Here is a 56344-nt window from a genome sequence, read left to right as displayed (position 1 = left end):
CAGAACGTCAACGGCACCGACATGCCCGCCGTGAAGTCGACGATCACCGCCAAGCTCAAGCAGGACCCCTCCATCGACTACGTCGTCACGCTCGGCGCCCCCTTCGCGCTGACCGCGGTGCAGTCGGTCGGCGACGCCGGCAGCAAGGCGAAGGTCGCCACCTTCGACCTCAACAAGGACCTCATCAAGTCCATCAAGGGCGGCGACATCCAGTTCGCCGTCGACCAGCAGCCCTACCTCCAGGGCTACCTGGCGGTGGACGGCCTGTGGCTCTACAAGAACAACGGCAACTACAGCGGTGGCGGTGAGCAGCCCGTGCTGACCGGCCCGGCCTTCGTCGACAAGTCCAACGTCGACAAGATCGGGGAGTTCGCCGCGAAGGGCAACCGGTGATGAGCATGACCCAGCAGGCCACGCCGGCGGTGGACACGCCGCCGGCTCCCGGCCAGAAGCAGTCCGACGGCCGGACGCGGCAGCGCCCGCTGGCGCTGCGGCTGCTCGCCCGGCCCGAGGTCGGCGTCTTCCTCGGCGCCGTCGCCGTGCTCGTGTTCTTCCTGTTCACGGCGCCGCCGGTACGCGACGGCAGCTCGATGGCCAACATCCTGTACCAGTCGTCGACCATCGGGATCATGGCGCTGCCCGTGGCCCTGCTGATGATCGGCGGCGAGTTCGACCTCTCGGCCGGTGTCGCCGTGATCACCTCGGCGCTGACCGCGTCGATGCTCAGCTACCAGCTCACCCTGAACGTCTGGGTGGGCGTGATCGTCGCCCTGCTCGTGTCGCTCGCGATCGGCGCGTTCAACGGCTGGCTGCTGGTCAAGACCGGCCTGCCGAGCTTCCTGGTCACCCTGGGCACCTTCCTGATCCTGCAGGGCGTGAACCTCGCCGTCACCAAGCTGGTCACCGAGAACGTGGCGACCGACGACATCAGCGACATGGACGGCTTCACCCAGGCGCAGAAGCTCTTCGCCTCGACCTTCAACGTCGGCGGGGTCAACGTCAAGATCACCGTGGTGTGGTGGCTGGTCTTCGCCGCCCTGGCCACCTGGGTGCTGCTGCGCACCAAGTACGGCAACTGGATCTTCGCGGTCGGCGGCAACAAGCATTCCGCCCGGGCCGTCGGCGTCCCGGTGACCTTCACCAAGATCTCCCTGTTCATGCTGGTCGGCTTCGGCGCCTGGTTCGTCGGCATGCACCAGCTGTTCTCGTTCAACACCGTGCAGTCCGGCGAGGGCGTGGGCCAGGAGCTCATCTACATCGCCGCAGCCGTCATCGGCGGCTGTCTGCTCACCGGTGGCTACGGCTCCGCGATCGGCCCGGTCTTCGGCGCCTTCATGTTCGGCATGGTGCAGCAGGGCATCGTCTACGCCGGCTGGAACCCCGACTGGTTCAAGGCCTTCCTCGGCGTGATGCTCCTCGGCGCCGTCCTCATCAATCTGTGGGTCCAGCGCACGGCGACCCGGAGGTGACCGCAATGACCAGCGAAGCAACCGCCACCGACGAGGCCGCCACCAAGGACGCCGCTCTTGTCGAACTCAAGGGCGCCGGCAAGTCCTACGGCAACATCCGCGCCCTGCACGGCGTCGACCTCACCGTCCACCCCGGCAAGGTGACCTGCGTCCTCGGCGACAACGGCGCCGGCAAGTCCACCCTCATCAAGATCATCTCCGGGCTGCACCAGCACACCGAGGGCGAGTTCCTCGTCGACGGCGCACCGGTGCGCTTCTCCACCCCGCGCGAGGCCCTCGACAAGGGCATCGCCACGGTGTACCAGGACCTCGCCGTCGTCCCGCTGATGCCGGTGTGGCGCAACTTCTTCCTCGGCTCCGAGATCACCAAGGGCCCCTGGCCGGTCCGCCGTCTCGACATCGAGAAGATGAAGAAGACCGCGGACGAGGAACTGCGCAACATGGGCATCGTCCTGGACGACGTGGAGCAGCCCATCGGCACGCTCTCCGGCGGCCAGCGCCAGTGCGTGGCCATCGCCCGCGCCGTCTACTTCGGCGCCCGCGTCCTGATCCTCGACGAGCCGACCGCCGCCCTCGGCGTCAAGCAGTCCGGTGTCGTACTGAAGTACATCGCCGCCGCCCGCGAGAAGGGCCTGGGCGTCATCTTCATCACCCACAACCCGCACCACGCCTACATGGTCGGCGACCACTTCAGCGTGCTGCGCCTCGGCACCATGGAACTGTCCGCCTCCCGCAGCGAGGTCAGCCTCGAGGAGCTGACCAACCACATGGCCGGCGGTACCGAACTGGCCTCCCTCAAGCACGAGTTGGCGCAGGTACGCGGCGTCGACGTCGAAGAGCTCCCCGAGGCGGGAGACCTCACCGCCCCCGTAGCCTCGTCTTCGGAAGGAAAGTCCTGACATGGCCCTCGCGCTCGACCGCATCCGGGTCGGCTCCGCCCCCGACTCCTGGGGCGTCTGGTTCCCCGACGACCCCCAGCAGGTGCCCTGGGTACGCTTCCTCGACGAGGTCGCCGAAGCCGGCTACTCGTGGATCGAACTCGGCCCGTACGGCTACCTGCCGACCGACCCGGCCCGGCTCACCGACGAGGTGACCAAGCGGAACCTCAAGGTCTCCGCCGGCACCATCTTCTGCGGTCTGCACCGCGGCCCCTCCGAGTGGGACTCCACCTGGGAGCAGGTCAGCAACGTCGCCGCGCTCACCCAGGCCATGGATGCCAAGCACCTCGTCGTCATCCCGTCTTTCTGGCGCGACGACAAGACCGCCGAGATCCTGGAGCCCCCGGAGCTCACCACCGAGCAGTGGCGCAACCTCACCACGGGCATGGAGCGCCTCGGCCGTGAGGTGAAGGACAAGTACGGCCTGGACATCGTCGTCCACCCGCACGCCGACACCCACATCGACACCGAGGAGCACGTCGAGCAGTTCCTCGACTCGACCGACTCCGACCACGTCAACCTCTGCCTGGACACCGGGCACTACGCCTACTGCGGCGGCGACAGCGTCAAGCTGATCGAGACGTACGGCGAGCGCATCGGCTATCTGCACCTCAAGCAGGTCGACCCCGAGATCCTCGCCGACGTCGTCAAGAACGAGATCCCGTTCGGCCCCGCCGTGCAGCGCGGTGTGATGTGCGAACCGCCCGCCGGCGTCCCCGAGCTGGGCCCGGTCCTGACGGCCGCGCAGAAGCTCGGCGTGGACCTCTTCGCCATCGTCGAGCAGGACATGTACCCCTGCGAGCCGGACAAGCCGCTGCCGATCGCGGTGCGCACCCGTAAGTTCCTGAGGTCCTGCGGCGCCTGACGACCCGAAAGGACGGCCATGACTGAGCGCGCCACCACCCTTGGAGTCGCGGTCATCGGTACCGGAAGGATGGGCGCCGACCATGTGCGCCGCATCCATGAGGTCACCAGCGGAGCACGGGTGACAGCCGTCGTGGACGTCGACGCGGAACGCGCGAAAACCGTCGCCGCCCGCGTCGACGGCTGCTCCGCCTACACGGACCCGGCCGCCGCGATGGCGGCGGCCGACGTCGACGCCGTCCTGATCGCCTCACCGGGCCCGGCCCACGAGGCCACCCTGCTCGCCGCCTTCGAGCACGATCTGCCCGTCCTGTGCGAGAAGCCCCTCACCCCCGACGCGGCCTCCGCCCTGCGCGTCCTCGAAGCCGAAACGCGCCTCGGCCACCGCCGGGTCCAGGTCGGCTTCATGCGCCGCTACGACCCCGAGTACGCGAAGCTGAAGGCCCTGCTGACCACCGGCCAGCTGGGCCGCCCGCTGATGGTGCACAACCGGCACCGCAACGCGGCCAGCCCGCCCTTCTTCACCAGCACCATGCTCATCACAGACTCCGTCGCCCACGAGGCCGACGCGACCCGCTGGCTCCTCGGCCACGAGATCACGGCCGTCACGGTGCTGCGCCCGACCCCGTCCGCCAACGCCCCCGACGGGCTGCGCGATCCGCAGTTCGTCGTCTTCGAGACCGACGGCGGCGCCCTCTCCGACGTGGAGATCTTCGTCAACTGCGGCTTCGGCTACCAGGTCCAGGCCGAGGTGGTCTGCGAACGCGGCACCGCCCGCATCGGCGACGGCCACGCCCTGGTCACCAACATGGCCGGCCGCTGGGGCGGCACCATCGCCCAGGACTTCACCGAACGCTTCGAGACGGCCTACGACCACGAGATCCAGGCCTGGGTCGACGCCACCAGGCGCGGCGAGGTCACCGGCCCGGGCGTCTGGGACGGCTACGCCGCGGCGGCCGTGTGCGAGGCGGGTGTACGGGCGCTGGAGGACGGCGGGCGGGTGGAGGTCGAGCTGGTGGAGAGACCCGAGCTGTACGTGTGAACAGGCCCGGGGGGTGCCCCCCCGGGCCTGTTTCAGATCCTGGTCCGAGGCCGGGGCGCGAACCCGGCCTCCTGGTAACTGGCGTCGATGAGCTCCATGGTCGTCACCGCGTCGTCCGCGTCCAGCGGCAGCGGAGCGCCCTCCCGCACCCGGGCGGCGAACGCCTCCAGCTGGTAGGTGTACGACGAGCGCGTCCCGAGCCGTTCCGTGCGCTCGCCCTCCGGGGTGAGGACCACGATCCGGTCGTCCAGCTGCGGCAGCACGAAGTTCGGGGCCGTCGCCTCGCCCCGGGAGCCGACGATCCGGATGCTCATCTCCAGCCCGTCGTACGCCATGTGACAGCGGGCGGAGCCCGTGGCACCGCCGGGGAACTCCAGATCGGCGTCCAGCCACTCGTCGACCCCGGGCGCGCCGGCCCGCTCCCCGCCCCGGGCCCCGGCCAGGCGCGGTGCGCCGCCCGCCCAGGGGGCCAGCATCCGCAGCGCGTGCAGGCCGTAGCAGCCCAGGTCCATCAGGGCGCCGCCGGCCAGCGGCAGCGACCAGCGCGGGTCGGTGTCCGGCGGCGCGGCGATGGCGACCATGGCCTCGACGTGCCGCAGTTCGCCGAGTTCACCCGAGTCCAGCAGCTCGTGCAGGCGGCGGGTGACCGGGTGGAAGAGGTAGTGGAAGGCCTCCATGAAGACCGTCCCGGCCTTCTGGGCGGCCTGCCGTACCTCCGCCGCCTCCTGCGCGTTGCTCGCCGACGGCTTCTCCGACAGGACGTGCTTGCCCGCCGCCAGCGCGGCCAGGTTCCACGGGCCGTGCAGGCCGTTGGCGAGCGGGTTGTAGACGACGTCGATCTCGGGATCGGCCACCAGCTCGGCGTACGACCCCGCCACCCGCTCCACACCGTGCTCGGAGGCGAACGCCTCGGCGCGGGCACGGTCGCGGGCGGCCACCGCGACGAGCCGGTGGCCGGTCGCCCGGGCCGGATCGATCAGGGAGCGTTCGGTGATCCGCGCGGCTCCCAGCAGTCCTATGCGCAGGGGTTCCCGGTCTGGTTCGCTCATGCCTGCCATTCCTCCTCGTTGTGGCCTCGCGTGGTACGGATCCTGGTCGCCCTGCGGGCGGTCGCGGCGTAGCGTGATCAGTGCCTCCGAGGGGAGCGGTGATGAGTACAGCACGCGACTTGATGATCGTGGCGATGGACGCGGCCGCCGGCCGGCCGGTGACGCAGGGTGACCTGTCGCTCGGGCTGGCCGGGGCCGAGGTGATCGACTTGCTCGGTGCCGAGGTGGTGACGCTGGACGCCGACCGCATCGTGTCCCGCCCGGCGCCGCCCCTCGACGACCCGCTGCTGGAGCAGGCCGCGACGGCGCTGGTGCGTGACAAGCCGTACGAGCCGATCGAGGACTGGCTGTGGCGCAGGGGCCGTGGACTGGCCCAGGAGTACCTGACCGTCCTCGAGGAAGAGGGGCTCCTCTCACGGCCGCGAGCCTCCTGGATCCGCTTCCGCGGCACCATGCCGACGCCGGTCGAGTCCCCTGCCCGGCAGCGCGCCCGGCACCGCCGGGCGACCGACGAGCCGGTGCTCACCACACTCGCGGCGGCCGTCGGAGCGCGCGACGAGGTACCCGAGGACCTTCCGTTGCCCGACGACGCGGCCCAGGCCGTGTTCGCCGCGGTGGCCGACGCCGTGGCGGAACTGGGCGCCGTCCGCCGTCGACGGGCCATCGAGGACGAGGCGTTCGCCAACGTCTGGCGCGCTCCGTGAGCCGCGGGTGCCAGGGCCCGCCCCCCTGAGCGGAACGTCAGACCGCCCGCACCTCCTCGATGGTCACGGGACGGTGCTCGTGCAGCGACAGGGTGCACGCGTCGGCGATCCAGCCCGCTTCCAGGGCGTCCTCGATCGTGCAGGGGGAGGGGCGGGCGCCGGCGACGACCTCGGTGAAAGCGGTCAGTTCGGCGCGGTAGGCCTCGGTGAAGCGGTCCATGAAGAAGTCGTGCGGGGTGCCCGCGGGGAAGGTCACGCCCGGCTCGACCGAGCGCAGCGGCAGCTTGTCCTCCAGGCCGACGGCGATGGAGTCCGTGAAGCCGTGGATCTCCATGCGGACGTCGTAACCACGGGCGTTGTGGCGGGAGTTGGAGACCACGGCGATCGTGCCGTCGTCGAGGGTGAGGATCGCGCCGGTGGTGTCGGCGTCGCCGGCCTCCTTGATGAAGTCGGCGCCGCGGTTGCCGCCGACGGCGTACACCTCCGTCACCTCACGGCCGGTCACCCAGCGGATGATGTCGAAGTCGTGCACCGAGCAGTCGCGGAAGATGCCGCCGGAGGCGGCGATGTACGCGGCCGGCGGCGGCGCCGGGTCCAGCGTGGTCGAGCGCACGGTGTGCAGCGTGCCGAGCTCACCGCTCTGCACGGCGGCGCGGGCGTTGACGAACCCGGCGTCGAAGCGGCGGTTGTAGCCGATCTGGATCGGCACGTCCCTGCCCCGGACGGCCTTGAGGACCTCGACGCCCTCGCTCATGGTCTTGGCGACGGGCTTCTCGCAGAAGACGGGGACCCCGGCCTCGACCCCGGCCAGGATCAGCGCCGGGTGGGCGTCGGTCGCCGCCGCGACGACGATGCCGTCCACGCCGGCGGCCAGCAGGGCCTCGGGCGAGTCCACGACCTCGGCGCCGAACCGCTCGGCCGCGGCCTTGGCGGCACCCGCGAACGGGTCGGTGACGACGAGCGACTCGACGGCGTCGAGCCCGGACAGGGTCTCGGCGTGGAAGGCGCCGATACGGCCGAGGCCGAGGATTCCGATACGCATGGGGTGTTGCTCCTTGTTGCAGGGTTGGTGCGCCCCCTCAGGGGCGCGGGGAACTGCGCGACCAGCCACCGCGGCGCCGCACACGGCCAATCACAGAACGCGGCACATCCTCAGTCGAGCCCACCGAGCACGTTCTGATCCCAATCGATGATCGACCCGGTGACCACCCCGGACCGGTCCGACAACAGCAGGACCACGAAGTCGGCGATCTCGTCCGGCTGGCCCAGCTTGCCCATCGGCAGCTTCTCCGCGGCCTGCTCACGCCAGTCGTCCCCAGCTCCGTGGAACGCCCGCTGCGTCGCGTCCTCGCCCTCGGTCGCGGTCCAGCCGATGTTCAGCCCGTTGATCCGGACCCGGTCCCACCGGTGCGCGTGCGCGGCGTTGCGGGTCAGCCCGATCAGCCCCGCCTTCGCCGCGACGTACGGCGCGAGGAACGGCTGCCCGCCGTGCGCCGACGACGTGATGATGTTGACGACCGTGCCGGGCGCCTCGCGCGCCACCATGTCCGCGACCGCCGCCTGCATGGCGAAGAACGGTCCCTTGAGGTTGATCCCGATGTGCTGGTCGAACAGCTCGGGCGTGGTGTCCAGCAGCGTTCCGCGGGAGGTCAGCCCGGCGGAGTTCACGAGGCAGTCGACGCGGCCGTACGCCTGGACGACCCGGGCCACGGAGGCCTTCGCCTGCTCGGCGTCCGACAGATCGGCCCGTATGTACAGGGCCTTGCCGCCTCCGGCGATCAGCTCCTCCACCAAGGCCTCGCCGGGCTCGGGGCGCCGCCCGGTGACGGCCACGACCGCCCCCTCGCGGACCGCGGCCCGCGCTACTGCGGCGCCGACGCCCTGGCTGCCGCCGTTGACCAGGACGATCCGGTCGTCCAGAAGTCCCATGAAGTCCCTCAGCTCTCTGAAGCTCTCTGAATCTCTTTCGCCGGCTCTCCAGAGCCGGGGCACTAGCTCTCGCGCCGTTCGGTACCGGCCCGCAGCTCCGCACGGAGCACCTCCGGGGTCCACTTCTCGCGCAGCGCCCGCCGCAGCAGATCCGCCTGCGAGGGCGGGGCCAGGCCGTCGACCGGCGGGTCGCTGTCGAGGTTGGTGGGGAAGGGGTAGCCCTCGGCGCTCGCCGCGATCACCCGGTCCAGCCACGCCTGGTCGGCGCCCTCGGCCCGGCGCTCGAGCAGCGCCGGGTAGACCGCGTTCGCCACGGCCTCCCGGTCCACCGTCTCCATCGCGCGCCCGAACGCGGACGACACCTGCAGTAGGTTGGCCATACGCCGGATGTCCGCCGAGCGGTTGGTGCCGGCGGCGTGGAAGAGGGCCGGGTTGAAGAAGACCGCGTCGCCCTTCGCGAGCGGCAGCTGCACCTGGTGCGCCTCGAAGTACGCCCGGAACCGCGGAAGCCGCCAGGCGAGATAGCCCGGCTCGTACTTCTGCGAGTGCGGCAGGTACATCGTCGGTCCGGACTCCACCGGCATGTCGCAGTGCGCGACCGCGCCCTGGAGGGTCAGCACGGGGGAGAGGCGGTGCACGTGCGCGGGGTAGGCGGCGGCGACCTCGTTGGACAGGAAGCCCAGGTGGTAGTCGCGGTGCGCGCTCTGCGCGGCGCCGCCCGGGTTGACCACGTTGAGCTGGGAGGTGACCTGGTAGCCGGGGCCCAGCCAGGCCGTGGCGACCAGCGCGAGCACCTCGTTGGCGTAGTAGTCGGCGAAGGTCTCCGCGTCGTACAGGGCCGCCTTCTCCAGCGCGTTCCACACCCGGTCGTTGGCGCCCGGCTTCGCGAAGTGGTCACCGGCCGTCGCGCCCGAGGCGCGCTGCTCGGCGATCAGGGCGTCGAACACGGCGGTGGCCCGGTCCACGACGTCCGGGTCGGGAAAGGCACCGCGGAAGACGACGATGCCGGGACCGTCGGCGAGCGCCCGGGACAGCTCGGCCTGGACCACCCGGTCGCCCTCCAGCAGACCGGTGTCGTAGACCGGCACGTTCCGCTCCACGGCGGAGGCGTGCGGATAGTCGGCGGGGTCCGTCTCCTGCTCGACCAGCGCGCGGAACGCGTCGAGATCGCAGTCCTGCTCGGACAGCCAGGCACGGTGGTGTACGGAAGTGAAGGACATCGTCGTCCCTTCGGGGTCACAGAGCGACGCAGCCCTGTCATTCTTGTCAGTACAAACCCCTCGAACAACCAGCAGGCAGCCATCAAAAACCCCTCAAGGAGCCGGCGCATGGGCCACCCCTTCCCGATCCGGGAGATCGCTCGTCAGGCGGGACTGAGCGAGGCGACCGTCGACCGGGTGCTCAACGGCCGGGGCGGGGTGCGGGAGAGCACCGCACGCGAGGTGCGCCGGGCGATAGCCGACCTGGACCGGCAGCGCACGCAGGTCCGGCTCGTCGGCCGGACGTTCATGGTCGACATCGTGATGCAGGCACCCGAGCGCTTCACCACGGCGATCCGCGCCGCCCTGGAGGCCGAGCTGCCGTCCCTGCATCCGGCGGTGCTGCGCTCCCGCTTCCACTTCCGCGAGACCGGCCCGGTCGGGGAACTGGTGCGCACCCTGGACCGGATCGCCCGGCGCGGCTCGCAGGGCGTGATCCTCAAGGCCCCGGACGTCCCCGAGGTCACCGCCGCCGTCGGCCGGCTCGAAGCCGCCGGCATCCCGGTCGTGACCCTGGTGACCGACCTGCCCGCCAGCGCCCGCCGCGCCTATGTCGGCATCGACGACCGGGCGGCGGGGGCGACGGCCGCGTATCTGATGGGACAGTGGCTCGGCGACCGGCCGGGCAACATCCTCACCAGCCTCAGCAGCGGCTTCTTCCGCAACGAGGAGGAGCGCGAGATGGGCTTCCGCGGCGGGATGCGCGCCCGGCACCCCGAGCGCACGCTGGTCGAGATCGCCGAGGGGCAGGGCCTGGACGCCACCCAGTACGACCTCGTGCGGGCCGCGCTGGAACGCGACCCGGAGATCCGCGCGGTGTACTCGATCGGCGGCGGCAACATCGCCACGCTCAGGGCGTTCGAGGACCTCGGCCGCGAGTGCGCCGTGTTCGTCGCGCACGACCTCGACCACGACAACACCCGGCTGCTGCGCGAGCACCGCCTGTCCGCCGTGCTCCACCACGACCTGCGCCAGGACGTACGCGAGGCCTGCCACACCCTCATGCGGGCGCACGACGCGCTGCCGCCGGCGGGACCGACCCTGCCGTCGGCGATCCAGGTGGTGACGCCGTACAACATGCCGCCGCAGGCCCCGGGTGTGTGAGGTGGGGTGAGGCCGGTACGTGGCCGGGCGTGGATGCCGAACGTGTCGCGGCGCGGCCCTTACCGTCGTGCCCATGTGGACATCACGCCCGGACGGCGGGCCCGACCGGTTGCTGACGCTCGCCGACGGTGTGTTCGCCATCGCCATCACGCTGCTGGTCCTGGACCTCTACGTACCGCGGGGACTGGACGCGGACCAGTACGACCAGGCGCTGCGCCGGCTGCTCCCGGATCTCGGGGCCTACGTGCTCAGCGTCACGGTGCTCGGCAGCTTCTGGCACGACCATCGCAGGATCTTCCGTGATGTGCGGGAGGTCGACGGACAGGTGATCACCCTGTGCATCGCCGGACTGGGTGTCGCGGCCCTGGTGCCCTTCCCGACCAGGCTGCTCGCGGAGTACGGCGACGAGCCCGTCTCGGTCGCCGTCTACGGGGCGGCGGTCGCCGCGATGGGCGCCGGCCACCTGGCGCTGGCCGCCGTCCTGGCCAAACGCCCCTGGCTTCGCCACGGCACCCCATCGGAGGCCGGAACCACGCTCTACCTCCTCGACAGCGCCACGATGGTGGCGGTGTTCGCCGTGACCGTCCCGCTGGCCCTGGTGGTGGGATCGCACGCCATGTGGCTGTGGCTCGTCCTCGTCCCGGTGAGGTTCTTCCTCGGCCGCCGCCTCCAGAAGCAGGCGTGAGACGTCATGCCCCCGCGGACACGTCCGCCCACGCACCACTGGCCACCGACCGCGCCATCGCGTCCAGCGCTGCCGCACTGTGCACGGCGTCCTTGAGCGTGGCCCCGTGCGGGGTGCCCTCCGCGATGGAGCGCAGGAAGCGGTACGCCTCGATGACCTTCAGGTCGTCGTACCCCATCGAGTTCGCCGCACCGGGCTGGAACGCGCCGAACTCGCCGTGGCCCGGGCCCACGTACACCGTGGTGACGGACTGGTCCTGGTACGTCGTGCCGCGGCTGATGCCCAGTTCGTTCATGCGGCGGAAGTCCCAGAACACCGCGCCCTTCGTGCCGTGCACCTCGAAGCCGTAGTTGTTCTGCTCGCCGACCGAGACCCGGCAGGCCTCCAGGACACCGCGCGCCCCGGAGGCGAAGCGCAGCAGGCAGCTGACGTAGTCCTCGTTCTCGACGGGGCCGAGTTCCCCGCCGGAGGCGCGGCTGTGGCCGGCCGTGGCGCCGGTCGGGCGGGCCCGCTCGGGCAGGAAGATCGCGGTGTCGGCGGTGAGGGAGGTGATGTCGCCGAGCAGATGCCGGGCCAGGTCGGTGCCGTGCGAGGCCAGGTCGCCCAGCACCCCGCTGCCGCCCCGCTCCCGCTCGTACCGCCAGGTCAGCGCCCCCTCGGGATGAGCCGCGTAGTCGCTGAACAACCGGATGCGGACATGCGTGACCGTGCCGATCTCCCCGGAGGCGATCAGCTCGCGGGCCGCTTCGACGGCGGGCGCGTTGCGGTAGTTGAAGCCGACGGTGCCCCGCACGCCCGCCTCGGCCACCGCGTCCGCCACGGCGCCGGCGTCCTCGGCGGTCAGCCCCACCGGCTTCTCGATCCAGATGTGCTTGCCCGCCTCGGCCATGGCCACGCCGATCTCGCGGTGCAGGAAGTTCGGCGCGGTGATGCTGACCGCCTCGACCCGCGGGTCGGCGACCACCTCGCGCCAGTCACGCGTCGTCGAGGCGAACCCGAACTGCGCGGCGGCCTCCTCGGCCCGGCCCGGCACCTCCTCGGCGACCGTCACCAGCTCCGGGACGAGGGGCAACTGCGGAAAGTGGTGCCGCACACGCGCGTACGCCTGGGTGTGCACCCGCCCCATCCAGCCGAATCCGATGACGGCGACGCCGAGCGTGTCCACCATGAGAGCCCCTCTTTGGACCGTTCCAGAACCTGTCCAGCCCACCCTGAGCGCGGTTTCCCGTGCCTGTCAACCCTTTGACAAGCCGGTGACCTACATGGAACGGTCCATCCCATGAGACCGCCGACGATCCGTGACGTGGCCGAACGGGCCGGCGTCTCCAAGTCGCTGGTCTCCCTGGTGCTGCGCGGCTCCGACCAGGTGCGCCCCGAGAAGCGGGACGCCGTGCTCCGGGCCGCCCGGGAGCTCGGCTACCGGCCCAACGCCGCCGCCCGCAGCCTCAGCGAACAGCGCACCCGCACGGTCGGTGTCCTCCTCAACGACCTGCGCAACCCCTGGTTCGTCGATCTCCTCGACGGCCTGAACTCCCTGCTGCACGCCCACGGTCTGCACATGCTGCTGGCCGACGCGCGCCTCAACCGCCGCACCGGCCAGGACCCGGCCGACCCGCTGCTGGACCTGCGCGTCGACGGGCTGGTCGTGGTCGGCACCCTGCCCGACCCGGCGGCCCTCGGCGCGGTCGCCGCGCGGATGCCGGTCGTCCTGGCGGGCGCCCGTGAGCCGGTGCCGCCCGGGGTGGACCAGGTCGCGGGCGACGACGAGAAGGGCGCCCGGCTGGTCACCGAGCACCTCATCGGCCTCGGCCACCGCCGCGTCGCACACCTCGCCGGCTACGGCGCCGTCGGCGAACTGCGCCGCCGCAGCTTCGAGGCGACGATGCGGGAGCACGGCCTGGCGGACCGGGCCGTCGTCGAGACCGGTGACATGACCGAGGAGGGCGGCTACCGCGCGGCCGTCCGCCTCCTCAACCGCCCCGACCGGCCCACGGCCGTCTTCGCCGTCAACGACATCACCTGCGTCGGCGCCCTCTCGGCGGCGGAGGAACTCGGCCTGCGTGTCCCGCACGACGTGTCCCTCGTCGGCTACGACAACACGAGCATCTCCCGGTTGCGCCATCTGTGGCTCACCACCGTCGACAACGCCGGCCACGAGGTCGGCCGCCGCGCCGCCCGCTTCCTCCTCGACCGTTTCGAACGACCCGGGGGAGAGGGGCGCGTGCACCTCGCGACGCCGACGCTGGAAGTCCGCGGGACGACGTTTCGTTTTCAACGAGGCTGATTCCGGCGGGATTTCCCAAGTCGCCGCCCCCGGCGGGCGGGACTAGAATTTATCCCGACACCCCCAAATCCGAGAGTGCCAAGGCGGCTTGGCGTTTTCTTCTCTTTCCCTCCACATTCGCTGGAGGAGGCATCTCATGAATGCGCATCACGCCGGACAGCAGAGGAACATGCCGGGCCCGGAGGCCCACAAGCCGCTAAGAATGGTTCCGGATGTGGGTGAACACGCGGACGCCGACGGTGTTCTGCGGACGTACGTGGACCCCGGGGCGACCCTGACTCGCGCGCCGACGGCTCGAAAGGCCATCGACCGTTTCATGAGGGCGCGCTCCCATGACCTCAGGACCGAGCGCATCGACCTGCGGGAGGTGGACTCCGCCGAAGGCGCGGCCACACTGCGCGTGCGCTACCAGCAGTTCCACCACGACCTGCCGATCGTGGGCGCCACCGTTCAGGCCGTGGCCGATGTGAACCAGGGCGCCGTCATCCAGGTCGATCACACGGCGGAGGTCGATGTCACGGATGCCCCCGACCCCGGTACGGCCCAGCCGCTCGACGCCGTGCGGAAGAACGCCCTCGCGCCGTTCCAGGGCGATTACGCGTCCGCCGGAATCGTCAGGGACGAGCTGGTGTACCTGCGGGACACGGCCAGGCCCCCGTTGCCGGAGAGCGACTATCCCAGCGCGACGGTCGCCTTGCTGAAAAAGGGGCAGAAGTCCGACGGCGCCCTCCATCTCGTCCACGATCTGCTCGTCGAGACCACCGGCCCCTTCGAACATTTCCGGGTCGTCGTGGACGCCGTCTCCGGGAAGCTGCTCTGGCTCGCCCTCGCGGGGAAATACGTGACGGCCGGCCTCAGAGTCTTCATGCCCGACCCCGTGACCGCGTCCGACGACGCCACCGTGCACGGCGGTTCCAGCGCGGCCACCCTCGACACCTCCTGCCGGGACGTCCAGGCGGAGGTCGCTCCGGCCGCCGGGGGCAGGTTCCGGCTCGACGGGGACTGGTTCCGGTGCACCGACTGGGACACCCCGGCCTTCCCCCAGCCGGAGGAGACGTCGCCGGACTTCACGTACCGGCCCTACCCCGCCGACCGCGCCTTCCTGAGCGCCAACGCCTACTACTGGCTCGATTCCTTCGCGCGCTATCTGCGCACCCTGGGCAATACGACGCTCAACACCAACATGGCCAAGGTCGAGGTCGACGCCCAGGCCTATGACGGCCAGGACCAGAGCGAATGGCACGGCACGTTGTCGCCTCCGCGGATCCGCTTCGGCGAGGGCGGCGCACCCGACGCGGGCGACCTCGGTGTCATCGGCCACGAGTACACCCACGGCGTGTTCGACTGGCTCGACGCCCAGCACGGCGGCTCCGGCTCGTACGAGCACAGCGTCTGCGACGCTCTGCCCGCGATCTACCGCGACCGGTTCAACCCCGACGGGCACCGGCGCACCGAGACGTTCCCCTTCGACAACAACGCGACCGACCGGTGGAGCACCGAGCGACGGCTCGATGTCCCCCAGCGCTTCGACGCTCCGGCGTTCAACGGCTTCGGCGTCAACCTGCGCAACTCGATGCTCGGCACGGCGCTGTGGCGGTGCTACCTGGGCATGGGTGGCGACTCGCCCGATCCCGCCGTACGGATCGCGGCGGCCGACGCGATCAACAGGACGATGCTGGAGATGCTGCTCATCGTGCCGGACGACACCTCCTCGGCCCGCGGCCATGCCGTGAGCATGGCCCGGGGCTGCATCACCGCCGACTCGACGCTCACCGGCGGCCTCTACAGCAAGGTCATGGACGAGGCCTTCGTGAACCAGGGACTGTGGGCGCCGCGGCCGGTGGACGTCTACATCGGCGACAACCCCGCCGACCTCGGCACAGTGCCGAGCGGGAACCCGTTCTGGGAGTCGCCGGACATCTGGGTCCGCAACAACGACATCAGTACGGGCGACAATCCCGAGCTCGGCCACGAGCCGCCCGTCAACGACCGGCCCAACTTCCTCTATGTGCGAGTGCACAACCGAGGGACCCAGGAGGCCGCGAGCGGAGCGTTCCAGGTGGAGGCGTTCCGGTGCGATCCGGGCACGGGGATGCTCTGGCCGACGCACTTCCGGTCGCTGGGCACGGTGGTGATCGACCAGCCGATCCCCGCCGGCGGGGCGGTGCGGGTGGGACCGCTCGTGTGGACCCCGCGGATCGCCGACCACGAATGCCTGGTCGCCGTCGTGCACGGAGCCCCCGACCCCGCCATCACCGCCACCCTCAACGGGCCGGTGCCGCACGGGCACCTGGTGCGGTTCGACAACAACGTGGCGCAGCGGAACGTGGCGCCGCAGCTGGTCACACCGGGCGGCAAGACGCACATGTCGATCACGCTGCGCGGCGGCCTCACCCGGACCACCGGTTCCTGGCACCTGGACGCGACCGCCCTGCCGGACGACAGCCGGGTCTCGATCCGCACGCTGACCCGCGTCACGCGGGACGCGGAGCTGACCGGCTGCACCGTGACCGAGACGGGCGCGGTCCGCTCCACTCTGGAGATGCCCGGAGGCGGAACCGCCGTCGTCGACGGGTTCACGCTGGAGCCCGACGACCGGGTGGCGGCCGACATCACGATCGACTTCTCCCAGCACGCGGAGCACCTCCGGCTCTATCCGTTCGTGGCCGCCCAGTACCAGGACGGGCAGATCGCGGGGCGGATGACCATCCAGATCACGGCCGTGAAGGAACTGGAGGACTTCTTCTTCGGCAACCCGCGCAGCGGCGAACTGCACGTCTCCACCTGCCCGCACTGGTCCAGGCTCGGCGCCGGCAGCAAGGTGCCCTTCCTGCGCGCCGAGGACGCGCTCGCCCGCGGCTACACCGGCTGTGCCTACTGCCGGCCCGCCCTCCACACCGGCTGAGGAGGCAGAAGATGGACCGCGACGTGCTCGAGGGCCTGCCGCTCGCGCCACCGCTCAAGGGCCATCCGCCCAGCCCCGCCGAACCCTTCGTGCCGGCGGAACGCGGCGTGACGGGCAAGCGGGCGGACGAGTCGATCGCCCCGCTCGTCGCGTCGGTGTCGGCGGACGCGCTGCGCGACACCGTGGAGGCACTGGCGAACTTCCCGACGCGGCACACCTTCTCGCCGTTCATCGGACCGGCCGCCGACGAGGTCGTGGACCGGCTGTCGGCGGCGGGATACCCGGAGGTGACCAGACGCACCTGGACCAACGCCGGTCACAGCGCCGACAACGTGATCTGCACCAAGCCCGGCACAGCGGCCGACGGGCCCGTCATCATCCTGTGCGCCCACTACGACTGCCGCATGCAGGACCCGGACGACGCCGCGGCCCGAGCGCCGGGCGCGGACGACAACGCCAGCGGGGTGGCCGCGACCCTCGAGATCGCCCGCCTGCTCGCCCCGGTCGCCCTGGACGGCACGGTCCAATTCGTGGCCTTCTCCGGCGAGGAGCAGGGATTGTGGGGCGCCACGGCGTACGCGGCGGCGCTCCAGGCCGCGGGGGCCTCGGTCTGCCGGGTGGTGAACCTGGACATGGTGGGCAGACCTCCGGCGGACGGCACCGTGACGGTGGAGCGCGACCTGGGGAACGCCGTGCCGGGCAACGACGCCGCCTCGCACGCCTTCGGCGCGGTCATGGCGCAGGCGGCGGCGGACCACACGGCGCTGCCGGTGCGCCTCGGCCCCATCTTCGCCAGTGACTACATGCCGTTCGAAGCGCGGGGAGACGTGGCGATCGGCGCGTACGAAGGGGAGGGGAACCCGCACTACCACCGGACCTCCGACGCTCCTGACACGCTCGACTACGGCTATCTCGCCGACATCACGAGGTTCACCCTGGCGACCGTACTCACCGAAGCCCTCCCTGACTGAGCACCTGCGAGCAATCTAGCCGACGAAATTGTTGACAATCTTGTTTGGCTAGATTTAGGTTCGACAGGCACTCACTCAGGGAGGGCAACGCATGCCGACTCAAGCCCGTCCGAGCACCGGAGAGCAGGCCAAGCAGCACGCGCTCGCGCAGCTGCGGCAGGCGATCCTGCACGGCGAGATGGCACCGGCGCAGCGGCTGGTGGAGAACGAACTCGCCGAGCAGTTCGGTGTGACGAGGGCCAGCATCCGGGCGGCACTGATCGATCTGGAGGCCCAGGGACTGGTCGAGCGGATCCGTAACCGCGGTTCGCGGGTGCGGGTGGTGAGCGTGGAGGAAGCGGTCGCCATCACCGAGTGCCGCATGGCCCTGGAAGGGCTGTGCGCGGCGAAGGCGGCCGTGGCGGCGAGTGACGAGCAACTGGCCGAACTGACCGCCCTCGGCACGGCGATGACCAAGGCCGTGGCCGACGGCGAGCCGGTCACCTACTCGGACCTCAACCACGAACTGCACGCCCGTGTCCGGGAGTTCTCCGGCCAGCGGACGGCCGTGGAGCTGCTGGAGCGGCTCAACGCCCAACTGGTGCGCCACCGCTTCCAGTTGGCACTACGGCCCGGGCGCCCCCAGCAATCCCTGAACGAGCACCTGGACATGATCGAGACGATCAGGGCCAGGGACCCGCAGGCGGCCGAGGCGGCCGTCCGCGCCCACCTCGGCAGTGTGATCGAGGCGCTGCGCGACTGACACACGCGCGAGGCGGGCGCGCCCTGTCCAGCAAGGAGACGCAGCATGGCCCACGGCAACGCGCCCGCCCCCTCCCCACCACGGTCCACCCTCGTCGTCACCGCGCACGCGGGTGACTTCGTGTGGCGGGCGGGCGGCGCCATCGCCCTGGCCGCCTCCCGGGGCGAGAAGGTCACCATCGCCTGCCTGACCTTCGGCGAGCGCGGCGAGTCCGCCAAGGCCTGGCGCGAGGGGAAGAAGCTGGAGGAGATCAAGGCGATACGCCGCGAGGAGGCCGAGCGGGCCGCCGCCGTCCTCAGCGCCGAGGTCCGCTTCTTCGACGCCGGTGACTACCCGCTCCTCGTCACCCCCGAGCTGACCGACCGACTCGTCGCGCTCTACCGGGACATCCAGCCCGACATCGTGCTCACCCACCCGGCGGACGACCCGTACAACGGTGACCACCCGGCCGCCCACCGCATGGCCCTGGAGGCCCGGATCCTCGCCCAGGCCATCGGCTACCCGGGCGAGGGCGACATCATCGGCGCCCCGCCGGTCTTCTGCTTCGAACCGCACCAGCCGGAGATGAGCGGCTTCCGGCCCGAGGTGCTGCTCGACATCACCGAGGTCTGGGAGACCAAGCGCGAGGCCATGGAGTGCCTCGCCGCCCAGCGGCACCTGTGGGACTACTACACCGACCTCGCCGTCCGCCGCGGCGTCCAGCTCAAGCGCAACGCGGGCCCCAACCTCGGCCTGCCGCACCAGACCCTGGCCGAGGCCTACATGCGCCCCTACCCGCAGATCGCGAAGGAGCTGGCATGAGCGGCGTCATCGTCACCGGCCCGCCCAGGGCCCACCCCGAGGACGTCGAGGCCCTCGCCGGGTACGGCGTCGCCACCGTGCACGAGGCCATGGGCCGCACCGGACTGCTCGGCCCGGGCCTGCGCCCCGTCCAGCGGGACACCCGGATCGCGGGCACCGCCGTCACGGTGCTCAGCTGGCCCGGCGACAACCTCATGATCCACGCCGCCGTGGAGCAGTGCGGCCCGGGCGACGTCCTGGTGGTGACCACCACCTCGCCCTCCACCGACGGCATGTTCGGCGAACTGTTCGCCACCGCTCTGCTCCAGCGGGGTGTACGCGGCCTGGTCATCAACGCCGGCATCCGCGACACCGCCGAACTGCGCGCCCTGGGCTTCCCCGCCTGGGCCGCCGCCGTCTGTGCCCAGGGCACCGTCAAGGCCACCGGCGGTTCGGTCAACGTCCCTGTCGTGATCCGCGGCCAGGTGATCCGCCCCGGCGACGTGGTCCTCGCCGACGACGACGGCGTCGTGGTCGTCCCCCGCGAGCTGGCCCGGCGCACGGCCGAGGCCTCCGAGGCCCGCGAGCGTAAGGAGGCCGCCACCCGCGCTGCCTTCCTCGACGGCCAACTGGGCCTGGACCGCTACGGGTTGCGCGAGCAGCTCGCGCGGCTCGGCGTGACGTACACGTCCTACGAGGACCATCTGCGGTCCGGGGAGCGGCCGTGACCGTGCGCTGCATGCTGATGCGCGGCGGCACCTCCAAGGGCGCCTACTTCCTCGCCGAGGACCTGCCCGCCGGCCCGGACGCCCGCGACGCGCTCCTGCCGCGCGTCATGGGCGGCCCCGACGCACGGCAGATCGACGGCCTGGGCGGCGGGCACCCGCTCACCAGCAAGGTCGCCGTGGTGTCGCCCTCCACCGACCCGCGCGCCGACGTCGACTACCTGTTCCTCCAAGTGGCCGTCGACCGACCGGAAGTGAGTGACCGCCAGAACTGCGGAAACATCCTGGCCGGTGTGGGCCCCTTCGCCGTCGAACGCGGGCTGGTCCCGGCGGGGGAGGAGCGGACCGTCGTCCGTATCCGCATGGTCAACTCGGGCGCCCTCGCGACGGCGGCCTTCGCCACCCCGGGCGGCCGGGTGGACTACACGGGGGACACCGAGATCGCCGGCGTCCCCGGCACCGCCGCCCCCGTGACCCTCGAATTCCCGCCCGGCGACGGCGTGTTGCTCCCCACTGGCAACACCCGGGACGACATCGACGGCATCCGCGTCACCTGCGTGGACAACGGCATGCCGACCGTGCTGATGGCGGCCGCCTCCCTCGACGTCACCGGCTACGAGACCCCCGCGGACCTGGAAGAGAACACGGCACTCACCGACCGGCTGCACGCGATCCGGCTGAAGGCGGGCCGGCTCATGGGGCTCGGCGACGTGGCGGACACGACCGTACCCAAACTGACCCTGCTGGCCCCGCCCCGCGACGGCGGCGCGGTCACCACCCGCACCTTCATCCCCGTACGCTGCCACCCCTCGATCGGCGTGCTCGGCGCGGCCGGTGTCGCCGCCGGACTGCGCGTCAGGGGCGGCGTCGGCGCGGACCTCGCCCACCTGCCCGCCGGAAGCGACCGGGTGCGCCTCGAACACCCCACCGGCTTCCTGGACATCGAGTGCGCGGTCGGCACCGACACCGCGGGCAGGCCCGTGGCCCGCCGTACGGCCGTGGTGCGCACCGCCCGCAAGATCTTCGACGGCACGGTGTTCCCCGCCCCGGCTCATCCCCTCAAGGATTCCCGATGACGACCCCACCTCTGGGCGACATCGCCCACATCGGCCACACCCAGCTCTTCACCCCCGACCTGGACGCCAGCGTCGCCTTCTTCACCGACTACCTGGGCCTCACCGTCAGCGGCCAGGAGGGCGGCAAGGTCCACCTGCGGACCTACGACGACTACGAGCACCACAGCCTGGTCCTCACCGCCCGGGACCGGCCGGGCCTCGGCCGGCTCGCCCTGCGCACGTCCAGCGAGGAGGCGCTGCACCGCCGCGTGCGTGCGGTCGAGGAGGCCGGCGGCACCGGCCACTGGACCGAGGACGAACCAGGCCTCGGCAAGCTCTACGTCACCACCGACCCGGACGGCCACGAACACGCCCTGTACTGGGAGAGCGAGTACTACCGGGCTCCCGACGAGCTGAAACCCGCGCTGAAGAACCAGCCGCAGGCCAAGCCCAACCGCGGGGTCGGCGTGCGGCGGCTGGACCACGTCAACTTCCTCGCCGCCGACGTGCTCGCGAACGCCGAGTTCCAGCAACACGTCCTCGGTGCCCGGCCGACCGAGCAGATCCGGCTCGACTCCGGCCGGATCGCGGCCCGTTGGCTCACCTTCACCGACAAGTCCTATGACGTCGTCTACACCGAGGACCGGACCGGCTCGACGGGGCGACTGCACCACATCGCCTTCGCCACCGACACCCGCGAGGACATCCTGCGCGCCGCCGATCTCGCCATCGACACCGGCGTGTTCATCGAGACGGGCCCGCACAAGCACGCCATCCAGCAGACGTTCTTCCTGTACGTCTACGAGCCCGGCGGCAACCGCGTCGAACTGTGCAACCCGCTCACCCGCCTGGTGCTGGCCCCCGACTGGCCGCTGATCACCTGGACCGAGGCGGAGCGCGCCAAGGGCCAGGCCTGGGGGCTGAAGACTATCGAGTCCTTCCACACGCACGGGACACCGCCGATCGCCTGAGGGAACAGACTCCACACGAGAGGTAGACCAACGATGCCCTCTTCCCCCTCCCTGACCATGCGCGGCGGCAGACTCGCCCTCCTGGTCGTGGCCCTGTGCTGGCTGGCCGTCCTCTTCGACGGCCTGGACATGTTCATCTACGGCTCGGTACTGCCCCACATGCTGGCGGAGCGGGCCCTCGGCATCACGCCGGACCAGGCCGGAGACCTCGGCAGTTACGCCACCTTCGGCATGCTGGTCGGCGCCCTCACCGCGGGCACGGTCGCCGACCGGATCGGCCGCAAGAAGCTGATGGTCGGCTGCGTCGCCCTCTTCTCACTGGCCTCCGGCCTGTGCGCGATGGCAAACGGCATCGCGGTGTTCGGCCTCGGCCGCACCCTGGCCGGCGTCGGCCTCGGCGGCCTGCTGCCCACCGCGATCAGCATGGTCTCCGACTACGCCCCGCGCGGCCGCGGCGCCCTCACCATCGGCCTGCTGATGACGGCCCACCACGCCGGCGGCATCCTTTCCGCCTACGTGGCCCTGTGGGTCGTCGAGCCGCTCGGCTGGCGTGCCGCCTTCTGGGTCTGCGTCGCCCCGCTGCTCTTCGTACCGGTGCTCGCGAAGTCCCTGCCCGAGTCGCTCGGCTTCCTGCTCGCCAAGGGCCACACGGAGGAGGCGCACGCACTGGCGAGCCGCTACGCCGTCGAACTCCCCCCGGCGAAGGCGGGAGACGGCACACCCGCCCCCTCCCGCTGGGCCTCTCTGGCCCACCTGTTCCGCGGCGGCGAGTGGATCCAGACCCTGCTCTACTGGATCGCGTCCTTCGGCGGCCTGCTCCTCGTCTACGGCGTCGCCACCTGGCTGCCCACCCTGATGCGCGGCGAGGGCTACGAACTCGGCTCTGCCCTCACCTTCGTCGTCCTGTTCAACCTCGGCGGCATCGTCGGCATGCTGGTGGCGGGCCGCGCCTCCGACTGGTTCGGTGCCCCGCGCATCTCGGCGATCTGGTTCGCGCTGACCGCCGTCGGCGTCTTCCTGCTCAGCATCCGGATGCCGCTCGCGCTGACCTTTACGGTCGTCTTCCTCACCGGCGTCTTCCTCAACAGCGCCCAGACCATGATCTATGCGACCGTCTCCATCCGCTCGGCCCCTCAGAGCCGCGCCACCGCCGTGGGCTGGACCTCCGGCATGGGCCGCTTCGGCGCCGTCTTCGGGCCGTGGCTCGGCGGCCAGCTGCTCGCCGCGAACAAGGGCGACTGGGGCTTCATCGCCTTCGCGCTGGCGGGCCTGTCCTCCATGGTCTTCATCGGCCTGGCCGCGATACGCGGTGCGCGCCGGCCGGCCGGGGACGGCACGGGCCGGGCGCTGATCGGCGCGCACTGACCATGTTGACGGACATCGGCCAATAAGGGGCACATGGCCTCTGTCTCAACCCGTATGCCCTGGTAGGGAGTTACCGTCGACTTAGCGTATTGTTTGCGGCATATGCCCGGGAGTTGAGCTCCCCAGGGCGCGCGATCGCGCAGGCGAAGGGGGACCACGACGTGGACGAGACGCGGCACCGACCCGTCCGGCGTACCGGACTGATCGGGGGTGCCGTCCCGGCACTCCTGGCCGTCGCGGCCTGCGCCGGACACGCGACCAAGGCGGAGATCCCCTGGTGGGCCGTCCTCGCCGTCGCCGTCTCGACCGCGGGCCTCGCCGGGCGGACCGGGGCCCAGGTCGGCCGCGGCCCCCGGGATGAGCCCCTGGATCTCAGTGAGGCCCGAGGGCCGCGAGGCTGAGCCCCCTCCCCGGGTGCGGTAGGGTTGACCTGCGTGATCACGCGGTTCACCCCGCGCGAGACGCATCGGGACGTGGCGCAGCTTGGTAGCGCACTTGACTGGGGGTCAAGGGGTCGCAGGTTCAAATCCTGTCGTCCCGACTCGTAAGAGTCGCAGATGAGGGCCGATTTCGGAGGCATCCGGAACCGGCCCTTGATCATTCTTCCCGCTGGGGCCTGGTAAGACAGTCGCCGTGACGTACTACGGGGACCTGACGCCCTACACATACGACAGAGACAACGGAGATGCGTCGGCATCCGGCCTCTGGCAGGGCGTCCCGGTGCTGAATGTGGGCTGGCTCAGCCGGGGCGAGCGGTACACGAACGGTTCCGCGCCGCCAGGCCTGGCCGAAAGGCTGAAGACCATGGCCGGCACCCACCGGGCCCAACAGACCCGAGGCTTTCATCTCTGCCCCTGGTGCACCCCAGGTCTGCATGACGGGTTCCTCGATGGGCCTCAGGGGAGTGCTGAGATACGGGTGATGGGACGCGGCGTCGCATACGCCGCGCCTGAGCTGATCGCTCACTATGTTGAAGCCCACGGCTACCTGCCGCCGGCTGACTTCGTCGCCGCGGTGCTGTCCTTCGAGGGAACTGAGACGGCCTGAGTGCCTGCCTGCTCGGAGTCCGACGAGGCACGCGGCGGCGTTGACGAGAGCCACCCTCGCCGAGGAGGGCGTGTGTCGCTGCGGAGGTGTGCTGACGGCGGGGCGGCGGTGGAGCGGTAGGGGCAAGGGCGCTCGAAACCCTGCCGCGTCGGATTGGCCGGACCCGCCCATCTTTCACTTTCGGTGTTCATTCGGTTGCACTGCGCTACGGAGTGTTCCTCGCCTGTCCGGGCGGCCCAGGTGCGGCCGGCATGGGGGCGGACCGCACCCCAGGAACGACCTTCCATGCATCGCCTCCTGACCCGACCGTTCCTCTCGGGTTCACCTGGACGGTCGATTCGGTGCGATATGTCCTTGATCTTGCGTTACGTGGTCCTTAGTGTTCGCCGGGAGGGAAACGTTGCGAGGTCCGAGTCCGTGCCACTGTCCAGGAGTGAGGTGTGGAGCGCGTGCACGCGAGGGGACGTCCCAGAGGGACGCGATGGCTGCGGGCGTTCGCCGTACTGCCGTTGCTGGCGTCCGTGCTCGCCGCTTGTGGCAGTGACGAGGGCTCCGGCACGCCCACCCTCAACTGGTACAACTTCCCGGACGACTCCGGTGCCCTCCAGAAGGCGGCCGACCGGTGCGGCCAGGCCTCGGGCGGCCGCTACCGGATCAGCTACAACAAGCTTCCGCGCGCCGCGGACGGCCAGCGCCAGCAGATGGTCCGCAGGCTCGCCGCCGAGGACGACTCGCTCGACATCCTGGGCCTGGACGTCACCTGGGCGGCGGAGTTCGCCGAGGCGCGCTGGATCCGGGAATGGACGGGGGCGGCGAAGCGGCAGGCCGTCGAGGGCACCCTGCGTGTACCGCTGCAGACCTCGACCTGGAAGGGCAAGCTGTACGCCGTCCCGTACAACACCAACACTCAGCTCCTGTGGTACCGCAAGGACCTGGTGCCCACCCCGCCCCGGACCTGGGCCGAGATGCTGGACATGGCCGAGGCCCTCGCCCGGCAGGGCAAGCCGCACTTCGTGGAGATCCAGGGCGCCCAGTACGAGGGCCTGACCGTCTGGTTCAACTCACTGATCAACAGCGCGGGCGGTTCCATCCTCAACGCGAGCGCGACCGAGCCCTCCCTCGGCCCTCCTGCCGTGCGGGCCGCCGGGATCATGCGCGATCTGGCGAAGTCCCCGGCCGCGGACCCCTCCCTGCCCAATCAGATGGAGGATCAGAACCGCCTTGCCATGGAGTCGGGGGTGGCGGCATTCGAGATCAACTACCCGTTCGTCTATCCGTCGATGAAGGCGAACAACCCCGAGCTGTTCAAGAACTTCCGCTGGGCGCCGTACCCCCGGGTCGACGCGAACCGCCCGGCACGGCCCACCATCGGCGGCATCGACCTGGCGGTGAGCGCCTACTCGCGCTACCCCGACCTGGCCTTCGAGGCGGCGCTGTGCCTGCGCAACCGGGAGAACCAGCTCACCGCCGCGCTCGAGGGCGGTCTGCCGCCCACGTTGCGCGCCCTCTACGACGAGCCCGCGTTCATGAAGGAGTACCCCTTCTCCAAGGACGTGCTGGCCGCCCTGGAGTCGGCGAGCGTCCGTCCGATCACCCCGGTCTACCAGAACGTGTCGATCGCGGTCTCCCACACGCTGTCTCCGCCGTCCGCGATCAAACCGGAGAGCTCCGTCGACACCATCAGGGAGCAGATCGACGATGCCCTGCGATCCGAGGGTGTGATCCCGTGAACCAGCACGAACAGGAGGCGCCGGACCGGGCGGCGCTCTCGGCGGGCGCCAGACAGGAGCGGCGGCTCGGCTGGCTGCTCTGCGCGCCCGCCGTCGTCGTCATGATCGCCGTGACCGCCTACCCCATCGGGTACGCCATTTATCTGTCCCTCCAGCGGTACGACCTGCGCTTTCCGGGACAGGCGGACTTCGTGGGCCTGAGCAACTACGGGGCGGTGCTGTCCTCCCCGTTCTGGTGGGACGCGTTCTGGGTCACGCTGTTCATCACCGCCGTGTCAGTGGCGATCGAGCTCATCCTCGGAATGGGGCTCGCCCTGGTGATGCACCGCACGATCTTCTGGCGCGGCGTCGTCCGCACGTCGGTCCTCATCCCGTACGGGATCGTCACCGTGGTCGCGGCCTTCTCCTGGCAGTACGCCTGGACCCCGGACCTCGGATACCTCGCCGGGTTGCTGCCCAGCGGGGAGGCTCCGCTGACCGAGCAGTGGCCCGCCCTCTGGCTGATCATCCTCGCCGAGGTGTGGAAGACGACGCCGTTCATGGCCCTGCTGCTGCTCGCGGGCCTCGCGCTGGTCCCCGAGGAGACCCTGAGGGCGGCCATGGTGGACGGTGCCACCGCCTGGCAGCGGTTCACCAAGATCATGCTGCCGCTGATGAAGCCGGCCATCCTGGTGGCACTGCTCTTCCGCACCCTGGACGCGTTCCGGATCTTCGACAACATCTACATCCTGACCGCCGGCGCCCAGGGGACCGGCTCGCTGTCGATCCTCGGGTACGACAACCTGTTCACCGCACTCAACCTGGGCATCGGGTCGGCGATCTCGGTCCTGATCTTCATCTGCGTCGGGATCATCGCCTTCACCTTCGTCAAACTCTTCGGCACCGCCGCACCCGGCGCGGAGGTGAAGCGCTGATGGCCGCGGCGGGAAAGACACATGCCGCCCGATGGGGTGTCCTGAACGTGGTGGTGGTGCTGTACGCCCTGTTCCCGGTGTGGTGGATCGCCGCGCTGTCGTTCAAGGACCCCGCCACCCTCACGGACGGCGACTACATCCCCAGGGACTGGACCTGGGAGAACTACCGGGGCATCTTCGAGACCTCCGAGTTCACCCGCGCGCTGATCAACTCGATCGGTATCGCCCTGATCGCCACGGTGATCGCGGTGGCACTGGGCACCATGGCCGCCTACGCGGTGGCCCGGCTGCGGTTCCCCGGCAAGCGGGTACTCATCGGCATGTCACTGCTGATCGCCATGTTCCCGCCGATCTCCCTGGTGTCACCGCTGTTCAACATCGAGCGGATCATCGGGATCTTCGACACCTGGATCGGGCTGATCATCCCGTACATGACCTTCTCGCTGCCGCTCGCGATCTACACCCTGTCGGCGTTCTTCCGGGAGATCCCCTGGGATCTGGAGAAGGCCGCCAAGGTCGACGGGGCGACGCCCGCGCAGGCCTTTCGGCTGGTCATCGCGCCGCTGGCCGCGCCCGGCGTGTTCACCACGGCCATTCTCGTGTTCATCTTCTGCTGGAACGACTTCCTGTTCGCGATCTCGCTGACGTCCACCGAGTCCGCGCGCACCGTGCCGGCCGCGATCGCGTTCTTCACCGGGAGTTCCCAGTTCCAGCAGCCCACCGGGTCGATCGCCGCCGCCGCTGTGGTCATCACCATCCCGATCATCGTTTTCGTCCTGCTCTTCCAGCGGCGGATCGTCGCCGGACTGACCTCCGGGGCAGTCAAGGGCTGAACGGGGAAGGCAAGGAGGCACCACCCATGGCCGAGATCATCCTCGAGGGAGTCACCAAGCGCTTTCCCGACGGGTCCCTCGCCGTGAAGGACGTGGACCTCGACATCGCCGACGGCGAGTTCGTGATCCTGGTCGGTCCGTCCGGCTGCGGCAAGTCCACCACCCTGAACATGATCGCCGGACTCGAGGACATCACCGAGGGCACCCTGCGCATCGGAGACCGGGTCGTCAACGACCTGGCTCCCAAGGAACGCGACGTCGCCATGGTGTTCCAGAGCTACGCCCTGTATCCGCACATGAACGTCCGGGAGAACATGGGCTTCCCGCTGCGCCTGGCCAAGGTGGACAAGGCCACCATCGACGCCAAGGTGACGGATGCCGCCCGCGTTCTCGACCTGACCGAGCACCTGGACCGCAAGCCCGCCAACCTCTCGGGCGGTCAGCGCCAGCGGGTGGCCATGGGGCGGGCGATCGTCCGTGATCCCAAGGCGTTCCTGATGGACGAGCCGCTGTCCAACCTGGACGCCAAGCTCCGGGTACAGATGCGCACCCAGATCTCCCGGCTGCAGCGGAGCCTCGGCACGACCACCGTGTACGTCACCCACGACCAGACCGAGGCGATGACGCTGGGCGACCGCGTCGTGGTCATGAGACAGGGCCTGGTCCAGCAGATCGGCACACCGGCCGAGCTGTACGACCTGCCGCGCAACATCTTCGTCGCGGGGTTCATCGGCTCCCCGGCGATGAACTTCCTGAACGCCACTCTGGAGGGCGGTGCCCTGCGCTCGCCCCTGGGCGACCTGACCCTCGACGACCGTACGAGACAGTCGCTGGAACGACAGAACGCGCCCCGCGAGGTCATCGTCGGGCTGCGACCGGAGGCATTCGAGGACGTGGCCCTGTCATATGACCGGGACCGGAGGGGCCCGGTCTTCACCGCCACCGTGGAGGTACTGGAGTCGCTGGGCTCCGATGCGTATGTCTACTTCGCCGCGGAGGGCGGGCCCGCGAAGACCGCCGAGCTGGAGGAACTCGCCAGGGAGTCGGGCCTGCGCGACACCGGCGCCGACACCAGTCACCTCGTGGCCCGCCTGGACGCCGCCACGCGTGCCCGCGAGGGAGAACCGGTAGAGCTGCGCGTCGACATGGCCAAGGCTCATGTGTTCGATCCGGCGACCGGAGCCAACCTCACGCATCCGGTTCGGGCGGACTGACCAGGCACCGCCCACCCGCCACCGTGACGTAGGCCACCCATGTGCATGCGCATCGCGTGTGTTTGCCGTAGCGACGGCTGGAAAGGCGCTCTGTGATCACCGGATGTGACAATCCGGTGGATAGTGACCAAGAAGCACGAAAGAGGAGGTTCGATGTCCTCGAAGCGACGTCGCAAGAAGAAGGCCCGCCGCAAGAACGGCGCGAACCACGGCAGCCGTCCGCAGTCCTGAGGAAGTCCTGCGGGTACGCCGATGCATCGGGTGGGTGGCACGTGCCACCCACCCGACTGCGTTCGCGGGCACGCTACGAGCAGGCTCCGTCAGATCAGCAGCGCCTCCGGCACGCCGTTCCTCCGTACCCACTCCGCCCGGTGCTCCGCCGCCAGGGCCAGCCCCCGGCGCCGGGCCTCGGCCGGTACGGGCAGGCGGCACACGCCGTCGAGGGTGTTCAGCATCGTCCGGGCGAAGTGCCGCCCCAGGGGCGTGAGGCGGCCGGAGGTCAGCAGGACCTCCGTGGCCTCCCGGGCGCCCGTGCGCCAGCGGACGAACTGGGCCTCGGCCCGGGGCGAGTTCCCGCTCTTCACCCCTGGGGTGGATCCACGGAGCCGGGGCCGGTGCGCCCCGCGTCCGCCCCCGGCGAGGCCCTCGAGGGCACCGCGTCCGTCGACCGTGCGCCCCCGCCCCGGCCGTGAACCAGGACATGGCGTGGTCGAGGACGTCACCCACCCCCATGGGCGACGTCCTCGACCGCTCCCCCGGTGCCGGACTGTGGCTCAGGTGTCCGCGCGGCGCGTCGGTGCTGTCACCAGCACATCACCGCCGTCTCGCCGGAACCCCAGGCGGAGTACAGGCGTACGCGGACGTGGTAGCGGCGGCCCTTGACGAGCCGGGCGCTGATCGTGGCGTTCTGCGCGGTCCCTCCGTCGTCCTGCCCGGCGAGGTAACGGGGCTCCCCGTCCCGCTCCTCGAAGACCACGACGACGGCGTCGCTGTCGCCGAAGGTGCCCAGCGTGTAGGTGCGGGTCTCCGGCGGGTCGACGACGAAGTCGGCCTGTTCGCCCGGGCCGAGACCGAGCGGGGCCGAGCGGAACGGCACCAGTTCGGACGGTCCATGGGGGTCCCCCCGGTCGAGCCCTTTCGAGACGGGGGGAGGGTTCGCCGGCGGGTACCAGCGGAGCACGAACTCCTTGTCGGCGGCGGACAGGGTGCCGGGCGGGTTGAGACCCGCGCGGTACTGCTCCGGCTCCAGGACCAGCCCCGACGAGAACGGGTACTCCATGATCGACTGCGGGTCCCAGACGGAGCCGTTGACCTCGTCCGGGTCGAGCTTGCGCAGAATGTTGTAGTGCGTCCTCTCCCGGCTCCAGTGGTGGGGCGGGCCCGCCAGTTCGGCGTACACCGCCTCGTCGTCCCAGTGGATGCCGGCGAACGGGCTCTGGTGCTCGTGCAGCATGCCGAGCGCGTGCCCGATCTCGTGCAGGGCCGTCCCGCGCTCCCCGGGCGCGGTCAGGTCCCAGCCGAAGTTCATGGTGCGCTCGTGGCGGCCGGCCAGGAGCGCGTCCCGGCCCACGGCCGACCAGGAGCCGTCGCCGAGCTGGAACCCGATGCGCAGCTCGGCCTCCGAGCGGTCGTCGACCTCGGCGAAGGAGATCCCGCCGCCGAGGTCCTGCCACTCCTGGAAGCACGCGCGCACCACGTCCCGCTGTTCCTCGGCGCCGGCCCACGACACGCGTCGCGTCATCCCCCTCCCCGGCACGGGGATGACGGACGCGTCGGTGTCGCCGTCGAAGAACCAGTAGTGCAGAACGGTGCCGTTGACCCACATCCGCCGCCCGCTCGCCAGCGCGCTCAGCCGCTCGGCCGCCAGCCCCGGTGCGAAGGCGGGCGCCGGCGCCTGAGCCAGCGAGCAGTAGCGTGCGGTCATGGCCACAGCCTGCCCCGCGGGCCGCCCCGGGCGCCTGAGTCGAGGGCTACTCAAGTCGCCCTGTATCAGAAGTGAGTAGCAGCGCTCATGTCTGTGTGACGACTTACGAGCGGGACGCGACACCCCTGGAGCTGCCCTGGCCGTTCGCCGGGCGGGAGGACGAACTGGAGCTGGTCCGCAGGACCCTGACCGGCGGACGCCGCGGCATCGTGGTGACGGGCCCGGCGGGCTGCGGCAAGACCCGCCTCGTCACCGAGGCGGTCCGCGGCACCGACTGCGCCCGGGCGGCCGGTACGCCCGAGAGCCGCGCCCTTCCCTTCGCCGCGTTCGCCCATCTGCTGCCCGAGACGGTCACCCTGCACCGCGCGGTCCGGCTCCTGGCAGGCGTACGGACGTTGGTCGTGGACGACGCACACCTCCTCGACGACGCCTCCGCCGCCCTGGTCCACCAACTCGCCGTACAGGGCCGCACCCGTCTGCTGGTCGTCGCCACGGACGGTGCCCCGGTGCCCGGCGCGATCTCCCGGCTGTGGGCCGGGGAGCTGCTGCCGCGCCTCGCCCTGGAGCCGCCGGCCGAGGAGGAGATCGCACAGCTCCTCACGGCCGGCGCCGGTCCTCTCGACCCGCTCACCGCCGGCCGGCTGCGCCGACTGAGCCAGGGCGATCTACGGCTGCTGCGCGACCTGCTGGGCGCGGTGCGCGGGCGCCTCACCCACGTCCCGGGCACCGACGAACGCGCGTGGCGGGGCCCGGTGCCGCTGACCACGGCCGTGCGGGAGCGCACCGCCCCCGTCCTCGACCGCGCCTGCCCCCGCGAACGCGAGACCCTGGACCGCCTCGCCTTCGCCGAACCCCTGCCGCTGCAACTGGACGACGCGGACATCGGGGCCCTGGAAGTACTGGAGTGCGACGGCCTGATCCGCGTCGACGACGCGGGCACCGTCCGCCTCGCGCACCCCCTGCACGGCCCGGTGCTCAGGGCCGCGGCCGGCCGGCTGCGGGCGCGCCGGCTGGCCCGGACACCGGACGTGTACGCCGCCGCCCTCGACGCCGAGTCGGCCGCACTGGCGCACGGGATCGAGCAAGCGGACGTACGGGCCGTGCCCACGCCGGTGGGGGAGTGGCTGGTCGCCGAGGGCGGCACGCTGCCGTGCGGATACGCCGCCGTACGCGCCCGGTTCGCCCGGCTGCGCGGGGAGTTGCGGGAAGCGGCGGCCTGGGCGCGAGAGGGGCTGCGCGGCACGCCCTCGGACGCGTCGTGCCAGGACGAACTCGACCTCGCCTGCGCCCAGTCGGGAGAGCCCACCGTGGACGTCCGGGGTGACCTCGACACCGTCCTCGCTGATCTCGCCGACCCCTACGACGCCGTGCGCCTCGGCGCCCCCGAGAAGGTCATCGACCGGCTCACCGGCGTCTTCGCCCGGCACGCCGACGCGCTCACCCGCGCCGACGGCCCGGCCCTGGACGAGGTGGCCGAGGAGTTGGAGCGGCGCGGCTTCACGCTGTTCGCCGCCGAGGCGCACGCCCAGGCCGTGGGGGCTCACCGCGATCCGCGTGCCGCCCGGCACTCCCGCACCCGGGCCGTGGCCCTGGCCCGGCGCTGCCAGGGCGCCCGCACGCCGGCGCTGTCCGGGCTGGTCCTCGGCGAACTCACCGCCCGGCAGCGGCAGATCGTCACCCTCGCGGCGGCGGGTCTGAGCAACCGGCAGATCGCCGAACGCCTCACCCTGTCGATCCGCACCGTCGGCAACCACCTGTACAGCGCCTACGCCCGGCTCGGCGCGAACGACCGCGGCGCCCTGCCATGGCTGACCGAAGTGCCGGAGGCCCAACCGGCCTGAGTCACCCGGAGACCGGCGGCCTGAGTCACCCGGAGACCGGCGGCCTGACCCGCACAGGGGACGGGTCAGGCCGCCTTTCAGCCCGCCCGCGAGCCCCGCCCTCAGCCCGCCCGCGAGCCCCGCCCTCAGGCCGCCCCGAACGCCGAGAACGCCCACCCCGTGGCCTGGTGCAGCGCGTCGCCCGGCAGGGCGGACCGGGCGTCGCGCAGTGCCTCCGCCAGGGACAGTCCGGCGTCGAGGCCCTTGTGCAGCGCCAGCATCAGCGGCACCACAGCGGCGTCGTTGACGGGCGCGCTGCACGCCACCACCCCGGCCGTGCCCAGCGGCAGCAACGCGGTGACCAGGCCGAGCAGTTCGTCGGCGCCGACGGAGGCGAGGCGGGCGGTGTCGCAGCAGGACAGGATGATCCGGTACGGGCTGCGGTCCAGCCGCTCGAAGTCGTGCACGACGATCGGCCCGTCGGCCATCCGCAGGGACGAGAACAGCGGGCTGTCCGCGCGGAACGTGCCGTGCGCGGCGATATGGGCCAGCGCGGCCCCGTCCAGCTCCTCCAGCACCCGCGGCACGCGCGCCTCGCCGTCCTCCAGGACCGTCGCGCAGCCGTACCGCCCGGCCAGTTCGGGCACCTCGGCCCCGCCGGTCGCCAGGCCTGGGCCGCGCACCAGCACATGGCAGCCGTCCGGCGGCGGCGCGGTCTCCTTGGCACGCAGCCAACTCCCCGCCGACGGCGACACGCTGAGCACCCGCTCCCGCAGCGACGGCAGCAGCGCCCACGGCACCCGGTGCAGCCGCCCCGGCGGCACGACCACCACCGGGCCGCCGCCCAGCTGCGCCGCCGCCGGGCCGAGCAGCAGCTCCTCCAGCCGGCGCCCGGCAGCCTCCACCACCGGAAGGCGCGCCTCGGCCCCGGGATGGGCCAGCCGCCGCAGCCCGGCCTGTACGTGCTCGGCCTCCGTCTCCGCCTCGGCCAGCAGCCCGGCCTCGAACCTGCGCACCCGCCCCTGCCCGCAGAGCAGCACCTGCACCCGCCCGTCGAGCACGGCGAGCTCCACCAGCCGTACCTCGTCGCCCAGCCGCTCCAGCAGCCTGCCGACGTCGAAGCGGTCCCCGTCCCCGGGCGCCTCGCCCCGGATGTGCAGGGTCCGGGAGCGGATCTCCCGCTCCAGGCGCCGCTGTTCACGCTCCAGCGCCACAACCGGCCGCCCCTCCATCCGGGCGGCCTCCGCACGGGAGGCGATCTCGCGGAACGCGGTCATACCGCTGAGCAGTTCCGGATCGGCGGGTGGCCGGGTCGGCGCCGTGGACAGCACGGTGGCCCGCCAGCGCTCGCTCCACACCAGCAGCCGCCGCGGCCCGCCCGAGACCAGACTGGCCCGCTGGGCGAGCGCGGCCAGCTCCGCGCCCTGCTCGGTGGCGCGCGCCCTGAGCTCCGAGGCGCCCAGCGTCATCCGGTGGTCGTCCAGCACGTCCAGACCCCGCCGGCAGGCCTCCAGCACCCCCCGGGCCGACCCGGCGGACCGCGCCCGCAGCGCCTGCGCCGCCCAGCCCGTCATCCGCGCCAGCGGCGGACCGCCGCGCCTGCTGCGGGCGGCGACGGCCAGATGCCGCTCCGCGTCCGCGGTCCAGCCCAGGCCCAGCGCGATCCGGCCCGCCAGCAGCGACGCCTCCGGCGCGGCCGGCGCCCCGAACGAGGCCAGCTTCTCCGCCACCGCGGCGGCGTCGGCGACCAGCCGGCCCGACCCGCGCCCGGCCGCGTGCCGCGCCTCGATCAGCACCAGCCGGGCGTGCGTCTCCCACCAGGTGCGCCGCTGCCCGGCGAACAGCCGTACCGCGAGGGCGGCACGGGCGATCGCGGTGTGCGGATCCCCGGCCAGCCGGGCGGCCCGCGCGGCGGCCAGCAGCAGCTCCGCCTTGCGCGTGGACTGCCCGCCGATCCCGTCGAGTTTGCTGATCGCCGCGTCCGCCTCGGCCAGCGCCTCGGGCGCCAGCCCGGCCGCCATCAGCACCTCGCAGCGCCGGATGTTCAGCATGAACGTCGGCGTGCCGAGCCGGGCGTACCGCTCCTCCGCCTCGTCGAGCAGCCGCAGCGCCACCGGCACGTCACCGGACCGGAACGCGGCGAGCCCCCGGCTCTCCACCGCGTCGGCCTTGTCGTGCTCCTGGCCGGTCGTGTCCCACAGCGCCTCGGCCGCGGTGAAGTCCGCCTCGGCCCGCTCCACCGACCCCAGCGCCAGATGCACGGTCGCCCGCAGGGTCAGCGCCCGCGCCGTCCAGATCACGTCCTCCGCCTGCCGCAGCACGGGAACCGCGCGGCGTACGTCCTCCAGCGCCTCACGATGCCGGCCGAGCACCCACCACACGTACGCCCGCCGGTACAGCACCCGCGCCCGCGTGTGCCCGCCGCCCCGCGCGACCCCCCGCTCGAACGCCGCCAGGCCCTCCCGGGTACGCCCGGCGTGCACCAGCGCCACGCCCAGCGTGGCCAGCACATCCGCCTCCCGGTCGGCCGAGTCCGCGCGCGCCGCGAAGTCCCGGGCGCGCCGCAGATGGTTCAGCGCGAGCCGCAGATCGCCGAAGTCCCGCTGCCAGATACCGATCACCTGATGGGCGACGGAGGCGTGCACCGGGTCGGGATCGGCGTCGAGCAGCGCCCGAGCCCTCGCGAGAGCCTCGCCCGGATCGGCGAACACCATCGGCAGCAGTGCCGCCACCGAGTCGCTTCCCGCTGTCACTCCTCGGATGGTAGTGGCCCCCGACCACACCCCACAGGTTCGGCGCTGTATCAAATGACTGCCAGGCGGCTCATGTCGAGGAGGATCGGCGCGTACCGAGGACCGTTCCGCCGCACCGACCGACGCCGTCGCCCAGTGGGAGGACCCGCCATGGCACCTCAGCGATTCCACGAGCAGTTCGACCAGATCCAGCGCTCGATGCCGGACGTCCCCCTCGCGATGGGGCCGGACGACTCGGCCGAGTTCATGTACGAGAAGGGCGTCGTCCTCGTCCGCGACGGCGAGGAGGCAGGCATCGTCGAGGACACCGTACGGGCGCACTTCACGGCCGCACCCGACCTCGACCAGGACCAGATCCGCCGGGCAGGCCCGCGGACCAACCGCAGCGGCATCACCCGAATCCGCGTCGGCGACCCCGGTGAGGGCGGCCGGGAAGCAGACCGTGCCGTCGCCCAGGCGCTGCGGTCCGTGCGCGAACGGGAGGACCGGGCCGGGCACCGGATGGCCGCCCGCAACCATGTCGTCCACATCGCGGTCAACGCCTGCCCCGGCGACGAACCGGTCCCCGTCCCGCTCAGCGAGCCGCTCAACCCGGCGCCCGCCGACACGGCCTACGACCCGGACACCGCCGTCGGCGTCCTCGTGGTCGACACCGGGCTGATGAAGGACTACCGCTCCTGCGGCCTGCTCTCCCACACCGGCGGCGACGCCCAGGTCCAGGAGTGTGACGACCAGGGCATCCTCCAGCAGTACGTCGGCCACGGCACGTTCATCGCCGGGCTCGTCGCCGCCGTCGCGCCCAACACCGACATCACCGTGCGCGGGAGCCTCAACGACGCGGGCGCCATCCTGGAGTCCGAGTTCGGCGAGAAGCTCTTCGAGGCGGTCGACGCAGGCGGCTGGCCCGACGTCCTCAGCCTCTCCGCCGGAACCTCCAACGGCCGCACCGACGGCCTGCTCGGCGTGGAGAACTTCATGCGGGAACTGCGCGAGCAGCGCACCCTGCTGGTCGCCGCGGCGGGCAACAACGGCAGCGCCTCTCCCTTCTGGCCCGCCGCCTACGCCGACCTGCCCGGATGGGAGGACTCCGTGCTGTCCGTCGGCGCCCTGCGCAGCGACGGCGAGTTCGGCGCCTGCTTCACCAACCACGGCCCCTGGGTGCGGGTCTACGCCCCCGGCGAGCGCCTCACCAGCGCCCTCACCGGCTTCGAGGCACCCGTCCCGTACGTGTACCAGCACTCCACGTACGACGCCTGCCGCTACGGCTTCCGCTACGGGTGCACCTGCCGGCACCCCCGCCACACCGGAGTGCTGAGCGACGAGAACGCCGCCGCGAAGCCGGACCAGGTGATGTTCGAGGGGTACGCGCAGTGGAGCGGCACCTCCTTCGCCACCCCCGTGACCGCGGGCATGGTCGCCGCCCATATGACGGCGCACAAGGAGACCGACCCGCGAGCGGCCCGGCAGCAGCTGCTCGCCGCCAACACCGGGCTCGCCGAAGTGCGCGGGGCGCACGTTCCCGCGCTGCGTCCGCCCACCTGGCGCCCGGTCCCGGTCATGCGCCTGGTCCCCGGCTCGTGAGGACCGAAGCCGCCCCCTCCACGGCGTACCATGACCTGCCGTACTCGAGGGGTGGGGCTGCCGTGGACCGTACTGATGCCGGCGCGCTCGTCCAGGCCGCCGCCGACGGCGACGCGGCGGCCTGGAAGGCGCTTGTGGAGGGGCTGAGCCCTCTGGTGTGGTCCGTGGTGAGGGCCCACCGGCTCTCCGACGCGGACGCCCATGAGGTGTATCAGACCGCGTGGTTCCGCTTCGCCCAGCACCTCGGGCGGATCCGTGAACCCGGCAAGGCGGGCGCGTGGCTGGCGAGCACGGCGCGCAACGAGTGCCTGAAGGTCATCCGGAGTTCGCAGCGGCTGACCTTCACGGACGATCCACAGCTCCTGGACCGGGTCAGCGAGGAGGGCACGCCGGAACAGTCGCTGCTCGACTCCGAGGAGGCCGCCGCCCAGAGCGAACGCGTACGGCGGCTGTGGCAGGAGTTCGAGGAACTGGGCGAGCGGTGCAGGCAGTTGCTGCGCGTGCTGATGGCCACGCCACCGCCCAGCTATCAGGACGTCTCCGCCGCGCTCGGCATCGCGGTGGGCAGCATCGGGCCGTTGCGTCAGCGCTGTCTGCGGCGTCTGCGGGCCCGGCTCGAGGCACGGGGGGCGATATGAGCGACTTGAACGACGACGACCTGATCGGCGAAGAGGACTGGACGGGCGAGGAGTTCGACGCCGGGCTGCTGGAGGAGGAACTGCGGCAGGCCGCCGCCGTCCTGGACCCCTTGCCTGCGGAACTCCAGCAGATCGCCGTCGACGCGTACGCGCTACACGACCTCGACGCCCGGGTCGCCGAGCTGACCTTCGACTCGCTGGTCGACGCCCTCCCGGTCCGGGGCGTCACCGACGCGCCCCGGATGCTGACCTTCCGGGCGGGCGAGGTAACCGTCGACGTCGAGGTGACCCCACAGGGACTCCTGGGCCAGGTGCTGCCACCGCAACCGGCCCGGATCGAGGTCCTGGGCGGCCCCCGCCCCGGCTCCCCGCTCACGGCCGACGACCTGGGCCGCTTCACCGGCGACACACCACTCTCCGGCCCGTTCGCGCTACGGCTGCGGACCGGCGGGGATGTCGTGGTGACGGAGTGGCTGCGGGCTTAGCCCTCTGGTTGGGGGCGCGCTTGGGTGACTGGCCGCTGGGCGCGCTTGAGGGACGGGGTGCTGGGCGTCTGCTCGGCCCGGCCGGGTCCGGCGGACGGGGCCGAGTCGCGAGCTGCTGGGGCGGACCGGCCGGAGTGCGGTGGTGACGGAGTGGCTGCTCGCCGGAGAAGGCAAGCCGGGACCCGGGGGCTCAGGTCAGCGGCCGCCCGGATGTGGCCCACCTGGCGAGCGTGCCGGCCACCGGGGCGAGCCCAGGTGCGATGCAGCACTGCAGGGCGCCTGCCCGAGGCGTCGGATGGTCGGCGCGCGCGGTCACCAGGTGCACGGCAGTGTCCGCGGCCCCCGGATCATCGTTCTGCGCCGCCACTCGACCTGGTCGGCTGGGACCGCGAGCCGCAGGTCCGGGAGCCGGTTCAGCAGGGTGTCGAGCAGGAGTTCGGTCTGGAGGCGGGCCAGGACGGCGCCGGTGCAGTAGTGCGGGCCGTTGCCGAGGGCCAGGTGCGGGTTCGGGGCGCGGCCGGGGTCGATCCGGTCCGGCTCGGGGAAGACGTCCGGGTCGCGGTTGGCCGCGAGGTAGGAGACGTACACCGGGTCGCCCGCGTGGATGCGGTGTCCGTGCAGGTCGACGTCCTCCAGGGCGATCCGCGCCAGGCCCACGGAGCTGCGGTGGGGGATGAAGCGCAGCAGCTCGTCCAGCAGCGCGTCGCGGGCCTCGGGCCGCTCGTGCCACCACTGCCGCAACTCGGGCCGGGTGAGCAGCAGACAGAGCATCTGCCCGCAGTTGTGGGTGACGGCCTCGCCGCCGATCTGGAGCGGACCGGCGAGGCCGATCGCCTCCGTCTCGCTGATGTCGCCACGCGCCACGGCGGCGCCCAGCAGGGAGTACACGTCCTCGCCGGTGCTGTCCGCGCGGGAGCGGATCGTCTCCGTGATCCATCCGTACAGACCGCTCTTGGCCCGGTCGGCGGCCTCGGCCCCGCCCGAGGTGGAGATGATCTGCCGGGTCCAGGTGTGCACCCGTTCCCGGTCGGCGTCGGGTACGCCCATCACCTCGCTGACCAGGGCGATCGGGAACGGTTCGAGCACCCGCTCGATCAGCTCGGCCGGCGGCCCGTCCCGTACGACCCCTTCCACCAGCTCGTCGAGCATCTCCTGCGCGCGTGGCCGCAGCCGCTTCATCGCGCTGACGGTGAAGGCCCCGGCGACCGCCTTGCGCAGCCGGTTGTGGTCGGGCTGGTCGGCGAAGGCCAGCGAACCGGGCCGCGGCTTGAAGTGCGGAGCCATCCGCGTCACTTGACGTCCGGTCACCTCCGCGCGGCTGAACCGCGGATCGTTGGTGATCAGCTTCACGTCGTCGTGGCGGGTTGCCAGCCATGCCCATCCCTCGCCGAACGGCAGCCGGATCCGGGTCAGCGGCCCCTCGCGCATCAGCTCCGCGAGGACCGGGTCGAAGTCCGTCCCGTCCAGGTCGAGGGCGGGCCAGTCCCGTACCGGGGGCGGTTCCTGGCCGGTCAGAGTGGTGGTCTCCTCCGTCATGCACCCCACCCTCGCCGGGCCCCCGCCGCTTGTCGCGCGGGAGTGCTCCAGCCGGTGACGTCCGGCGCTCAGCGGGACACGGCGTCGACGAGACGGGCCAGCGCACCGGCCAGCCGCTCCAGTCCGGCCCCGGCGGGACCGCCCGGCTCGGTCATGTAGGTGTCGCGGCGGATCTCCACCATGAGCGCGCCGACCTCGGGCCGCTTCCCGTAGAACTCCAGGGGGACATAGGTCCCGCTGAACGGGCTGTCGAGCCCTGTCTCCCCGAACGCCTCCCGGGCGGCGTCCAGCAGGCCGGGAGGCGTGTGGAACGGGTCGGTGCCGAGGCAGACCGCGGGCCGGGGACCGTCCCCGTGCAGTTCGTACGGCAGCCTCCGGCTCGGGTAGGAGTGCACATCGATGATCACGGCCCGTCCGGTGGCCGCCAGCCGGTCCGCCACGGCCTGTGTCATCGCCCGCGCGTACGGCCGGAAGTACCGCTCGACGAGCGGCTCGGGATCGATGCCCTCGGGCCGCAGCACCTCGCCGTGCGTGGTCCGCGTGTACACCGCGCCCATACCGACGGCCCGCATCTCCTCCCGCTCGTCCGGAAACCGCTCCGGGTCGACGACCAGCCGCGACAGCCGATTGACGAACCGCCAGGGCGTCACCCCCGCGACCCCGGCCGCCCCCTCGGCGATCTCCGCCGTGTGCGCGTCGGTGATGTGCCCGAGCTCCCGCTCCAGCTCCTCGTCGCCGAGCACGATCCCCGCGCGCACGTCAGCCGGTATCTCACGTGCGGAGTGCGGAACATGCAGGATCACGGGAGATCGGCCGGCCCCGGCCAGCAGCTCGAAGGAGTGCGGGGCGTCGGTCATGGGGCGGCTCCAGGGGCGTGGTCGGTGGCGTGCGGAAGGGGCATGGCCTGACCCATGCAGAACTCCGCCCCGGCCGGGCAGGGTGCCGGTCGGGGCGGAGTCAGTGGACCTTTGTGGGCCTGGGCGTCAGGACAGGGACGCCAGGGCCTCGTTCCACGTGGTGGACGGGCGCATGGCCTCGGCGGCCTTCGCCGGGTCGGGCTGGTAGTAGCCGCCGATCTCGACCGGCTTGCCCTGGGCGGCGATCAGCTCGTCGACGATCTTCTGCTCGTTGGCCGAGAGCGTCTCGGCGAGCGGGGCGAAGGCCTTCGCCAGGTCCGCGTCGTCGGTCTGCTTGGCCAGCTCCTGCGCCCAGTAGAGGGACAGGAAGAAGTGGCTGCCGCGGTTGTCGATGCCGCCGACGCGCCGGGTCGGGGACTTGTCCTCGTTGAGGAAGGTCGCCGTGGCGCGGTCGAGCGTGTCGGCCAGGACCTGGGCGCGGGCGTTGCCCGTGACCTTCGCCAGCTGCTCGAAGGACGGCACGAGGGCGAAGAACTCACCCAGGCTGTCCCAGCGCAGGTAGTTCTCCCTGACCAGCTGCTGGACGTGCTTCGGGGCGGAGCCACCGGCGCCCGTCTCGAAGAGGCCGCCGCCCGCCATCAGCGGGACGACCGACAGCATCTTGGCGCTGGTGCCCAGCTCCAGGATCGGGAACAGGTCGGTCAGGTAGTCACGCAGGACGTTGCCCGTCACCGAGATCGTGTTCTCGCCGCGGCGGATGCGCTCCACCGACAGCTTCGTCGCCTCGACGGGGGACAGGATCCGGATGTCCAGGCCCTCGGTGTCGTGCTCCGCGAGGTAGGCGTTGACCTTGGCGATCAGGTTGGCGTCGTGCGCACGGGTCTCGTCCAGCCAGAACACCGCCGGGTCACCGGTGGCGCGGGCGCGCGTGACGGCCAGCTTCACCCAGTCCTTGATCGGCGCGTCCTTGGTCTGGCAGGCGCGGAAGATGTCACCGGCCGAGACCGTCTGCTCGATCAGCGCCGTGCCGTTCTGGTCGACCAGCCGGACCGTGCCCGTGACCGGGACCTCGAAGGTCTTGTCGTGGCTGCCGTACTCCTCGGCCTTCTGCGCCATCAGACCGACGTTCGGCACCGAGCCCATGGTGGACGGGTCGTAGGCGCCGTTGGCCCGGCAGTCCTCGATCACGGCCTGGTAGACACCCGCGTAGGAGGAGTCCGGCAGGACCGCCAGGGTGTCGGCCTCCTCGCCGTCCGGGCCCCACATGTGGCCGGAGGTGCGGATCATGGCCGGCATGGAGGCGTCGACGATGACGTCCGACGGGACGTGCAGGTTCGAGATGCCCTTGTCGGAGTCGACCATGGCCAGCTCCGGGCCCTCGGCGAGCTCGGCGTCGAAGGAGGCCTTGATCTCGGCACCCTCGGGCAGGGCCTCCAGGCCCTTGTAGATGCCGCCCAGACCGTCGTTCGGGGTCAGACCGGCCGCGGCGAGCTTGTCGCCGTACTGCGCGAAGGTCTTCGGGAAGAAGGCGCGCACCACGTGGCCGAAGACGATGGGGTCGGAGACCTTCATCATCGTCGCCTTCAGGTGCACCGAGAACAGCACGCCCTGGGCCTTGGCCTCGGCGACCTGCGCGGTCAGGAACTCGCGCAGCGCGGCGACCCGCATCACGGAGGCGTCGACGACCTCACCGGCGAGGACCGGTACGGACTCGCGCAGCACGGTGGTGGAGCCGTCGTCGCCGACGAGCTCGATGCGCAGCGCGCCGTCCTCGGCGATCACCACGGACTTCTCGGTGGAGCGGAAGTCGTTCTGGCCCATGGTCGCCACATTGGTCTTGGACTCGGAGGTCCAGGCGCCCATGCGGTGCGGGTGGGACTTGGCGTAGTTCTTCACCGAGGCGGGGGCGCGCCGGTCGGAGTTGCCCTCACGCAGGACCGGGTTCACGGCGGAGCCCTTGATCTTGTCGTAGCGGGCGCCGATCTCGCGCTCCTCGTCGGTCTTCGGGTCGTCCGGGTAGTCCGGCAGCGCGTAGCCCTGGCCCTGCAGCTCGGCGATCGCGGCCTTGAGCTGCGGGATGGACGCCGAGATGTTCGGAAGCTTGATGATGTTGGCGGCGGGCGTCTTGGCCAGCTCGCCGAGCTCCGCGAGGGCGTCCGGGATGCGCTGGTCCTCGGTCAGGTACTCCGGGAACACGGCGATGATGCGCCCGGCCAGCGAGATGTCGCGGGTCTCCACAGCGACACCCGCCTGCGAGGCGTACGCCCGGACCACCGGCAGGAAGGAATACGTCGCCAGTGCGGGGGCCTCGTCAGTGTGCGTATAGATGATGGTCGAGTCAGTCACCGGGTGCTCCGCTCCACGTCTGCAACATTGCTCGACATCAAGATATCTCGTGAGTGACCTCGTCTCGACAGGGGTCCGCCGCCAGTTTCGGGCAACCGATCGGCCCGCCCCTTTGTCATGGAGAGAGATCACGCACTCCATGACACGGCCGGACCTGACCACCCGGCCGTCCGAGCGAAAGCGGACCATGAGATATCGCACCAGAGTGACGGCCCCGGCGGCCGCCCTGATCGGCACGGCGGCGGCTCTGACCACGGGGGTCCCGGCCCAGGCGGCCACCTCGAAAAATTCCGGGCGGACGGACGCCTCCCCGGGCTCCGAGACCCTCGGCGACCCCGTCTTCCCCGCCCTCGGCAACGACGGCTACCGCGTCTCGGCCTACCACCTCGACTTCGCGTACGACGCCACGACCCGGCTCGTCGAGGCCACCGCGACCCTGACGATCCGCACCACCCAGCCCCTGAGCCGCCTCTCCCTCGACGCGCTCGGCCTGGACATACGTTCCGTCCGCGTCGGCGGCCGCACCGCCGGCTTCGAGCAGGTGGCCGAAAAGCTGCGGATCACCCCCGCGCGTACGCTCCCGGCGAAAGCCCGGGTCACGGTCTGCGTGGACTACACCGCCGACCCGCGCCGTGCCCTGCCGCACACCGGCTGGGTCGCCACCCCGGACGGTTTCGCGGTGTGCTGCCAGCCGGACTCCGCGCACACCGTCTTCCCCTGCAACGACCACCCCTCGGACAAGGCCGATTTCACCTTCCGCCTGACCGTGCCCGGGGCACTGCGGGGCGTCGCGAGCGGCCGGCTCGTGCGCACCGAGCAGCTGACCGGCGACCGGACGGCGTACACGTACCGTTCCCGCTCGCCGATCGCCACCGAGGTGGTGCAGATCACCGTCGGCGACTACGTGATCAAGGACCGCCAGGGCCCGCACGGCCTGCCGCTGCGGGACGTCGTCCCCACCGCCCGCGCCGCCGCCCTGGAGCCCGCCCTGGCGCTCACCCCGGCCCTGGTGGAATGGGTCGAGCAGCGGCTCGGGGCGTACCCCTTCGAGACGTACGGCCTGCTCCCTTGCAACTCGGACGACCCCCAGGCCTTCGACTTCACCGGCCTGGAGACGCAGACCCTCACGCTCTACAAGCCGAACTACCTCCTCCAGGAGGAGAGCAAGATCGGCTCGCACATGATGCACGAGCTGGTCCACTCCTACTTCGGCAACAGCGTCAGCCCCGCCACCTGGGCCGACCTGTGGCTGAACGAGGGGCATGCCGACTTCTACGGGCTGCTGTACCGCTACGAGCGCGGCTGGGCCGACTCCCTGGGCCTGACCACCATGGAAGCCCGGATGAAGGACACGTACGCCCGCGGCGACCAGTGGCGCCAGACCTCGGGGCCGGTCGCGGCCCCGAACGCGGTCAACCTCTTCGACAGCCAGCGCTACCTCGGCGGCGTGCTCGTCCTGTACGCGCTGCGGCAGCAGATCGGCGAGGCGGCCTTCAGCGCCGTCGAGCGCGCGTTCCTGGAGCGCCACCGTGACGCCACGGCGTCCACGGAGGACTACATCGCGGTCGCCTCCGAGGTCTCCGGACAGGACCTCGCGGGCTTCCTGCGGGACTGGCTGTACGGGACGAAGACACCCAGGATGCCGGGCCACCCGGACTGGACCGTGACGCCCGCGAAGCCGTCCCTCGCGGCTCCGCGGAACCGGAGGGACAGCGGGCACCACGACAACTCGGCGACCCTGTAGAGGCCGAGCCCTAGTCGAGCCGGGCGGACGTCATGTCGCCCGGCTCGAACGCGCCGGTCCGCTGCTGCGGGATGACGGTCGCGCCCTGCTGGAGCGCCACCGTGCGGGCCGGGGCGGGGATGCGGATGCCCTCCGCGCGGTAGCGCTTGTGCAGGCGCTTGATGAACTCGTGCTTGATCCGGTACTGGTCGCTGAACTCGCCGACGCCCAGGATGACGGTGAAACCGATGCGGGAGTCGCCGAAGGTGTGGAACCGGATGATGGGCTCGTGGTCCGGCACGGCGCCCTCGACCTCGGTCATCGTCTCGGCGATGACCTCGTTGGTCACGCGCTCCACCTGCTCCAGGTCGCTGTCGTAGGCCACCCCGACCTGCACCAGGATGGTCAGCTGCTCCTCGGGGCGCATGAAGTTGGTCATGTTCGCCTGCGCGAGCTGACCGTTGGGGAGCACGATGAGGTTGTTGGACAGGTTGCGGATCGTCGTCTGCCGCCAGTTGATGTCCTCGACGTAGCCCTCCTCGCCGCTGCTGAGCTTGATGTAGTCACCGGGCTGGACGGTCTTGGAGGCGAGGATGTGGATGCCCGCGAAGAGGTTGGCGAGCGTGTCCTGAAGTGCCAGCGCGACCGCCAGACCGCCGACGCCCAGGGCCGTGAGCATCGGGGCTATGGAGATGCCCAGTGTCTGGAGCACCACCAGGAAGCCGATCGCGAGGACCAGGATCCGGGTGATGTTGACGAAGATCGTGGCCGATCCGGCGACACCGGAACGGGACTGGGTGAGGGTGCGCACCAGGCCGGCCACCACCCGGGCCGCCGACACCGTCGCCACGAAGATGAGCAGCACGGTCAGCACCTGGTTGGTGTGGTGCTGCACCGTCCGGGTCAGCGGCAGCACCGCCGCCGCGCCCGCCACGCCGCCCACGACCGCGGCCCACGGCACCACGGCCCGCAGCGCGTGCACGATGACGTCGTCCCCGCTCCAGCGGGTGCGGTCGGCGTGCCCGCCGAGCCAGCGCAGCAGGATGCGCAGCGCGAAGGCCGCCAGCAGGCCCGAGCCCAGGGCGATGCCGGCGAAGACCAGGTCGTCCACCGTGAGCGCCCGGTTCACCGGTCACCTCCGGGGCGGAGAACCGCGGCGAACGCCTTCGTCGACGGCCGGATGTGAAGTCTCGTCACGTAGTCACCTGCTCGTTTTCGGGGGAAGTCCGATCGCGCCCGACCACCCTGACCCGGGGTCGGCACAATCGTTCATCCTGCCGCATCCCGTACGGGGCTTCGTACCGCAGACGGGGGTGAGCGGGGGGTGAGTTACTGCACATGACGTGCCGTCGCGCGCGCCGGATCCGCCTGGCTCGCATCCGCCTCGCTCACAGGTCCTTGAACGATCCGTGCCGTCCCGCGCCGGAGGCGAAGCGGGCGGCGCCCTCCATGCTCTCGGCCGGCACACCGCTTCCGTGCCGGAACTCGGTGCCCAGCGCGGCCGGCTCGTCCAGGCCCTCCTGGCCGAGGACGGAGGCGCGGTCGGCGCGCAGGCACGCCTGCGGGAACCCGGTGATCGCGGCGGCCGGTTCCTCGGCCTCGGCGCGGGCGGCCGGCCGGGACGACACGGTTGACGATTCCGATGTCGTGGCCTCGGCGGCCGGCACGGGCCGTCCCGTGAGGATCAGGTCGAGGGCGCGGCCGGTGCCGATCAGCCGGGGGAGCCGTACGGTGCCGCCGTCGATCAGCGGCACGCCCCAGCGGCGGCGGAACACGCCGAACACGGCGTCCTCCTCGGCGACCCGCAGGTCACACCAGAGGGCCAGTTCCAGACCCCCGGCCACGGCGTGCCCCGCGACCGCGGCGATCACCGGCTTGGACAGCCGCGTCCGGGTCGGCCCCATCGGGCCGTCGCCGTCCGGCTCGGCCCGGTTGCCGCGGTCGCTGCCCAGCGCCTTGAGGTCGGCGCCCGCGCAGAAGGTGCCGCCCTCGCCCCACAGCACCGCCATCCTGGCCTCCTCTTTCGCCTCGAACTCCCGGAAGGCGGCGGCGAGTTCGGTGGCAGTCGGGCCGTCCACGGCGTTGCGCGCCTCCGGGCGGGAGAGGACGACCGTGGTCACGTGTCCCTGACGCTCGATCCGCACCGGCGTGGTGAAGTCCCTTCTGCGTGACGGAGTCGGCACGCTACCCGGGTCAGATCACCTTCAGCCGCACCAGCGCCCCCAGCGTCACCGCGCCCGGCAGCAGCGGGAGCCAGACGGTGATGACCCGGAAGGCCAGGACCACGGCCGTGGCCACCGCGGCCGGGCCGCCCGCCGCCACCAGCGCCACGACCAGCGCCGCCTCCACCGAGCCGATCCCGCCCGGGGTGGGCACCAGCGCGACGGCGACCGTGGCCGCCAGGTAGGCCACCGCCATGTGCGCGGGTGGCACGTCCAGCCCGAGCGACTGCCCCACCAGCACCAGCACGGAGGCCTGCAACGCCGGGAAGGCGAAGGACCCGCCCCACAGGGCCAGGGCCCGGGCCGGGCGGGTGTGCACCGAGCGCGCCTCGCCGAGTGCCGTACGCAGGAAGGAGAGCAGGGCCGAGCGCACCCGCCGGACGAGCGCCACCACCGCCGCCGCGACCACGAGCACCACGCCCGCACCGGCCAGCAGCGGGCCGAACGCCGTCTCCGGAACCAGGGTGCTCAACCGCAACGCGTCGGGGAACGCGAGGAACAGGGCACCCAGCAGGGCCACCCGGCCGATGCTCTCCGCCAGCAGGTACAGCGCGAGGGCGGCCGAGGAGCGGGCGAGCGGCAGCCCGCACACCGTCATGAACCGCAGGTTGACCGCGCTCGCGCCGAGGCCGGTCGGCAGCAGGTGGTTGGCCGCGCCCGCCGCGAACTGGGTCGCGAGGAGCCGCCGTTTGGGCAGCGGTTCGACGACCGCGCCCTGCCGGGTGCAGGCGGCGGCGACCCAGGTCATACAGGTCGCGCCGACCGCGGCCAGCAGCCATGGCCACTGGGCGGTGCCCAGGTGCGCGAAGCCCTCGGCCAGCACCGACCGGTGCCGCACCGCGACCACGGTGACGAGCAGGAGCGGAAGCAGACACAGGATCTGACGCAGGCGGCGGACCGGGACGCGACGGGGGAGTCGTCCCGGGCGGATTTCGGGGAGTTGTACCGCTGTCACATCCGCAGAGGCTTCCCATGCCGTGCCAACGGCGGGTTGCGGAAGCGGGGATTGCGGCTTACGTGCGGGGAGCGGCTGGGAGGAGATCGTCATCGGGGCCTTCGCGCGGGGAGCGGGCGGGGGACGGGAAGAGGGGGATCGGGCTGATTGTGCGGGATGTCGGGGGAGATGCGCGAGCGGCTTGACCTCAAGAAAGCTTGAGGTTCTATGTTTCGTGCCATGAGCATGGAGACCACAGCGTGGACACAGCTGCACAGCGTCATGAACGCCGAGCAGGAACGCCGCCCCTTCGCCCTGGCGACCCTGCGCCGCATCGGCGCGTTCGCCCGCCCGCACCGGCGCCGCATCGCCCTCTTCGTCCTGCTCGGCGTGGGGACCGCCCTGCTCGCCGTGGCGACCCCCGTCCTGGCCGGGAGCGTCGTGGACGTGATCGTCTCGTCCGGCGACGAGGGCACCGTCGTACGCCTGGCCCTGCTCATCGCGCTGATCGCGGTGGCGGAGGCGGCACTCGGCATCCTCGGCCGGAGGCTGTCGGCGACGCTCGGCGAGCACCTCATCCTCGATCTGCGGACCGCCGTCTTCGACCATGTGCAGCGGATGCCCGTGGCGTTCTTCACACGCACTCGTACGGGCGCCCTCGTCTCCCGGCTCAACAACGACGTCATCGGAGCCCAGCGCGCCTTCAGTAACACCCTGTCGGGCGTGGTCAGCAACCTCGTCACGCTCGTGCTCACCCTCGCCGTGATGCTGACCCTGTCCTGGCAGATCACCCTGCTGGCGCTGGTGCTGCTGCCGGTGTTCGTGATCCCGGCCCGGCGCATGGGCAGCCGTATGGCCCGGATGCAGCGGGAGGCGGCGACGCTGAACGCGGCGATGGGCACCCGCATGACCGAGCGCTTCTCCGCACCCGGCGCCACCCTGGTCAAGCTCTTCGGCAGGCCCGAGGAGGAATCGCGCGAGTTCGCCGAACGCGCCCGCCGGGTCGCGGACATCGGGGTCCGGACGGCCACGGCCCAGGCCGCCTTCATCACCGCCCTCACCCTGGTCTCCGCCCTCGCCCTGGCCCTGGTCTACGGCCTCGGCGGCTGGTTCGCCCTGCGCGGCGCCCTGGAACCGGGCGCGGTCGTCTCGCTGGCACTGCTCCTGACCCGGCTGTACGCGCCGCTGACCGCGCTGGCCGGGGCCCGGGTCGAGGTGATGAGCGCACTGGTCAGCTTCGAGCGGGTCTTCGAAGTGCTCGACCTCCGGCCGCTCATCGAGGAGAAGCCGGACGCGCGCGGGGTGCCCGAGGGGCCCGTGGCGGTCGAGTTCGAGAAGGTCCGCTTCGGCTACCCCGCCGCCGACAAGGTCTCCCTGGCCTCCCTGGAGGAGGTCGCCACCCTGGACCGACGGGGCGGCGACGAGGTCCTGCACGGCATCTCCTTCCGCGCCGAACCGGGCCAGACCGTGGCGCTCGTCGGGTCCTCCGGCGCCGGAAAGTCGACCGTCGCGCAACTGCTGCCCCGCCTGTACGACGCCGACGAGGGCGTCGTACGCGTCGGTGGCGTCGACGTCCGCGACCTGAGCGCCCGGGCCCTGCGGGAGACCCTCGGCATGGTCACCCAGGACGGGCACCTCTTCCACGACACCGTCCGCGCCAACCTCCTGCTGGCACGCCCCACGGCGGCGGAGGAGGAGGTGTGGGACGCCCTGCGCCGGGCCCGCCTCGACGACCTCGTACGGTCCCTGCCCGACGGCCTCGACACCGTGGTCGGCGAACGCGGCTACCGGCTCTCCGGCGGCGAACGCCAGCGCATGACCATCGCCCGGCTGCTGCTGGCCCGGCAACGGGTCGTCATCCTCGACGAGGCCACCGCCCACCTCGACAACACCTCCGAGGCCGCCGTGCAGGAGGCCCTCACCGAAGCCCTCGAAGGAAGGACGGCGGTCGTGATCGCCCACCGGCTGTCCACGGTCCGGTCGGCGGACCAGATCCTGGTCGTCGAGGCCGGCCGGATCGTGGAACGGGGCACGCACGAGGAACTGCTGGCGGCGGGCGAACGGTACGCGGAGCTGTACCGCACCCAGTTCAGCGAGACGGAGCGCACGGTCGTCGAAACCGTGTGAACGGCTCCGGGCGCGCATCCGTACCACTTGCGAGTACTCACGCCTGCCCACCAGGGCAGAACAGCGCGCATCCGGAGAGGCGACGTGTCCCAGCAGCAACCGCACGCACCATCCAACCGCCGGACCCCGTCCCGCGCCCACCGGCTGCGCGCCGCCGCGGCGGTGGGCGCGCTGATCGTGCTTCCCCTGGTCACCGCCTGCGGCGGCGGTGACGACAAGAAGCCGGCCGGCGGCGACAAGGCGGCGACGCCGGGCGGTGCCGCCGCTCCCGCCGCCGGTGTCGTCGCCCCGGCCAAGGTGGAGGTCATCGCCGGGCTGGCCGGCTGCAAGGTGAAGATCCGCACCGAGGCGGACGAGCTGCGCGAGGGTGTGTGCCACACCAAGAAGGGCGACTTCCTCATCACCACCTTCCCCGAGGAGAAGCTCAAGGAGACCTGGCTGGAGTCGGCCCGTGTGTACGGGGGCAAGTACCTCGTCGGCATGCGCTGGGTGGTCAGCGCCAAGCCCGGCATGTACGAGCACCTGCGCGCCAAACTCGGAGGCACCGTCCAGGAGATGCAGGGCATCGGCCCCTCCGCGAACCCCTCCTGACGTCACTCCGGTACCAGACGGCGGACGAGGCCGGCGACCTCTGCGTCCTGCCGGGCGAGGAAGGTCTCGAAGGCGCGGCCGGTGGCGAACACGTCGGTCCAGCCGCGCCGGCGGAGTTCGGCACGCCACCGGCGGGAGCCGTGCAGCTCGGTCAGCGCGTCGACCCAGCGCCGCCGCTCGGTGTCGCTGATGCCGGGCGGGGCCACGATGCCCCGCCAGTTGTCGAAGACCAGGTCGATCCCTGAGGACCTCAGGGTCGGGACACCGGGCAGGACACCGACCGGCCGCTCACCGGTGACGGCGAGGACCCGCAGCCGGCCACCGCGTATCTGGTCCAGGAACTCGCCGAACCCACTGGTGGCGACGTCGACCTTGCCGTCGAGCAGCGCGGGCAGCAGATCGCCGCCGCCGTCGTACGGGACGTAACCGACCCTCCGCGGGTCGATGCCGACCGCCTGTGCCAGCTCCATCGGCAGCAGATGATCGGGGCCGCCGACGGAGGAGCCGCCGCCCACCCTGAGGCGCCCGGGGGCCGCGCGCCAGGCGTCCACCAGGGCACCGATCGTGCGGTACGGCGAGTCCTCGCGGACGACGACCGCGCCGGCCTCCTCGATCAGGCGGGCGATCGGGGTGGTGTCGGTGACGGACACCTTCGAGCCCGCCGCGTGTGACGCGCCCACCACTCCGAGACCCATCTGCAGCGCGAGCTCGCCGTTGCCCTTCTCGTCGACGACACGCCGCAGACCCACCGTGCCGCCGGCACCCGGCAGGTTGAACACCTGTACGTCCGACGCGATCCCGGTCTCCTCCAGCACCCGGGCCGCGGTGCGGGCCGTGGTGTCGTAGCCGCCACCGGGTGTGTTGGGCACCATGAGCCGCAGGTTCGTGCTGTCGCCGCCCGGCCACGCCCCGCACCCGCAGACCACCAGCAGCGCCAGGACGGCGAAGGTGCCGAGAAGGGCGCGCGCCGGGCCTCTCATGACACCTCCCTTTCGATTTCCACTGGTGGGCGTCATGATTGTCCGACTCGGCACATGAGCCGCTCCCCCTTGTGTCGGCAGAGAAGATTGAGTTCGTTGTGGTCGCCACCTTTCGTCGCCATTCGCTCGCGGGCGAGATGCTGGTGCTCCAGCTCGCCATCGTCGTGGTGGTGCTGCTGGCGGTCGCCGCGGTCTCCCTCGCCCAGTCGCAGGCCACCTTCACCCGGGTCGAGGGACGCCGGGTGAGTGCGCTGGCCGAACAGCTCGCCGCCAACCCCCTGGTGCGCAGCCAGCTGGTGCGTCCCGCGCCGGGGGAGACGCTCGCCCCGCTGGTGCACTCCACGCAGGCGCAGTCCGGGGTGACCTCGGTGACGGTGGCCGACGCCGCCGGCCGGATCGTCAGTTCCACCAACCCCACGGTCGTCGGCGAGCGGCTGCCGCTCGGGCCGGGCACCACCCGGGAACGGGGCTGGTCGGGACAGCTGACACTGGACGGCAACCGCCAGCTGGCCGCCCAGGTCCCCGTCCTCGGGGCGACCGAGGCGAACCTCGGCCGGATCCTCGGCACGGTGATGATCGGCGAGGCCGACCCGACGGTGTGGCAGCGGCTCAGCGGCGCCTCCTCCTACCTGCTCGCCTATCTGGGCATCGCCAGCGGGCTCGGCGTGGCCGGCTCCTGGCTGCTCGCGCGGCGCGTGAAACGGCAGACCCTCGGGCTGGAACCACGGGAGATCGCCGGGCTCGCCGAGCACCGGGAGGCGATGCTCTACGGGATCGCCGAGGGCGTGATCGCCCTGGACCCGCAGCACCGGCTCACCCTCGTCAACGACATGGGCCGCCGCCTGCTCGATCTGCCCGAGGAGTGCGTGGGCCAGAGCCTGGACGGCCTGGGTATCGACGGACGGCTGCGCGACGTGCTGGCGGGAACCACCGCCGACAAGCGGGACGAGGTCGTCGTACGCCGCGGCCGGGTCCTGGTGATGAACCGGATGACCGTCACCAAGGACGGCCGGCTCCTCGGCTCCGTCACCACCCTGCGCGACCGCACCGAACTGGCCCGGCTGGAGCGGGAGATCGGGTCCTTCCGCAGCTCCTCGGAGCTGCTGCGCGCGCAGGCGCACGAGTTCGCCAACCAGCTGCACACCATCTCCGGGCTGATCCAGATCGGAGAGCAGGACGAAGTCGTGCGCTACATCCGCGCGTTGAACCAGCGCCGCCAGTCCCTGGACGTCACCCTCAGCCGCCGTGTCCGGGACACGGCGGTGGCCGCGCTGCTGATGGCGAAGGCGTCCCTCGCGTCCGAACGGAAGGTCAGCCTGCGGATCTCCGACGACACCGCACTGGAACGGCTGGCCCCGGAGGACGCCGCCGACGTGGCGACCGTGGTGGGCAACCTGGTCGACAACGCCGTCGACGCCGCCGCGCCCGACGGGCAGCGGTGGGTCGAGGTGGCGCTGCGGCAGGACGCCTCCAGCGTGGAGATCGTGGTACGCGACTCCGGCCCCGGCGTGGCTCCCGAACTGGCCCGCGAGGTGTTCTCCCACGGCTTCACCACCAAGGCCGCGCGCGAGGGCGAACGCGGCATCGGACTGGCCCTGACCAAGCTGGTCTGCGAACGGCACGGGGGCGAGATCTCGGTGTCCAACACCCCCGACGGGGCGGTGTTCACCGCACGCATGACCGTCGGCCGGCTCACCGGCACGGTGGCGGAAGGAGCGACCCCATGACCCCAGGAGCGCGCGGCGGGGCGGGCACGATCGACGTCCTCGTCGTCGACGACGACTTCATGGTGGCCCGGGTCCACCGCACGTTCGTCGAACGCGTCCGGCCGTTCCGCGTCGTCGGCGTGGCCCACACGGGCGAGCAGGCGATCGAGGCCGTGGCGGAGCTGCGCCCCGACCTCGTTCTCCTCGACCTGTACCTCCCCGACCTGTTCGGCCTCGACGTCATCCCCCGGCTGCGCACCGCCGGCCACGACTGCGACGTCATGGTCATCAGCGCCGCGCAGGAGGCCGACACGGTCCGCGGCGCCGTCCGCCGAGGCGTCGTCGACTACCTCCTCAAACCCTTCGACTACGAGGACCTGCGCCCCCGCCTGGAGCGCTACGCAGCCCAGCGGGGCCGCCTGCTGACGACGGTCGTACGAGGCCAGGCCGACGTGGACCGCGTCCTGGCCGGCGCGATCGTCCCGGCCCCCGCCCTCACCCTGCCCAAGGGCATGAGCGTGGAGACCGCCGAACTGGTCGAACAGGCCCTGCGCGCGACGGACAACACCCTGTCCGCGACCGAGTGCGCGGCCCTGACCGGCATCTCCCGCGTGAGCGCCCGCCGCTATCTGGAGTACCTCCACAGCACGGGCAGCGCGGAGGTGACCTTGCGGTACGGCGCCGCGGGACGGCCGGAACGCGGCTACTCCTGGCGGGCGTGACCCGCACACCAGGAGCCGGACTCGGATCGCGTACGGCGCCGGTACGCGATCGCCGCCGCGCGGACCGGAGTCCGCGCGGCGGCGATGTGCGGCCGGCCCCGGGACCGTACCGGGGCCGGCACGTCAGGGGCGGTTGGTGAGGTAGCCGCCCATGGAGGTGAAGTACTCGGCGGCGGGCAACTCCCGGCCGTCCTCGGTGCGTACGCGGGTGATGGCGAGGCCATGGTTGCGGCCGGTGCGGGCGTCGGCGCCGGCGACGATCACCACGCCGTCGCCCTCGCGGTAGAAGACGCGGCCGGGGGTGCCGCCGTAGCGGCCCTCGGAGACGAAGGCGGCAAGGACGTCGAGCCGCTTGCCGCGGTGGAAGGTGTAGGCGCTGGGGTACGGCTCGGACTGGGCGCGGACCAGGCGCTCCAGGTCCGCGGCCGGCCAGGTCCAGTCGATGCGGCTGTCCTCGTCGGCGCGCTTGTGGAAGAAGGACGCCTGGGTGCGGTCCTGCTTGGTGAACTCGGTCTGGCCGGAGGCGATGAGGCCGAGCGCGCCGATGGTGACCGGGGCGATGAGGTCGACGGTCTTGTGGAAGAGGTCGGTGGCGGTGTCCGTCGGGCCGACCGGTACCGCCTCCTGCCGGACGATGTCGCCGGCGTCGAGCTCGTCGTTCATCATGTGCGCCGTGACGCCCACTTCGGGCTCGCCGTTGATGAGGGCCCAGATCAGCGGGGAGAAGCCGGCGTACTTCGGCAGCAGCGAGTCGTGCACGTTCAGCGTGCCGTGGCGCGGGAGGTCGAAGATGCGCGGGGGGATCCACGTCCGCCAGTTGTTGGCGACGATGATGTCCGCGTCCGCCTCCTTGAGGCGCTCGAACAGCTCGTCGTCGTCCGGGCGGTTGCGGATCAGCACGGGGACGCCGTGCTCCTCGGCGAGGTCGGCGACCGAGTCGCTCCAGATCTTCTCGTACGCGTGCTCGCTCTTGGGGTGCGTCACGACCAGCACGACGTCGTGCTCGGACTCCAGGAGGGCTTGCAGGGTGCGATGCCCCCAGGTCTGGTAACCGAACATGACGACCCGCATGGGGTTCCTCCTCAGAGCAAGGGTATGGCCGACGCAAGTAAAGCAAGCCTTACCTTAGTCTGCAACGGGTGCCCATGGCGCCTCAGTTGAGGGGGTCCCGTTCGACGGCAGTCCGTTTTGCCCTGTCGACACCTTCGCGGGTTTAGCTTAGGCTCACCTAAGTTCCGTGGCGTGCCGCTCCGTTGGCATGCCCGCCTTTCGTTCCCTCCACACCTGACACGCGGCTGCCCCGCACGATGGGAGTGACATGTCGCAGGTTCTTCCTGGTGACGCACAACCGGTCCATGACCTCATTGGCATCGGCTTCGGACCGTCCAATGTGGCCATGGCTATCGCGCTCCGCGAGCACAACGCGCGCGTCGGCAGGCAGGAGGCGGTCACCGCTCACTTCTTCGAGCAGCAGCCCCGCTTCGGCTGGCACCGCGGCATGCTCATCGACGACGCCACCATGCAGGTCTCCTTCCTCAAGGACCTGGTGACGCTGCGGAACCCGTCGAGCGAGTACAGCTTCCTCTGCTACCTGCAGAGCAAGGGCCGGCTGATCGACTTCATCAACCACAAGAACCTCTTCCCGCTGCGCGTGGAGTTCCACGACTACTTCGAGTGGGCCGCGGCCCAGGTCGACGACATGGTCTCCTACGGCCACGAGGTCGTCGGCGTCGCGCCCGTGACCCGTGACGGCGTCGTGGAGTACCTCGACGTGACCGTCCGGTCGGGGGAGGGGCTCGAGGTCCACCGGGCCCGCAACCTCGTCATCGGCACCGGGCTGCGCCCCCTCATGCCCGAGGGCGTGGAGCGCGGCGACCGCGTCTGGCACAACTCCGAACTGCTGGCGAAGGTCGACGAACTGGAGGGCACGTCACCCTCCCGGTTCGTCGTCGTGGGCGCCGGACAGAGCGCCGCCGAGAACGTCGCCTACCTGCACCGGCGCTTCCCCGAGGCCGAGGTCTGCGCGGTCTTCTCCCGCTACGGCTACAGCCCCGCAGACGACAGCGCCTTCGCCAACCGGATCTTCGACCCCCAGGCGGTCGACGAGTACTTCTCGGCGCCCGAGGACGTCAAGCGCCGGCTGATGGACTACCACGGCAACACCAACTACTCCGTGGTGGACATCGACCTCATCGACGACCTCTACCGGCAGTCGTACCGGGAGAAGGTCCTGGGCACCGAGCGCCTGCGCTTCATCAACGTCTCCAGGCTCACCGGCGTCAAGGAGACGCCGGCCGGCGCCCGGGCCACCGTGACGTCCCTCGTCACCGGCGAGGAGACCGACCTGGACGCGGACGTCGTGGTCTTCGCCACCGGCTACAGCCAGGCCGACCCCACCGGCCTGCTCGGCGAGGTCGCGGGTCGCTGCGCCCGCGACGAGGAGGGCCGCGTGCGCGTCGAGCGCGACTACCGCATCGCGACCGACCCCGACCTGCGCTGCGGCATCTACCTGCAGGGCGGCACCGAGCACACGCACGGCATCACGTCGTCCCTGCTCTCCAACACGGCCATCAGGGTGGGCGACATACTCGACTCGCTCCTCGGCCGCGGCTCCGCGCCCGCCGCCGAGGACGCCCGGACCCTCGCCGACGACACCGGCAGCCCCGCCCGTTAGCGGGCAGGTCGTTTCACCCCCTGCCGTCGCGGGGGGGGGGTGGGGGTGGTGGGGGGGGGGGGGGGGGGGGGGGGGGGGGGGGGGGGGGTCGGGGGGGGGGGGGGGGGGGGGGGGGGGGGGGGGGGGGGGGGGGGGGGGGGGGTGCG

The 56344-nt window shown here is 71.6% G+C and carries 50 protein-coding genes and 1 tRNA gene (1 of these 51 running past the window's edge); 35 read left to right on the top strand and 16 right to left on the bottom strand.

Annotated elements, in window-relative coordinates:
- The 5 genes in view from ACZ58V_RS09445 to ACZ58V_RS09425 are tightly spaced (at most 18 nt apart) and all read left to right on the top strand, a layout consistent with a single transcriptional unit that may run on beyond the window.
- Positions 1–393: the end of a sugar ABC transporter substrate-binding protein gene (locus ACZ58V_RS09445; RefSeq protein ID WP_471289270.1), read on the top strand. Its footprint begins 627 nt before the window's first position; 393 of the gene's 1020 nt are visible here — the last part of the coding sequence; its start codon lies off the left edge, out of view; the stop codon is at positions 391–393.
- Positions 393–1469: an ABC transporter permease gene (locus tag ACZ58V_RS09440; protein ID WP_468184657.1), complete on the top strand. Its 1077-nt coding sequence runs from the start codon at positions 393–395 to the stop codon at positions 1467–1469. Before ACZ58V_RS09445 ends, ACZ58V_RS09440 begins: the two co-directional genes overlap by 1 nt.
- Positions 1470–1474: 5 nt before the next feature.
- A complete protein-coding gene (locus tag ACZ58V_RS09435) occupies positions 1475–2368 on the top strand; it encodes an ATP-binding cassette domain-containing protein (RefSeq protein ID WP_471289268.1) in 894 nt (297 codons plus the stop codon).
- A 1-nt stretch (position 2369) separates the two neighbouring features.
- The gene (locus ACZ58V_RS09430; protein ID WP_468184661.1) at positions 2370–3272 is read left to right on the top strand and encodes a sugar phosphate isomerase/epimerase family protein; all 903 of its coding nucleotides are present in this window, start codon (positions 2370–2372) and stop codon (positions 3270–3272) included.
- Positions 3273–3290: 18 nt separating this feature from the next.
- Positions 3291–4313, top strand: coding sequence for a Gfo/Idh/MocA family protein (locus ACZ58V_RS09425; protein ID WP_471289266.1), 1023 nt, complete (start codon positions 3291–3293; stop codon positions 4311–4313).
- A 32-nt stretch (positions 4314–4345) separates the two neighbouring features.
- On the opposite strand, the gene ACZ58V_RS09420 is transcribed toward ACZ58V_RS09425, so the two are convergent.
- Entirely contained in the window at positions 4346–5362 is a 1017-nt protein-coding gene (locus tag ACZ58V_RS09420; RefSeq protein ID WP_471289264.1) for a Gfo/Idh/MocA family protein, read from the bottom strand.
- A gap of 101 nt (positions 5363–5463) precedes the next feature.
- Here ACZ58V_RS09420 and ACZ58V_RS09415 point away from each other — a divergent pair, with 101 nt between their 5' ends.
- Complete coding sequence (locus ACZ58V_RS09415; RefSeq protein WP_468184669.1) at positions 5464–6066, top strand: GOLPH3/VPS74 family protein; 603 nt, start codon at positions 5464–5466, stop codon at positions 6064–6066.
- Positions 6067–6103: 37 nt separating this feature from the next.
- On the opposite strand, the gene ACZ58V_RS09410 is transcribed toward ACZ58V_RS09415, so the two are convergent.
- The 3 genes from ACZ58V_RS09410 to ACZ58V_RS09400 form a co-directional block, all read right to left on the bottom strand.
- Positions 6104–7108: a Gfo/Idh/MocA family protein gene (locus ACZ58V_RS09410; RefSeq protein ID WP_471289261.1), complete on the bottom strand. Its 1005-nt coding sequence runs from the start codon at positions 7106–7108 to the stop codon at positions 6104–6106.
- A 110-nt stretch (positions 7109–7218) separates the two neighbouring features.
- A complete protein-coding gene (locus tag ACZ58V_RS09405; protein ID WP_468184674.1) occupies positions 7219–7995 on the bottom strand; it encodes an SDR family oxidoreductase in 777 nt (258 codons plus the stop codon).
- A gap of 62 nt (positions 7996–8057) precedes the next feature.
- Positions 8058–9215: a phytanoyl-CoA dioxygenase family protein gene (locus ACZ58V_RS09400; RefSeq protein WP_471289258.1), complete on the bottom strand. Its 1158-nt coding sequence runs from the start codon at positions 9213–9215 to the stop codon at positions 8058–8060.
- A 108-nt stretch (positions 9216–9323) separates the two neighbouring features.
- Between ACZ58V_RS09400 and ACZ58V_RS09395 the strand changes: the two genes are divergently transcribed.
- Together ACZ58V_RS09395 and ACZ58V_RS09390 are read left to right on the top strand one after the other, a co-directional pair.
- Positions 9324–10358, top strand: coding sequence for a LacI family DNA-binding transcriptional regulator (locus ACZ58V_RS09395; protein ID WP_471289255.1), 1035 nt, complete (start codon positions 9324–9326; stop codon positions 10356–10358).
- A 73-nt stretch (positions 10359–10431) separates the two neighbouring features.
- Positions 10432–11043 carry a TMEM175 family protein gene (locus tag ACZ58V_RS09390; RefSeq protein ID WP_468184681.1) on the top strand — a complete coding sequence of 204 codons (612 nt, stop codon included), beginning with the start codon at positions 10432–10434 and terminating at the stop codon, positions 11041–11043.
- A 4-nt stretch (positions 11044–11047) separates the two neighbouring features.
- On the opposite strand, the gene ACZ58V_RS09385 is transcribed toward ACZ58V_RS09390, so the two are convergent.
- Positions 11048–12211: a Gfo/Idh/MocA family protein gene (locus ACZ58V_RS09385; RefSeq protein WP_468184683.1), complete on the bottom strand. Its 1164-nt coding sequence runs from the start codon at positions 12209–12211 to the stop codon at positions 11048–11050.
- 111 nt (positions 12212–12322) lie between these two features.
- Here ACZ58V_RS09385 and ACZ58V_RS09380 point away from each other — a divergent pair, with 111 nt between their 5' ends.
- The 17 genes from ACZ58V_RS09380 (at position 12323) to ACZ58V_RS09300 (ending at position 28810) form a co-directional block, all read left to right on the top strand.
- On the top strand, positions 12323–13327 hold the full coding sequence (locus tag ACZ58V_RS09380) for a LacI family DNA-binding transcriptional regulator (protein ID WP_471289252.1): 1005 nt from the start codon (positions 12323–12325) through the stop codon (positions 13325–13327).
- A gap of 316 nt (positions 13328–13643) precedes the next feature.
- A complete protein-coding gene (locus tag ACZ58V_RS09375) occupies positions 13644–16232 on the top strand; it encodes a hypothetical protein (RefSeq protein ID WP_471289249.1) in 2589 nt (862 codons plus the stop codon).
- 11 nt (positions 16233–16243) lie between these two features.
- Positions 16244–17203 (top strand): M28 family metallopeptidase, encoded by a 960-nt coding sequence (locus ACZ58V_RS09370; protein WP_468184691.1) that lies wholly within the window; start codon positions 16244–16246, stop codon positions 17201–17203.
- Positions 17204–17294: 91 nt separating this feature from the next.
- Positions 17295–17945 carry a GntR family transcriptional regulator gene (locus tag ACZ58V_RS09365; protein ID WP_471289246.1) on the top strand — a complete coding sequence of 217 codons (651 nt, stop codon included), beginning with the start codon at positions 17295–17297 and terminating at the stop codon, positions 17943–17945.
- 45 nt (positions 17946–17990) lie between these two features.
- Positions 17991–18746 (top strand): PIG-L deacetylase family protein, encoded by a 756-nt coding sequence (locus ACZ58V_RS09360; protein WP_468184696.1) that lies wholly within the window; start codon positions 17991–17993, stop codon positions 18744–18746.
- On the top strand, positions 18743–19453 hold the full coding sequence (locus tag ACZ58V_RS09355; protein WP_468184699.1) for a 4-carboxy-4-hydroxy-2-oxoadipate aldolase/oxaloacetate decarboxylase: 711 nt from the start codon (positions 18743–18745) through the stop codon (positions 19451–19453). Before ACZ58V_RS09360 ends, ACZ58V_RS09355 begins: the two co-directional genes overlap by 4 nt.
- A gap of 11 nt (positions 19454–19464) precedes the next feature.
- Positions 19465–20526, top strand: coding sequence for a 4-oxalomesaconate tautomerase (locus ACZ58V_RS09350; RefSeq protein ID WP_468186128.1), 1062 nt, complete (start codon positions 19465–19467; stop codon positions 20524–20526).
- The gene (locus tag ACZ58V_RS09345; protein WP_471289243.1) at positions 20523–21476 is read left to right on the top strand and encodes a VOC family protein; all 954 of its coding nucleotides are present in this window, start codon (positions 20523–20525) and stop codon (positions 21474–21476) included. Before ACZ58V_RS09350 ends, ACZ58V_RS09345 begins: the two co-directional genes overlap by 4 nt.
- Positions 21477–21509: 33 nt before the next feature.
- Positions 21510–22841: an MFS transporter gene (locus ACZ58V_RS09340; RefSeq protein ID WP_471289241.1), complete on the top strand. Its 1332-nt coding sequence runs from the start codon at positions 21510–21512 to the stop codon at positions 22839–22841.
- Between the two features lie 113 nt (positions 22842–22954).
- Positions 22955–23242, top strand: coding sequence for a hypothetical protein (locus tag ACZ58V_RS09335; RefSeq protein WP_471289239.1), 288 nt, complete (start codon positions 22955–22957; stop codon positions 23240–23242).
- A 66-nt stretch (positions 23243–23308) separates the two neighbouring features.
- Positions 23309–23382, top strand: a tRNA-Pro gene (locus tag ACZ58V_RS09330).
- A gap of 92 nt (positions 23383–23474) precedes the next feature.
- Complete coding sequence (locus ACZ58V_RS09325) at positions 23475–23888, top strand: DUF7919 family protein (RefSeq protein ID WP_468184709.1); 414 nt, start codon at positions 23475–23477, stop codon at positions 23886–23888.
- Positions 23889–24328: 440 nt separating this feature from the next.
- Positions 24329–25618 carry an ABC transporter substrate-binding protein gene (locus ACZ58V_RS09320; protein ID WP_468184712.1) on the top strand — a complete coding sequence of 430 codons (1290 nt, stop codon included), beginning with the start codon at positions 24329–24331 and terminating at the stop codon, positions 25616–25618.
- The gene (locus tag ACZ58V_RS09315; RefSeq protein ID WP_468184714.1) at positions 25615–26532 is read left to right on the top strand and encodes a carbohydrate ABC transporter permease; all 918 of its coding nucleotides are present in this window, start codon (positions 25615–25617) and stop codon (positions 26530–26532) included. Before ACZ58V_RS09320 ends, ACZ58V_RS09315 begins: the two co-directional genes overlap by 4 nt.
- The gene (locus ACZ58V_RS09310; RefSeq protein ID WP_468184717.1) at positions 26532–27365 is read left to right on the top strand and encodes a carbohydrate ABC transporter permease; all 834 of its coding nucleotides are present in this window, start codon (positions 26532–26534) and stop codon (positions 27363–27365) included. Before ACZ58V_RS09315 ends, ACZ58V_RS09310 begins: the two co-directional genes overlap by 1 nt.
- A 26-nt stretch (positions 27366–27391) precedes the next feature.
- Positions 27392–28579: an ABC transporter ATP-binding protein gene (locus tag ACZ58V_RS09305; RefSeq protein ID WP_468184719.1), complete on the top strand. Its 1188-nt coding sequence runs from the start codon at positions 27392–27394 to the stop codon at positions 28577–28579.
- Between the two features lie 153 nt (positions 28580–28732).
- Complete coding sequence (locus tag ACZ58V_RS09300; RefSeq protein ID WP_370443954.1) at positions 28733–28810, top strand: 50S ribosomal protein bL37; 78 nt, start codon at positions 28733–28735, stop codon at positions 28808–28810.
- A gap of 89 nt (positions 28811–28899) precedes the next feature.
- Here ACZ58V_RS09300 and ACZ58V_RS09295 read toward each other — a convergent pair whose 3' ends face one another.
- Both ACZ58V_RS09295 and absR1 read right to left on the bottom strand, forming a co-directional pair.
- Complete coding sequence (locus ACZ58V_RS09295; RefSeq protein WP_468184722.1) at positions 28900–29163, bottom strand: hypothetical protein; 264 nt, start codon at positions 29161–29163, stop codon at positions 28900–28902.
- Positions 29164–29381: 218 nt separating this feature from the next.
- Positions 29382–30503 (bottom strand): beta-glucuronidase AbsR1, encoded by a 1122-nt coding sequence (absR1, locus tag ACZ58V_RS09290; RefSeq protein WP_471289233.1) that lies wholly within the window; start codon positions 30501–30503, stop codon positions 29382–29384.
- 95 nt (positions 30504–30598) lie between these two features.
- Between absR1 and ACZ58V_RS09285 the strand changes: the two genes are divergently transcribed.
- Complete coding sequence (locus tag ACZ58V_RS09285; protein ID WP_471289230.1) at positions 30599–32344, top strand: LuxR family transcriptional regulator AbsR2; 1746 nt, start codon at positions 30599–30601, stop codon at positions 32342–32344.
- Positions 32345–32469: 125 nt separating this feature from the next.
- Here ACZ58V_RS09285 and ACZ58V_RS09280 read toward each other — a convergent pair whose 3' ends face one another.
- Positions 32470–35037, bottom strand: a complete 2568-nt coding sequence (locus ACZ58V_RS09280; RefSeq protein ID WP_471289937.1) for a CHAT domain-containing protein — start codon at positions 35035–35037, stop codon at positions 32470–32472.
- A gap of 189 nt (positions 35038–35226) precedes the next feature.
- Between ACZ58V_RS09280 and ACZ58V_RS09275 the strand changes: the two genes are divergently transcribed.
- From ACZ58V_RS09275 to ACZ58V_RS09265, 3 genes are all read left to right on the top strand, one after another.
- Positions 35227–36657, top strand: a complete 1431-nt coding sequence (locus tag ACZ58V_RS09275; protein ID WP_468184728.1) for a S8/S53 family peptidase — start codon at positions 35227–35229, stop codon at positions 36655–36657.
- Between the two features lie 62 nt (positions 36658–36719).
- Positions 36720–37295, top strand: coding sequence for an RNA polymerase sigma factor (locus ACZ58V_RS09270; RefSeq protein WP_468184731.1), 576 nt, complete (start codon positions 36720–36722; stop codon positions 37293–37295).
- Complete coding sequence (locus ACZ58V_RS09265) at positions 37292–37780, top strand: hypothetical protein (RefSeq protein WP_468184733.1); 489 nt, start codon at positions 37292–37294, stop codon at positions 37778–37780. The genes ACZ58V_RS09270 and ACZ58V_RS09265 overlap by 4 nt, the downstream gene beginning before the upstream one ends.
- A gap of 312 nt (positions 37781–38092) precedes the next feature.
- Here the strand turns inward: ACZ58V_RS09265 and ACZ58V_RS09260 are convergent, their stop codons facing one another.
- The 3 genes from ACZ58V_RS09260 to ACZ58V_RS09250 form a co-directional block, all read right to left on the bottom strand.
- Positions 38093–39316, bottom strand: coding sequence for a cytochrome P450 (locus ACZ58V_RS09260; RefSeq protein WP_471289226.1), 1224 nt, complete (start codon positions 39314–39316; stop codon positions 38093–38095).
- A 68-nt stretch (positions 39317–39384) separates the two neighbouring features.
- The gene (locus ACZ58V_RS09255; protein ID WP_471289223.1) at positions 39385–40173 is read right to left on the bottom strand and encodes an N-formylglutamate amidohydrolase; all 789 of its coding nucleotides are present in this window, start codon (positions 40171–40173) and stop codon (positions 39385–39387) included.
- 126 nt (positions 40174–40299) lie between these two features.
- The gene (locus tag ACZ58V_RS09250; RefSeq protein ID WP_471289221.1) at positions 40300–42519 is read right to left on the bottom strand and encodes an NADP-dependent isocitrate dehydrogenase; all 2220 of its coding nucleotides are present in this window, start codon (positions 42517–42519) and stop codon (positions 40300–40302) included.
- A gap of 187 nt (positions 42520–42706) precedes the next feature.
- Here ACZ58V_RS09250 and ACZ58V_RS09245 point away from each other — a divergent pair, with 187 nt between their 5' ends.
- Positions 42707–44263, top strand: a complete 1557-nt coding sequence (locus ACZ58V_RS09245) for a M1 family metallopeptidase (protein WP_471289219.1) — start codon at positions 42707–42709, stop codon at positions 44261–44263.
- 10 nt (positions 44264–44273) lie between these two features.
- Here the strand turns inward: ACZ58V_RS09245 and ACZ58V_RS09240 are convergent, their stop codons facing one another.
- From ACZ58V_RS09240 to ACZ58V_RS09230, 3 genes are all read right to left on the bottom strand, one after another.
- Positions 44274–45371 carry a mechanosensitive ion channel family protein gene (locus ACZ58V_RS09240; RefSeq protein WP_471289216.1) on the bottom strand — a complete coding sequence of 366 codons (1098 nt, stop codon included), beginning with the start codon at positions 45369–45371 and terminating at the stop codon, positions 44274–44276.
- A 259-nt stretch (positions 45372–45630) separates the two neighbouring features.
- Positions 45631–46425 carry a crotonase/enoyl-CoA hydratase family protein gene (locus ACZ58V_RS09235; RefSeq protein ID WP_471289213.1) on the bottom strand — a complete coding sequence of 265 codons (795 nt, stop codon included), beginning with the start codon at positions 46423–46425 and terminating at the stop codon, positions 45631–45633.
- 10 nt (positions 46426–46435) lie between these two features.
- Complete coding sequence (locus ACZ58V_RS09230; protein ID WP_471289209.1) at positions 46436–47419, bottom strand: lysylphosphatidylglycerol synthase transmembrane domain-containing protein; 984 nt, start codon at positions 47417–47419, stop codon at positions 46436–46438.
- Positions 47420–47644: 225 nt separating this feature from the next.
- On the opposite strand from ACZ58V_RS09230, the gene ACZ58V_RS09225 reads away from it, so the two are divergent.
- Both ACZ58V_RS09225 and ACZ58V_RS09220 read left to right on the top strand, forming a co-directional pair.
- Positions 47645–49525, top strand: coding sequence for an ABC transporter ATP-binding protein (locus ACZ58V_RS09225; protein WP_468186135.1), 1881 nt, complete (start codon positions 47645–47647; stop codon positions 49523–49525).
- Positions 49526–49609: 84 nt separating this feature from the next.
- The gene (locus tag ACZ58V_RS09220; protein WP_468184751.1) at positions 49610–50116 is read left to right on the top strand and encodes a hypothetical protein; all 507 of its coding nucleotides are present in this window, start codon (positions 49610–49612) and stop codon (positions 50114–50116) included.
- A gap of 2 nt (positions 50117–50118) precedes the next feature.
- Here ACZ58V_RS09220 and ACZ58V_RS09215 read toward each other — a convergent pair whose 3' ends face one another.
- Positions 50119–51096, bottom strand: a complete 978-nt coding sequence (locus tag ACZ58V_RS09215) for a Bug family tripartite tricarboxylate transporter substrate binding protein (protein ID WP_471289207.1) — start codon at positions 51094–51096, stop codon at positions 50119–50121.
- Positions 51097–51194: 98 nt separating this feature from the next.
- Here ACZ58V_RS09215 and ACZ58V_RS09210 point away from each other — a divergent pair, with 98 nt between their 5' ends.
- Both ACZ58V_RS09210 and ACZ58V_RS09205 read left to right on the top strand, forming a co-directional pair.
- Positions 51195–52823, top strand: a complete 1629-nt coding sequence (locus ACZ58V_RS09210) for a sensor histidine kinase (RefSeq protein WP_471289204.1) — start codon at positions 51195–51197, stop codon at positions 52821–52823.
- Positions 52820–53524 carry a response regulator gene (locus ACZ58V_RS09205; RefSeq protein WP_471289202.1) on the top strand — a complete coding sequence of 235 codons (705 nt, stop codon included), beginning with the start codon at positions 52820–52822 and terminating at the stop codon, positions 53522–53524. The genes ACZ58V_RS09210 and ACZ58V_RS09205 overlap by 4 nt, the downstream gene beginning before the upstream one ends.
- Before the next feature lie 123 nt (positions 53525–53647).
- Here ACZ58V_RS09205 and ACZ58V_RS09200 read toward each other — a convergent pair whose 3' ends face one another.
- On the bottom strand, positions 53648–54595 hold the full coding sequence (locus ACZ58V_RS09200; protein WP_468184761.1) for a methionyl-tRNA formyltransferase: 948 nt from the start codon (positions 54593–54595) through the stop codon (positions 53648–53650).
- 247 nt (positions 54596–54842) lie between these two features.
- Between ACZ58V_RS09200 and ACZ58V_RS09195 the strand changes: the two genes are divergently transcribed.
- Entirely contained in the window at positions 54843–56198 is a 1356-nt protein-coding gene (locus ACZ58V_RS09195; protein WP_471289199.1) for a lysine N(6)-hydroxylase/L-ornithine N(5)-oxygenase family protein, read from the top strand.
- Positions 56199–56344 lie beyond the last annotated feature (146 nt).

The sequence above is a fragment of the Streptomyces sp. NPDC040589 genome, from assembly GCF_055594445.1.
Note: the sequence above shows the minus strand (reverse complement) of the source record. Positions and strands in the feature narration are given on the sequence as shown.

What these genes read in the sequence shown, in the direction of transcription:
- ACZ58V_RS09440 (WP_468184657.1), top strand. Translation starts at nt 393, where the DNA reads ATGAGCATGACCCAGCAGGCCACGCCGGCGGTGGACACGCCGCCGGCT.
- ACZ58V_RS09435 (WP_471289268.1), top strand. Translation starts at nt 1,475, where the DNA reads ATGACCAGCGAAGCAACCGCCACCGACGAGGCCGCCACCAAGGACGCC.
- ACZ58V_RS09430 (WP_468184661.1), top strand. Translation starts at nt 2,370, where the DNA reads ATGGCCCTCGCGCTCGACCGCATCCGGGTCGGCTCCGCCCCCGACTCC.
- ACZ58V_RS09425 (WP_471289266.1), top strand. Translation starts at nt 3,291, where the DNA reads ATGACTGAGCGCGCCACCACCCTTGGAGTCGCGGTCATCGGTACCGGA.
- ACZ58V_RS09420 (WP_471289264.1), bottom strand. Translation starts at nt 5,362, where the DNA reads ATGAGCGAACCAGACCGGGAACCCCTGCGCATAGGACTGCTGGGAGCC.
- ACZ58V_RS09415 (WP_468184669.1), top strand. Translation starts at nt 5,464, where the DNA reads ATGAGTACAGCACGCGACTTGATGATCGTGGCGATGGACGCGGCCGCC.
- ACZ58V_RS09410 (WP_471289261.1), bottom strand. Translation starts at nt 7,108, where the DNA reads ATGCGTATCGGAATCCTCGGCCTCGGCCGTATCGGCGCCTTCCACGCC.
- ACZ58V_RS09405 (WP_468184674.1), bottom strand. Translation starts at nt 7,995, where the DNA reads ATGGGACTTCTGGACGACCGGATCGTCCTGGTCAACGGCGGCAGCCAG.
- ACZ58V_RS09400 (WP_471289258.1), bottom strand. Translation starts at nt 9,215, where the DNA reads ATGTCCTTCACTTCCGTACACCACCGTGCCTGGCTGTCCGAGCAGGAC.
- ACZ58V_RS09395 (WP_471289255.1), top strand. Translation starts at nt 9,324, where the DNA reads ATGGGCCACCCCTTCCCGATCCGGGAGATCGCTCGTCAGGCGGGACTG.
- ACZ58V_RS09390 (WP_468184681.1), top strand. Translation starts at nt 10,432, where the DNA reads ATGTGGACATCACGCCCGGACGGCGGGCCCGACCGGTTGCTGACGCTC.
- ACZ58V_RS09385 (WP_468184683.1), bottom strand. Translation starts at nt 12,211, where the DNA reads ATGGTGGACACGCTCGGCGTCGCCGTCATCGGATTCGGCTGGATGGGG.
- ACZ58V_RS09380 (WP_471289252.1), top strand. Translation starts at nt 12,323, where the DNA reads ATGAGACCGCCGACGATCCGTGACGTGGCCGAACGGGCCGGCGTCTCC.
- ACZ58V_RS09375 (WP_471289249.1), top strand. Translation starts at nt 13,644, where the DNA reads ATGAGGGCGCGCTCCCATGACCTCAGGACCGAGCGCATCGACCTGCGG.
- ACZ58V_RS09370 (WP_468184691.1), top strand. Translation starts at nt 16,244, where the DNA reads ATGGACCGCGACGTGCTCGAGGGCCTGCCGCTCGCGCCACCGCTCAAG.
- ACZ58V_RS09365 (WP_471289246.1), top strand. Translation starts at nt 17,295, where the DNA reads ATGCCGACTCAAGCCCGTCCGAGCACCGGAGAGCAGGCCAAGCAGCAC.
- ACZ58V_RS09360 (WP_468184696.1), top strand. Translation starts at nt 17,991, where the DNA reads ATGGCCCACGGCAACGCGCCCGCCCCCTCCCCACCACGGTCCACCCTC.
- ACZ58V_RS09355 (WP_468184699.1), top strand. Translation starts at nt 18,743, where the DNA reads ATGAGCGGCGTCATCGTCACCGGCCCGCCCAGGGCCCACCCCGAGGAC.
- ACZ58V_RS09350 (WP_468186128.1), top strand. Translation starts at nt 19,465, where the DNA reads ATGCTGATGCGCGGCGGCACCTCCAAGGGCGCCTACTTCCTCGCCGAG.
- ACZ58V_RS09345 (WP_471289243.1), top strand. Translation starts at nt 20,523, where the DNA reads ATGACGACCCCACCTCTGGGCGACATCGCCCACATCGGCCACACCCAG.
- ACZ58V_RS09340 (WP_471289241.1), top strand. Translation starts at nt 21,510, where the DNA reads ATGCCCTCTTCCCCCTCCCTGACCATGCGCGGCGGCAGACTCGCCCTC.
- ACZ58V_RS09310 (WP_468184717.1), top strand. Translation starts at nt 26,532, where the DNA reads ATGGCCGCGGCGGGAAAGACACATGCCGCCCGATGGGGTGTCCTGAAC.
- ACZ58V_RS09305 (WP_468184719.1), top strand. Translation starts at nt 27,392, where the DNA reads ATGGCCGAGATCATCCTCGAGGGAGTCACCAAGCGCTTTCCCGACGGG.
- ACZ58V_RS09300 (WP_370443954.1), top strand. Translation starts at nt 28,733, where the DNA reads ATGTCCTCGAAGCGACGTCGCAAGAAGAAGGCCCGCCGCAAGAACGGC.
- absR1 (WP_471289233.1), bottom strand. Translation starts at nt 30,503, where the DNA reads ATGACCGCACGCTACTGCTCGCTGGCTCAGGCGCCGGCGCCCGCCTTC.
- ACZ58V_RS09280 (WP_471289937.1), bottom strand. Translation starts at nt 35,037, where the DNA reads ATGGTGTTCGCCGATCCGGGCGAGGCTCTCGCGAGGGCTCGGGCGCTG.
- ACZ58V_RS09275 (WP_468184728.1), top strand. Translation starts at nt 35,227, where the DNA reads ATGGCACCTCAGCGATTCCACGAGCAGTTCGACCAGATCCAGCGCTCG.
- ACZ58V_RS09265 (WP_468184733.1), top strand. Translation starts at nt 37,292, where the DNA reads ATGAGCGACTTGAACGACGACGACCTGATCGGCGAAGAGGACTGGACG.
- ACZ58V_RS09260 (WP_471289226.1), bottom strand. Translation starts at nt 39,316, where the DNA reads ATGACGGAGGAGACCACCACTCTGACCGGCCAGGAACCGCCCCCGGTA.
- ACZ58V_RS09255 (WP_471289223.1), bottom strand. Translation starts at nt 40,173, where the DNA reads ATGACCGACGCCCCGCACTCCTTCGAGCTGCTGGCCGGGGCCGGCCGA.
- ACZ58V_RS09245 (WP_471289219.1), top strand. Translation starts at nt 42,707, where the DNA reads ATGAGATATCGCACCAGAGTGACGGCCCCGGCGGCCGCCCTGATCGGC.
- ACZ58V_RS09225 (WP_468186135.1), top strand. Translation starts at nt 47,645, where the DNA reads ATGGAGACCACAGCGTGGACACAGCTGCACAGCGTCATGAACGCCGAG.
- ACZ58V_RS09215 (WP_471289207.1), bottom strand. Translation starts at nt 51,096, where the DNA reads ATGAGAGGCCCGGCGCGCGCCCTTCTCGGCACCTTCGCCGTCCTGGCG.
- ACZ58V_RS09205 (WP_471289202.1), top strand. Translation starts at nt 52,820, where the DNA reads ATGACCCCAGGAGCGCGCGGCGGGGCGGGCACGATCGACGTCCTCGTC.
- ACZ58V_RS09200 (WP_468184761.1), bottom strand. Translation starts at nt 54,595, where the DNA reads ATGCGGGTCGTCATGTTCGGTTACCAGACCTGGGGGCATCGCACCCTG.
- ACZ58V_RS09195 (WP_471289199.1), top strand. Translation starts at nt 54,843, where the DNA reads ATGTCGCAGGTTCTTCCTGGTGACGCACAACCGGTCCATGACCTCATT.